The sequence below is a fragment of the Pseudomonas sp. M1 genome (genome assembly GCF_022760135.1).
Classification (GTDB): Bacteria; Pseudomonadota; Gammaproteobacteria; order Pseudomonadales; family Pseudomonadaceae; genus Pseudomonas; species Pseudomonas citronellolis.
In genome coordinates, this window is the sequence record NZ_CP094343.1 from 2,311,929 (window position 1) to 2,368,232 (window position 56,304).

The 56,304-nt window shown below is 67.6% G+C and carries 51 protein-coding genes (2 of these 51 running past the window's edge); 27 read left to right on the forward strand and 24 right to left on the reverse strand.

The features are described 5' to 3' along the window. Positions 1-730 carry the 3' portion of an IS4 family transposase gene (locus tag PM1_RS10475; RefSeq protein ID WP_024128628.1) on the forward strand. Its footprint begins 443 nt before the window's first position, so the window shows 730 of its 1,173 coding nt (coding positions 444-1,173); its start codon lies off the left edge, out of view; the stop codon is at positions 728-730. A gap of 703 nt (positions 731-1,433) precedes the next feature. Here the strand turns inward: PM1_RS10475 and folE are convergent. The 4 genes from folE to PM1_RS10495 all read right to left on the reverse strand — a co-directional run bounded on the left by folE (position 1,434) and on the right by PM1_RS10495 (position 3,781). Further along, the gene (folE, locus tag PM1_RS10480; protein ID WP_009618627.1) at positions 1,434-1,979 is read right to left on the reverse strand and encodes a GTP cyclohydrolase I FolE; all 546 of its coding nucleotides are present in this window, start codon (positions 1,977-1,979) and stop codon (positions 1,434-1,436) included. 99 nt (positions 1,980-2,078) lie between these two features. Further along, positions 2,079-2,636 (reverse strand): Smr/MutS family protein, encoded by a 558-nt coding sequence (locus PM1_RS10485; protein ID WP_009618628.1) that lies wholly within the window; start codon positions 2,634-2,636, stop codon positions 2,079-2,081. A 58-nt stretch (positions 2,637-2,694) separates the two neighbouring features. Beyond that, complete coding sequence (locus PM1_RS10490) at positions 2,695-3,015, reverse strand: hypothetical protein (RefSeq protein WP_009618630.1); 321 nt, start codon at positions 3,013-3,015, stop codon at positions 2,695-2,697. 169 nt (positions 3,016-3,184) lie between these two features. After that, positions 3,185-3,781 carry a cysteine hydrolase family protein gene (locus PM1_RS10495; RefSeq protein ID WP_009618632.1) on the reverse strand — a complete coding sequence of 199 codons (597 nt, stop codon included), beginning with the start codon at positions 3,779-3,781 and terminating at the stop codon, positions 3,185-3,187. 172 nt (positions 3,782-3,953) lie between these two features. On the opposite strand from PM1_RS10495, the gene prmB reads away from it, so the two are divergent. After that, the gene (prmB, locus tag PM1_RS10500; RefSeq protein WP_009618634.1) at positions 3,954-4,865 is read left to right on the forward strand and encodes a 50S ribosomal protein L3 N(5)-glutamine methyltransferase; all 912 of its coding nucleotides are present in this window, start codon (positions 3,954-3,956) and stop codon (positions 4,863-4,865) included. Positions 4,866-5,065: 200 nt separating this feature from the next. Here the strand turns inward: prmB and PM1_RS10505 are convergent, their stop codons facing one another. The 3 genes from PM1_RS10505 to PM1_RS10515 form a co-directional block, all read right to left on the reverse strand. After that, positions 5,066-6,238 (reverse strand): IS4 family transposase, encoded by a 1,173-nt coding sequence (locus tag PM1_RS10505; RefSeq protein WP_009618636.1) that lies wholly within the window; start codon positions 6,236-6,238, stop codon positions 5,066-5,068. A 347-nt stretch (positions 6,239-6,585) separates the two neighbouring features. Then, entirely contained in the window at positions 6,586-7,371 is a 786-nt protein-coding gene (locus tag PM1_RS10510) for a hypothetical protein (protein ID WP_009618638.1), read from the reverse strand. Positions 7,372-7,498: 127 nt separating this feature from the next. Continuing rightward, positions 7,499-8,497, reverse strand: coding sequence for an alpha/beta hydrolase (locus tag PM1_RS10515; RefSeq protein WP_084229695.1), 999 nt, complete (start codon positions 8,495-8,497; stop codon positions 7,499-7,501). Between the two features lie 112 nt (positions 8,498-8,609). Here PM1_RS10515 and aroC point away from each other — a divergent pair, with 112 nt between their 5' ends. From aroC to PM1_RS10545, 6 genes are all read left to right on the forward strand, one after another. Then, positions 8,610-9,701 (forward strand): chorismate synthase, encoded by a 1,092-nt coding sequence (gene aroC / locus PM1_RS10520; RefSeq protein WP_009618642.1) that lies wholly within the window; start codon positions 8,610-8,612, stop codon positions 9,699-9,701. A gap of 59 nt (positions 9,702-9,760) precedes the next feature. Beyond that, a complete protein-coding gene (locus PM1_RS10525; protein ID WP_009618644.1) occupies positions 9,761-10,912 on the forward strand; it encodes an MFS transporter in 1,152 nt (383 codons plus the stop codon). Next, positions 10,909-11,535 carry a methylthioribulose 1-phosphate dehydratase gene (locus tag PM1_RS10530; RefSeq protein ID WP_009618646.1) on the forward strand — a complete coding sequence of 209 codons (627 nt, stop codon included), beginning with the start codon at positions 10,909-10,911 and terminating at the stop codon, positions 11,533-11,535. The genes PM1_RS10525 and PM1_RS10530 overlap by 4 nt, the downstream gene beginning before the upstream one ends. Positions 11,536-11,565: 30 nt before the next feature. After that, on the forward strand, positions 11,566-12,111 hold the full coding sequence (locus PM1_RS10535) for a 1,2-dihydroxy-3-keto-5-methylthiopentene dioxygenase (protein WP_009618648.1): 546 nt from the start codon (positions 11,566-11,568) through the stop codon (positions 12,109-12,111). A gap of 113 nt (positions 12,112-12,224) precedes the next feature. Then, a complete protein-coding gene (gene mtnC / locus PM1_RS10540; protein ID WP_009618650.1) occupies positions 12,225-12,908 on the forward strand; it encodes an acireductone synthase in 684 nt (227 codons plus the stop codon). A gap of 52 nt (positions 12,909-12,960) precedes the next feature. Next, a complete protein-coding gene (locus PM1_RS10545; protein ID WP_009618652.1) occupies positions 12,961-13,152 on the forward strand; it encodes a PLDc N-terminal domain-containing protein in 192 nt (63 codons plus the stop codon). 300 nt (positions 13,153-13,452) lie between these two features. On the opposite strand, the gene PM1_RS10550 is transcribed toward PM1_RS10545, so the two are convergent. After that, positions 13,453-13,950 (reverse strand): methylated-DNA--[protein]-cysteine S-methyltransferase, encoded by a 498-nt coding sequence (locus tag PM1_RS10550; protein WP_009618654.1) that lies wholly within the window; start codon positions 13,948-13,950, stop codon positions 13,453-13,455. Between the two features lie 4 nt (positions 13,951-13,954). Further along, complete coding sequence (locus PM1_RS10555; RefSeq protein ID WP_024128630.1) at positions 13,955-14,863, reverse strand: DNA-3-methyladenine glycosylase family protein; 909 nt, start codon at positions 14,861-14,863, stop codon at positions 13,955-13,957. Positions 14,864-15,096: 233 nt separating this feature from the next. Between PM1_RS10555 and speE the strand changes: the two genes are divergently transcribed. From speE to PM1_RS10570, 3 genes are all read left to right on the forward strand, one after another. Next, positions 15,097-15,957, forward strand: coding sequence for a polyamine aminopropyltransferase (speE, locus tag PM1_RS10560; protein WP_009618658.1), 861 nt, complete (start codon positions 15,097-15,099; stop codon positions 15,955-15,957). Between the two features lie 222 nt (positions 15,958-16,179). Next, on the forward strand, positions 16,180-18,258 hold the full coding sequence (locus PM1_RS10565; RefSeq protein WP_009618660.1) for an LTA synthase family protein: 2,079 nt from the start codon (positions 16,180-16,182) through the stop codon (positions 18,256-18,258). 161 nt (positions 18,259-18,419) lie between these two features. Continuing rightward, positions 18,420-19,205, forward strand: a complete 786-nt coding sequence (locus PM1_RS10570; RefSeq protein ID WP_009618662.1) for a sulfite exporter TauE/SafE family protein — start codon at positions 18,420-18,422, stop codon at positions 19,203-19,205. Positions 19,206-19,406: 201 nt separating this feature from the next. Here PM1_RS10570 and PM1_RS10575 read toward each other — a convergent pair whose 3' ends face one another. The 6 genes from PM1_RS10575 to puuE form a co-directional block, all read right to left on the reverse strand. After that, positions 19,407-20,753, reverse strand: coding sequence for a nucleobase:cation symporter-2 family protein (locus PM1_RS10575; RefSeq protein ID WP_009618664.1), 1,347 nt, complete (start codon positions 20,751-20,753; stop codon positions 19,407-19,409). 503 nt (positions 20,754-21,256) lie between these two features. Further along, positions 21,257-22,567 (reverse strand): urate hydroxylase PuuD, encoded by a 1,311-nt coding sequence (locus tag PM1_RS10580; RefSeq protein WP_024128631.1) that lies wholly within the window; start codon positions 22,565-22,567, stop codon positions 21,257-21,259. A 52-nt stretch (positions 22,568-22,619) separates the two neighbouring features. Further along, the gene (locus PM1_RS10585) at positions 22,620-23,126 is read right to left on the reverse strand and encodes an ureidoglycolate lyase (protein ID WP_009618668.1); all 507 of its coding nucleotides are present in this window, start codon (positions 23,124-23,126) and stop codon (positions 22,620-22,622) included. Between the two features lie 102 nt (positions 23,127-23,228). Next, complete coding sequence (gene alc, locus PM1_RS10590) at positions 23,229-24,224, reverse strand: allantoicase (RefSeq protein ID WP_009618671.1); 996 nt, start codon at positions 24,222-24,224, stop codon at positions 23,229-23,231. Between the two features lie 40 nt (positions 24,225-24,264). Continuing rightward, on the reverse strand, positions 24,265-24,780 hold the full coding sequence (gene uraD / locus PM1_RS10595; protein WP_009618673.1) for a 2-oxo-4-hydroxy-4-carboxy-5-ureidoimidazoline decarboxylase: 516 nt from the start codon (positions 24,778-24,780) through the stop codon (positions 24,265-24,267). Next, entirely contained in the window at positions 24,777-25,706 is a 930-nt protein-coding gene (puuE, locus tag PM1_RS10600) for an allantoinase PuuE (protein WP_009618675.1), read from the reverse strand. Before puuE ends, uraD begins: the two co-directional genes overlap by 4 nt. 409 nt (positions 25,707-26,115) lie before the next feature. Here puuE and uraH point away from each other — a divergent pair, with 409 nt between their 5' ends. Then, entirely contained in the window at positions 26,116-26,469 is a 354-nt protein-coding gene (gene uraH, locus PM1_RS10605) for a hydroxyisourate hydrolase (protein WP_009618677.1), read from the forward strand. 367 nt (positions 26,470-26,836) lie between these two features. On the opposite strand, the gene PM1_RS10610 is transcribed toward uraH, so the two are convergent. Together PM1_RS10610 and PM1_RS10615 are read right to left on the reverse strand one after the other, a co-directional pair. After that, complete coding sequence (locus tag PM1_RS10610) at positions 26,837-27,463, reverse strand: LysE family translocator (protein WP_009618679.1); 627 nt, start codon at positions 27,461-27,463, stop codon at positions 26,837-26,839. 67 nt (positions 27,464-27,530) lie between these two features. Next, positions 27,531-28,880, reverse strand: a complete 1,350-nt coding sequence (locus PM1_RS10615; RefSeq protein ID WP_009618680.1) for an NCS2 family permease — start codon at positions 28,878-28,880, stop codon at positions 27,531-27,533. A 385-nt stretch (positions 28,881-29,265) separates the two neighbouring features. Between PM1_RS10615 and PM1_RS10620 the strand changes: the two genes are divergently transcribed. Continuing rightward, positions 29,266-30,027, forward strand: a complete 762-nt coding sequence (locus PM1_RS10620; protein WP_009618682.1) for a GntR family transcriptional regulator — start codon at positions 29,266-29,268, stop codon at positions 30,025-30,027. Between the two features lie 859 nt (positions 30,028-30,886). On the opposite strand, the gene queD is transcribed toward PM1_RS10620, so the two are convergent. The 3 genes from queD to norR all read right to left on the reverse strand — a co-directional run bounded on the left by queD (position 30,887) and on the right by norR (position 33,420). Beyond that, on the reverse strand, positions 30,887-31,243 hold the full coding sequence (gene queD / locus PM1_RS10625) for a 6-carboxytetrahydropterin synthase QueD (RefSeq protein WP_009618684.1): 357 nt from the start codon (positions 31,241-31,243) through the stop codon (positions 30,887-30,889). An 86-nt stretch (positions 31,244-31,329) separates the two neighbouring features. Continuing rightward, positions 31,330-31,818: a carboxypeptidase-like regulatory domain-containing protein gene (locus tag PM1_RS10630; protein ID WP_009618686.1), complete on the reverse strand. Its 489-nt coding sequence runs from the start codon at positions 31,816-31,818 to the stop codon at positions 31,330-31,332. Between the two features lie 54 nt (positions 31,819-31,872). Next, positions 31,873-33,420, reverse strand: a complete 1,548-nt coding sequence (gene norR / locus PM1_RS10635) for a nitric oxide reductase transcriptional regulator NorR (protein WP_009618688.1) — start codon at positions 33,418-33,420, stop codon at positions 31,873-31,875. 156 nt (positions 33,421-33,576) lie between these two features. Here norR and hmpA point away from each other — a divergent pair, with 156 nt between their 5' ends. The 3 genes from hmpA to PM1_RS10650 are packed head-to-tail and all read left to right on the forward strand — an operon-like array spanning position 33,577 to position 36,248. Beyond that, positions 33,577-34,758 carry an NO-inducible flavohemoprotein gene (gene hmpA / locus PM1_RS10640; protein ID WP_009618690.1) on the forward strand — a complete coding sequence of 394 codons (1,182 nt, stop codon included), beginning with the start codon at positions 33,577-33,579 and terminating at the stop codon, positions 34,756-34,758. Positions 34,759-34,813: 55 nt separating this feature from the next. Beyond that, entirely contained in the window at positions 34,814-35,071 is a 258-nt protein-coding gene (locus PM1_RS10645; protein WP_009618692.1) for a hypothetical protein, read from the forward strand. Next, positions 35,058-36,248 (forward strand): NnrS family protein, encoded by a 1,191-nt coding sequence (locus tag PM1_RS10650; protein WP_009618694.1) that lies wholly within the window; start codon positions 35,058-35,060, stop codon positions 36,246-36,248. Before PM1_RS10645 ends, PM1_RS10650 begins: the two co-directional genes overlap by 14 nt. 539 nt (positions 36,249-36,787) lie before the next feature. On the opposite strand, the gene PM1_RS10655 is transcribed toward PM1_RS10650, so the two are convergent. Then, positions 36,788-37,867 (reverse strand): patatin-like phospholipase family protein, encoded by a 1,080-nt coding sequence (locus PM1_RS10655; RefSeq protein ID WP_009618696.1) that lies wholly within the window; start codon positions 37,865-37,867, stop codon positions 36,788-36,790. Between the two features lie 152 nt (positions 37,868-38,019). On the opposite strand from PM1_RS10655, the gene PM1_RS10660 reads away from it, so the two are divergent. From PM1_RS10660 to PM1_RS10675, 4 genes are read left to right on the forward strand one after another with little or no spacing between them, the layout of a single operon-like run. Continuing rightward, positions 38,020-38,328, forward strand: a complete 309-nt coding sequence (locus tag PM1_RS10660; RefSeq protein ID WP_009618698.1) for a PepSY domain-containing protein — start codon at positions 38,020-38,022, stop codon at positions 38,326-38,328. Next, positions 38,328-38,633, forward strand: coding sequence for a PepSY domain-containing protein (locus PM1_RS10665; RefSeq protein WP_009618699.1), 306 nt, complete (start codon positions 38,328-38,330; stop codon positions 38,631-38,633). The genes PM1_RS10660 and PM1_RS10665 overlap by 1 nt, the downstream gene beginning before the upstream one ends. Next, positions 38,633-39,310 (forward strand): response regulator transcription factor, encoded by a 678-nt coding sequence (locus PM1_RS10670; RefSeq protein WP_009618700.1) that lies wholly within the window; start codon positions 38,633-38,635, stop codon positions 39,308-39,310. Before PM1_RS10665 ends, PM1_RS10670 begins: the two co-directional genes overlap by 1 nt. Further along, a complete protein-coding gene (locus tag PM1_RS10675) occupies positions 39,307-40,629 on the forward strand; it encodes a sensor histidine kinase (protein WP_009618701.1) in 1,323 nt (440 codons plus the stop codon). The genes PM1_RS10670 and PM1_RS10675 overlap by 4 nt, the downstream gene beginning before the upstream one ends. A gap of 15 nt (positions 40,630-40,644) precedes the next feature. Here PM1_RS10675 and pabB read toward each other — a convergent pair whose 3' ends face one another. Further along, a complete protein-coding gene (pabB, locus tag PM1_RS10680) occupies positions 40,645-41,994 on the reverse strand; it encodes an aminodeoxychorismate synthase component I (RefSeq protein WP_009618702.1) in 1,350 nt (449 codons plus the stop codon). A gap of 354 nt (positions 41,995-42,348) precedes the next feature. Between pabB and PM1_RS10685 the strand changes: the two genes are divergently transcribed. The 7 genes from PM1_RS10685 (at position 42,349) to PM1_RS10715 (ending at position 52,975) form a co-directional block, all read left to right on the forward strand. Beyond that, a complete protein-coding gene (locus PM1_RS10685) occupies positions 42,349-44,880 on the forward strand; it encodes a LuxR C-terminal-related transcriptional regulator (RefSeq protein WP_238603248.1) in 2,532 nt (843 codons plus the stop codon). Position 44,881: 1 nt separating this feature from the next. Further along, positions 44,882-47,602, forward strand: a complete 2,721-nt coding sequence (locus PM1_RS10690) for a helix-turn-helix transcriptional regulator (protein ID WP_009618704.1) — start codon at positions 44,882-44,884, stop codon at positions 47,600-47,602. A gap of 230 nt (positions 47,603-47,832) precedes the next feature. Next, entirely contained in the window at positions 47,833-48,297 is a 465-nt protein-coding gene (locus PM1_RS10695; protein WP_009618705.1) for a DUF6160 family protein, read from the forward strand. Positions 48,298-48,371: 74 nt separating this feature from the next. Beyond that, a complete protein-coding gene (locus PM1_RS10700; RefSeq protein WP_009618706.1) occupies positions 48,372-49,133 on the forward strand; it encodes a C39 family peptidase in 762 nt (253 codons plus the stop codon). A gap of 45 nt (positions 49,134-49,178) precedes the next feature. Then, positions 49,179-50,183: a transporter gene (locus PM1_RS10705; protein ID WP_009618707.1), complete on the forward strand. Its 1,005-nt coding sequence runs from the start codon at positions 49,179-49,181 to the stop codon at positions 50,181-50,183. A gap of 18 nt (positions 50,184-50,201) precedes the next feature. Then, a complete protein-coding gene (locus PM1_RS10710) occupies positions 50,202-51,800 on the forward strand; it encodes an outer membrane protein transport protein (protein ID WP_009618708.1) in 1,599 nt (532 codons plus the stop codon). Positions 51,801-51,811: 11 nt separating this feature from the next. Next, on the forward strand, positions 51,812-52,975 hold the full coding sequence (locus PM1_RS10715) for a MalM family protein (protein ID WP_009618709.1): 1,164 nt from the start codon (positions 51,812-51,814) through the stop codon (positions 52,973-52,975). A 1,025-nt stretch (positions 52,976-54,000) separates the two neighbouring features. Here PM1_RS10715 and PM1_RS10720 read toward each other — a convergent pair. Together PM1_RS10720 and rloB are read right to left on the reverse strand one after the other, a co-directional pair. Further along, complete coding sequence (locus PM1_RS10720) at positions 54,001-54,987, reverse strand: alpha-L-glutamate ligase-like protein (protein WP_009618710.1); 987 nt, start codon at positions 54,985-54,987, stop codon at positions 54,001-54,003. Positions 54,988-54,990: 3 nt separating this feature from the next. After that, on the reverse strand, positions 54,991-56,304 hold the 3' portion of the coding sequence (gene rloB / locus PM1_RS10725) for an osmotic stress tolerance membrane protein RloB (RefSeq protein WP_009618711.1). Its footprint extends 213 nt past the window's final position; only the last 1,314 of its 1,527 coding nucleotides appear in the window; its start codon lies off the right edge, out of view — the gene reads right to left on this strand; it ends in the stop codon at positions 54,991-54,993.

A 56,304-nucleotide genomic window follows, 5' to 3' on the forward strand; every position in this document is an offset into this window, starting at 1 on the left:
CCATGTGCTGTATGCCGAGCAGGCGGCAGCACCGGTGCATTGCAGCTTCAGCGCAGCCAACGTCAACGACATCGACGAAGGCCGGACGCTGGGTATCGAGCCACAGGCCACCTACGTATTCGACAAGGGCTATTACGACTTCAACTGGTGGGCGAGCCTGGATGCCCAGAAGGCCCGCTTCGTCACACGATTCAAGTCCAATGTGCGGCTCAAGGTCCTGGCCCAGCGCGAGGTTCCCCAGCAAGACCGGGAAACGATCCTGCGAGACGAAGAGGTGAACTTCTCCAACCGCAACCCAGGTGGCCGACGGCGTAATCACTACACCCAGCCCCTGCGGCGGATCCTGGTGAACCGCCCAGGCGATGAGCCGCCTCTAAGCCTGGCGACCAACGACCTGAGCAGCCCGGCGGCAGAAATCGCCGAGCGCTATCGGGATCGCTGGCGGATCGAGCTGTTTTTCAAATGGATCAAGCAACACCTGAAGGTCAGGCGTTTCCTGGGCCGTAGCGAGAATGCCGTGCGCATCCAGATTCTCTGTGCGCTGATCAGCTACTTGCTGCTGAACCTTTACCAACGCAGGACGGGAACGCGGCAGAGCCTGTGGATGCTGATGGTGGAGGTACAGGCGACGCTGTTTCAGCGTCCTGGCCTGGAGGCCGAACGTTACCGACGACGGCAGGAGCGAATACGCGAGATCAACCTGCGTCAGGGGCAGCTGTTAATAGCATGAGGCGTGCCGGACAGCAGTGCGCGAACGCGGGAATCCAGTGACGAGCGGTTCGCGAGCAAGCTCGCTCCTACGAAAAGCCAAAGCGCATTCGCTCTGGCTTTTGCTCTTGAGACTTCCAGAGAAACATCCGCGCACTCCGGAATGCCCCTTCAGAAGGCCGAACGAAACCGGCGCTCAGGAGGTCATGCGACATGGATGTCGCGAGAGCCCCGATGGGCTACAGAGACGTACCCTCGGGGCGGGCCTCCGTGGCGGGGGAATTCGCGAGGGTAGCCCGGCTCCATCGGGCCCGTATGTCGGGGCAAGCCTTTTTGGTTCCTTTTTGCGGGGGTGGCCTTCCACCGATTGACAAAAGGGACTCGCCCGAGGGGGCGAAACCAGAAACCTCCGAACACTCGGTGCGGCGCGTCACACCCAAGCAGGAAGTCTCTGGGTGCCCGCGTTCGCGGGAATGACGGGGGGTAGGAGGATGGCGCCTGACTGACAAGCAGCTCAGGACAGCCCCCTCTCCCTTCAGGGAGAGGGTTGGGGAGAGGGCGCTCTTACACCCAACACCTACGTCACCGGTAACCACCGTTCGCGAGCAAGCTCGCTCCTACAATCCACATGAGGCACGGTGGTATTCCCCCGTAGGAGCGGACTCCGTCTTACAGGCAAGAAAAAACCGGCCCCACAGGCCGGTTTTTCATCCCCGCAAGCGACCTCAGCGAATCAGGCTGAGAAACTCGCTGCGGGTAGCGGCGTTCTCGCGGAACTCGCCGAGCATCACCGAGGTGACCATGGAGGAGTTCTGCTTCTCCACGCCGCGCATCATCATGCACATGTGCTTGGCCTCGATGACCACCGCCACGCCCAGGGCGCCGGTGACCTGCTGCACGGCCTCGGCGATCTGCCGCGACATGTTCTCCTGGATCTGCAGGCGGCGGGCGTACATGTCGACGATGCGCGCCACCTTGGACAGGCCGAGCACCTTGCCGTTGGGGATGTAGGCCACGTGGGCCTTGCCGATGAAGGGCAGCAGGTGGTGCTCGCACAGCGAGTACAGCTCGATGTCCTTGACCAGCACCATTTCGCTGTTGTCGGAGCTGAACAGCGCGCCGTTGACGATCTCGTCCAGCGTCTGCTGGTAGCCGCGGCAGAGGTACTGCATGGCCTTGGCGGCGCGCTTGGGCGTGTCGAGCAGGCCTTCGCGGGTGACGTCCTCGCCGAGCTGGCTGAGGATCTGCGAGTAGTTTTGTTCCAGGGACATGTTCTACCTGTAGGGCTTGGCAATGTGGAGCGCAGAGGCGCAGGGTAGGGCGCGCGTGGCGTGCTGGCAAGGGCGCGGTGCGCCAGCGGGAGCGACGGATTATTCGTCGCGCCCCTCCAGCATGGTGCGGCGCAGCATCACGTAGAGCGAGCCGGTGCCGCCGTGGCGCGGCAGGGCCGAGGTGAAGCCCAGGACCTGCGGGTGCTGGCGCAGCCAGGTGTTGACGTGGCTCTTGAGCAGCGGCCGGCGACCGTCGGTGCGCGCCGCCTTGCCGTGGGTGACGCGCACGCAGCGCACTTCCAGGCGGCTGGCCTCGGCGAGGAAGTCCCAGAGCAGCTCGCGGGCCTTCTCGATGTTCATGCCGTGCAGGTCGAGGCTGCCCTCGAAGCCGATCTGGCCGGCCTTGAGCTTGCGCATCTGGCCTTCCTGCACGCCGTCGCGGGCCCAGTACAGCTCGTCCTCGGCGCCGACGTCGATGACGAACAGGTCGGACAGCCCGTCGACGCGCTGGTTTTCCACCTTCGTCGTGGCGTTCTGCTGGCGCAGCTTGACCTGCTGGCGGTCGGCCTTGGGCTTGCCGGTGTCGGCCTGGTCCACCTGGATGCGCTTGACGCCGCGCATCTCGTTGGCGAACAGGGAAAAATCGTCGTCTTGCATGGAGCCTCCGCGAAGAGGCGGCATTCTAGCGGATCGCGGGCGCTTTGCGGCAAGCCGCTCAGCCGCGCTTCTTCATCAGCCGCGGCGACAGGCTGAGGCCGTCGCCACGCCGCGCGCGGCGCCGCGCCAGGCGCCAGAACAGCACGCCCAGCCACAGGGCGAGCAGGCCGATCACCAGCAATACCGCGCCGGCCGCCGGTTCGATGTGCATGACCCCCGCCGCCGGTTGCCGGCGCAGCAAGGCCGCGCCGCCGGCCAGGGCGCCGAGCACGCCGAACGCGGCGATCAGCGCGGCCACGGCGGCCACGAAGCGCCAGCGCCAGCGGCCCGGTCGCTTCGGGCGTAGCGTGCGTGGATCGAAACTGTCGGACATCTTCATCCCGGCTTCCTCATCTGCTGAACGAGGCTATGACCGGTGTCGGCGGGAGGGGGTTCCGCCCCCGCAGGGAATGCCTGGCCCGCCCGTCCGGCGCGTGCCCGCTGGATGTGTCGCCTTACAGCCTAATAGCTGCGGCGGCAGCTTGCCGCCGCAGCGGGACGGACGGCGCTCAGATCAGCGCCTGGGCCTCGCCGACCACGGCGGCGAAGTTGTCGCCCAGGGCGGCCATTTCCGCGTGGTGCAGGTCGCGCGCCGAGAGCACGCCGCCATCCGGGGTGGGGATGTCGCGGGTGGCGCAGGCGGCGGTGACCAGGGTGCAGCGGTAGCCGTAGTCCTTGGCCGCGCGCACGGTGGTGCTGATGCTCGAATGGGTCATGAAGCCGCAGACGATGATGTCCAGCCGGCCGTTGTGCTGCAGGCGGTCGTGCAGTTCGGTGCCGGAGAAGGCGTTGGGCAGGCGCTTCTCCACCACCACCTCGCCGGGCAGCGGCGCCAGTTCGGGCAGGAACTGCCCGCGCGGACCCTGCGGGTCGAGCAGGCCGCCGTGGATGCCCAGGTGGCGCACGTGGACGATCGGGGTGCCCTGGCTGCGCGCGGCATCCAGCAGTTGGCGGATCTGCGCGACCGCCGGTTCCAGGCCGGGCAGGGCGAGGACGCCGCTGCGGTACTCTTCCTGGGCGTCGATGATCAGCAGCGTGCTCTGGCGGAGGGTGGCGGGCGGATAGCCGCGTCCGCTGATCTTCAGCATGCTGAGCGGTTGAGACATGACGAACTCCTATGATGCGTATGCCACCATTGTGGTCTGTTCCGCGGGCGCTGTGAATCTATGCGAAACCCGCGCAAAGTGGTATTGACCCCCTCGACGCCGGTGTGCGCCCGCGGCAGGCCGCCTTGGGCTAGAATGCCGGCCTTTTTGCCCGCCGCGAGGACCCTGCGCCGTGACCGAATCCCGTTTGCTGACCCTTCGAGACCATATCCGCTGGGCGGTCAGCCGCTTCCATGCCGAGGGGCTGTACTTCGGACATGGCACCGACAACGCCTGGGACGACGCCCGCCTGCTGGTGCTCGGCGCGCTGCACCTGCCGTGGGAAATGGCCGATGCGTACCTGGATTGCCGCCTCGAGGACGACGAGCGCGAACACCTGCGCGAACTCCTGCGCCGGCGCATCGAGGAGCGCGTGCCCACCGCCTACCTGCTGGGCGAGGCCTGGTTCTGCGGCCTGCCGTTCGTGGTCGACGAGCGCGTGCTGGTGCCGCGTTCGCCCATCGCCGAGCTGATCCAGCAGCGCTTCGAGCCCTGGCTGGCGGCGGAACCGGCGCGCATCCTCGACCTGTGCACCGGCTCGGGCTGCATCGGCATCGCCTGTGCCTACGAATTCCTCCAGGCGGAAGTGGTGCTGGCCGACCTGTCCTTCGAGGCCCTGGAAGTGGCCAACGTCAACATCGAGCGCCACGAGCTGGGCGAGCGCGTCTACACCGTGCAGGGCGACGGCTTCGCCGGCCTGCCGGGGCAGCGCTTCGACCTGATCGTCTCCAACCCGCCCTACGTCGACGCCGAGGACTTCGCCGACATGCCGGCCGAGTACCAGCACGAGCCGGAACTGGGCCTGGCTTGCGGCCACGATGGCCTGGACCTGGTGCGGCGCATGCTCGCCGAGGCCGCCGACCACCTGACCGAACAGGGCACCCTGATCGTCGAAGTGGGCAACAGCCAGGTGCACGTCGAGGCGCTGTACCCGGAGGTGGACTTCACCTGGCTGGAATTCCGCCACGGCGGGCACGGCGTGTTCCTGCTGTCGGCGGCGCAGTGCCGCGAACACCAGGCGCTGTTCCGTTCGCGGGTGAACTGAGGCGCGGGCCCTGCCCGCGATTTCGCGCGCAGGGCGCGCTCCTACAGGGGGCGATACCGGGGGCTCCTGCGAAACCCATGCGGTCGTGGCGATGGGTATCGCTTCGCTCAACGCCATCCTACGGGTCTTGTGTTTGCCGGAGGGCGTAGGAGCGGATTCATCCGCGATTCCGCCAGCAGGGCACTACTGTCCGGCACGCCTCATGCTATTAACAGCTGCCCCTGACGCAGGTTGATCTCGCGTATTCGCTCCTGCCGTCGTCGGTAACGTTCGGCCTCCAGGCCAGGACGCTGAAATAGCGTCGCCTGTACCTCCACCATCAGCATCCACAGGCTTTGCCGCGTTCCCGTCCTGCGTTGGTAAAGGTTCAGCAGCAAGTAGCTGATCAGCGCACAGAGAATCTGGAGGCGCACGGCATTCTCGCTACGGCCCAGGAAACGCCTGACCTTCAGGTGTTGCTTGATCCATTTGAAAAACAGCTCGATCCGCCAGCGATCCCGATAGCGCTCGGCGATTTCTGCCGCCGGGCTGCTCAGGTCGTTGGTCGCCAGGCTCAGAGGCGGCTCATCGCCTGGGCGGTTCACCAGGATCCGCCGCAGGGGCTGGGTGTAGTGATTACGCCGTCGGCCACCTGGGTTGCGGTTGGAGAAGCTCACCTCTTCGTCTCGCAGGATCGTTTCCCGGTCTTGCTGGGGGACTTCGCGCAAGGCCAGGACCTTGAGCCGCACATTGGACTTGAATCGTGTGACGAAGCGGGCCTTCTGGGCATCCAGGCTCGCCCACCAGTTGAAGTCGTAATAGCCCTTGTCGAATACGTAGGTGGCCTGTGGCTCGATACCCAGCGTCCGGCCTTCGTCGATGTCGTTGACGTTGGCTGCGCTGAAGCTGCAATGCACCGGCGCCGCCGCCTGCTCGGCATACAGCACATGGACTTTCAGCCCCTGGGAGCGGGTTCGATTGGACAGCGTCCATTCGTCGAAGCCAGGGCCCTTGAGGGTGATCGTGGTGGAGTCCAGCAGGTACAGCAGTTCCTTCCCGTCACGGCGTAACTGCCGGCAGACGCCCGCCATCAGGTAGTGCGCAACCTGGGCGAAGACCTCGGTATTACGGCGTTCGTTGGCGTCGGCCAGGGTGGAACGCCGGATCGGGCCCGTACCCAGGTGATAGTGCTGATGGGGATGGCTGTTGAAGCTGGTTTCAAGCGCCCGCAGGCTGCTCACGCCGGCCAGTTGGGCATACACCATGGCGACCAGGTGATCCCAGCTGCCAAAGCGCTTGCTGTGCTTGTCGGCGCCGTGTTCGGCGACCAGTCGATCGAAGACGCCGCGAGGCAGCGCTTTTAGTACATCGTGAAAACGGCTTATCCTGAACATCTTGCGGGGGCTGTGAGGTTGAGTTGGCGCTCAACGGTTTAACCCGTGCCTTCAGCCCCCGCAAGCCCTCCAGACTTTCCCCGATAAATATTCCGGACAGTAGTGGCCAGCAGGGCGGATAACGCGGAGCGTTATTCGCCCTACGTACGCCGTGGGGCACGGCATTTTCTTGTTGGAGCAACTGTCTTGCCGACTGCGCCGAGGTGCTTTTCGTAGGATGGGTTGAGCTTGCGAAACCCATGCGGCCGTGGTGATGGGTATCGCTTCGCTCAACCCATCCTACAAAAGTCTCCCGCGGCCGTGCTCTTCGTAGGAGCGAGCCGTGCCCGTCCGTCCGCGCTGGGCCCTCAGTGCGTCGCCATCCAGATCAGCAGCCCGGCCTGGAACACCGCGAATACCGTCAGGCAGGCGATGATGAAGCGCAGGCTGGTGTCGTCGCGGCGGAAGGTCTCGATGCGCTGCTGCAGCTTGCGGATCTCGTTGTCCTGGCTGGCCAGGTTCTGGTCGGCCTGTTCCAGCATGGCCGCGGCGTCCAGCAGCGGCACCAGTTGCACCTTGTCCTTGTTCCAGTCGTCGTACAGCTCGCTCACCCGCCCGGCGCCGTAGCGGGCCTTGAGCAGGCGCGAGTCCTCGTACTCCACGTCGAAGCCCTGGGCGCGCAGGAAGTGGTCGCGGCGCAGGCGGATGTCCTCGTTGGGCGCGTCCTTCACCCCCAGCACGCCGCCCTCGACCTTGTAGTGCGCCCACTTCTGCCGCGCCCAGGCGATGCCCTGGGCCAGCAGGAAGCGGCCCAGGCCGCGGTTGATCGGCTCCAGGGCGAAGCCGCTGTCGGCGCCGAAACGCACTTCCTTGTTGCGGTGGTCGGCCCAGACCTCGAACAGGTTCTGCTCCTTGCGCAGGGCCTGGCCGGGCAACTGGATGCTCAGGCGCAACAGGCTCTGCTCCGGGGCGTGGCGCTCCACCCGGCCGAGCTGGACGAAGCGTAGGGCGCGGGCGCCGGTGCTGCGGTCGGTGGGCAGGGGCGCCAGGCGCAGCAGGCGGAAATGCTCCGGCGCCAGCTCCGCCCAGGGATGGGGCGGGGCCGGTGCTTCGGCGGGGGCGGCGGCGTCGCTGCGCGGGTCGGCGTCGGTCATCGGATTCCTCGGGCCTGGCCGACGGCCAGGGATCAACTCAACTTCTGTAGGAAGCGTGTAAGTAACGACTTTCATACAGGGGCTAAGCGATTATCGACGCCGACAGTGATTTCTTGAGACGCCCGTTTCAGCTCATGCCTTCGGCCGATGGAGTCTGCGGGCGGGTTCGCAGGATGAAGCCGACCAGCCGCTGGACCAGGTCGCGAGCCAGCGGCAGCCCGGGGTCGTTGTAGGACGCCAGCTGCTTCTTCACGTCGGCCGGGACGATGCGCAGGATGTGGTTCATGCCGGAGATCAGCTGCAATTCGGCGTCCGGCCTTGCGCGCTGCAGCGCCTGGGCGTCGGCCACGTCGACCTGGATGTCGCTGGTGCCCTGCAGGATCAGCGTCGGCTGGCGCACCCGGGCCAGCGCCTGCGCCGGGTCGTGGCGGAACAGCGAGATCAGGTAGGGCTGCACGCTGGGGCGGAACAGCGCGTTCAGCTGCGCCGGCACCTCGGGCACCTGGTGGCCGCCGCGCAACTGGTCGAGGATGGCGTCGGCCTTCGCCAGCAGGGGCGGCGGCAGGCGCACCGAAAGCTGCTCGCGCAGCACCTTGTCGATCGACCGGCCGCTGCCGGCGATCAGCACCAGGGCCACGGCCTTGCTGCGCGGCGCGGCCAGGCTGGCGATCAGCGCGCCCTCGCTGTGGCCCACCAGCACCTGCGGGCCGAAGCGCGGGTCCGCGGCCAGCCGGTCGCTCCAGGCCACCAGGTCGTCGACGTAGCCGTCGACGCTCAGCTGCCGTTCGTCCGGCGCGGCGTCGCGGCTGCGGGCGATGCCGCGCTTGTCGTAGCGCAGGCTGGCGATGCCGTTGCTGGCCAGGGCCTCGGCCAGGCGCCGCAGGTAGGCGTTGTTGCCGCCCTCGGGGTTGTTGCCGTCGCGGTCGGTGGGGCCGGAGCCGGCCACCAGCAGTGCCAGCGGCGGCGGGCTGGCGGTCTGCGGCAGCAGCAGGGTGCCGCGCAGCACGCCGTGGCCGGTGTCCAGGTCGTAGGGGCGTTGCAGGATGGTGGGGGAGGCGGCGTAGGTCATTGCGGCGAACAGCCAGCAGGAAAGAAGGGCGATAAGGCGCGGCATGGAAGGCTTCATGGACTGCATGATAGCGGTTTGACGGCGCGCGCCGCGGAAGGTTCGCAGGGCGGTATGTCGCAGGTATACTGCTGGGCCTTTTCGTTCACCCAAGTCTTCCGCGGAGCCTCGCATGTCCGGCAACACCTACGGCAAGCTGTTCACCGTCACCACCGCTGGCGAAAGCCACGGCCCGGCGCTGGTCGCCATCGTCGACGGCTGCCCGCCGGGGCTGGAGCTTTCCCTGGAAGACCTGCAGCGCGACCTCGACCGGCGCAAGCCCGGCACCAGCCGGCACACCACCCAGCGCCAGGAAGCCGACGAGGTGGAAATCCTCTCCGGCGTGTTCGAGGGCAAGACCACCGGCACCCCGATCGGCCTCTTGATCCGCAACACCGACCAGAAGTCCAAGGACTACTCGGCGATCAAGGACCTGTTCCGCCCGGCCCACGCCGACTACAGCTACCACCACAAGTACGGCGTGCGCGACTACCGCGGCGGCGGCCGTTCCTCGGCCCGCGAGACCGCCATGCGCGTGGCCGCCGGGGCCATCGCCAAGAAGTACCTGGCGAGCCTGGGCATCCAGGTGCGCGGCTACATGAGCCAACTGGGCCCGATCGAAATCCCCTTCAAGACCTGGGACAGCGTCGAGCAGAACGCCTTCTTCAGCCCCGACCCGGACAAGGTGGCGGAGCTGGAGGCCTACATGGACCAGCTGCGCCGCGACCAGGATTCGGTGGGCGCGAAGATCACCGTGGTCGCCGAAGGCGTGCCGCCGGGCCTGGGCGAGCCGATCTTCGACCGCCTGGACGCGGAACTGGCCCACGCGCTGATGAGCATCAACGCGGTCAAGGGCGTGGAGATCGGCGCCGGCTTCGCCAGCGTCGCCCAGCGCGGCACCGAGCACCGCGACGAGCTGACCCCCGAGGGCTTCCTGTCGAACAACGCCGGCGGCATCCTCGGCGGCATCTCCAGCGGCCAGCCGATAGTCGCGCACCTGGCGCTCAAGCCCACCTCCAGCATCACCACCCCCGGCCGCTCCATCGACGTGAACGGCAACCCGGTGGACGTGGTCACCAAGGGCCGCCATGACCCCTGCGTGGGCATCCGCGCCACCCCCATCGCCGAGGCGATGATGGCCATCGTGCTGATGGACCACCTGCTGCGCCACCGCGCGCAGAATGCCGACGTGCGCGTCAATACGCCGGTGCTGGGGCAGCTCTGAGCCAGAAGCTGGAAGCCTGAAGCCCAGAGCCGCCACTTCCAGCTTCGAGCTTCCAGCCCATGGCTGCTTCTTTCCCCTACTGGCGCCTGTCCAGCTTCTACTTCTTCTATTTCTGCCTGCTGGGCGGGACCGCGCCTTTCCTCGCCCTGTACTTCCACCACCTGGGCTTTTCCGCCGCGCGCATCGGCGAGCTGGTGGCCATTCCCATGCTGATGCGCTGCGTGGCGCCGAACCTGTGGGGCTGGCTGGGCGACCGTTCCGGCCAACGCCTGCGCATCGTGCGCTTCGGCGCGCTGTGCACGGCGGCGTGCTTCGCGCTGATCTTCCTCGACCACAGCTACGCCTGGCTGGCGCTGGTGATGGCCGGGCATGCGTTCTTCTGGCACGCGGTGCTGCCGCAGTTCGAGGTGATCACCCTGGCCCACCTGGGCGAGCGCACCGCCAGCTACAGCCGCATCCGCCTGTGGGGCTCGATCGGCTTCATCTGCACCGTGGTCGGCCTGGGCCGGCTGTTCGAGGCCACCAGCCTGGACTACTACCCCTGGGCGCTGCTGGCGATCATGCTGGGCATCGTCGCCGCCAGCTGGTGGGTGCCCAACGCCCAGCCGGCCTGGCGCCACGGCGACGCGCCGGCCAGCGGCTTCCTGGCCCAGCTGCGCCAGCCGGGGGTGATCGCCTTCTACCTGTGCGTGTGCCTGATGCAGCTGTCCCACGGGCCGTACTACACCTTCCTCACCCTGCACCTGGAGGCCCTCGGCTACAGCCGCGGGCTGATCGGCTGGCTGTGGGCCCTGGGCGTGGTGGCCGAGGTGCTGCTGTTCCTGGTGATGCCGCGCCTGCTCGGGCGTTTCAGCCTGCGCCAGGTGCTGGCGGCGAGCGTCCTGCTGGCGGCGCTGCGCTGGCTGCTGCTGGGCAGCCTGGCCGACCACCTGGGCCTGCTATTGTTCGCCCAGTTGCTGCACGCGGCCACCTTCGGCGCCTTCCACGCCGCCGCCATCCATTTCGTCCAGCGTAGCTTCCAGGCGCGCCAGCAGGGGCAAGGGCAGGCGCTCTATGCCGCGCTGGCCGGCACCGGCGGCGCCCTGGGCGCGCTTTACTCCGGCTACAGCTGGGCCAGCCTGGGCCCGGCCTGGACTTTCGCCATCGCCAGCCTGGCGGCGCTGGCCGCAGCCGTTATCATCCGTACCCGTCTGAAAGAGGAGCGGCCATGAGCAACAACCGTGAACACCTGACCCGCCAGATCATCGAGGCCGGGCGCTTCCTGTATGGCCGCGGCTGGTCGCCGGCCACCAGCAGCAACTATTCCGCGCGCCTGGCCGCCGACCGCGCGTTGCTCACCGTCTCGGGCAAGCACAAGGGCCAGCTGGGCGTCGACGACGTGCTGGAGACCGATCTTGCCGGCAACAGCCTCGAACCGGGGAAGAAGCCCTCGGCCGAGACGCTGCTGCACACCCAGCTGTACGCCTGGCGCGCCGAGATAGGCGCGGTGCTGCACACCCACTCGGTGAACGCCACCGTGCTCTCGCGCCTGACCCCCGCCGACCGCCTGGAGCTGGAAGACTACGAGCTGCAGAAGGCCTTCGCCGGCGTCACCACCCACGAGGGCCGGGTGACGGTGCCGATCTTCGACAACGACCAGGACATCGCCCGCCTGGCGGCCAAGGTCCAGCCCTGGCTGGACGCCCACCCGGACTGCCCCGGCTACCTGATCCGCGGCCACGGCCTGTACACTTGGGGGCCGCGCATGGAAGATGCCCTGCGCCAGGTGGAAGCCTTCGAATTCCTCTTCGAATGCGAACTTAAAGTGATCAGCCTTCGCGGCGGCACGCGCTGAGCGAATCCGGCAGTACCCGAGGACCCGAGCATGAGCAGCCTGACCGTCTACCACGAATCCGCCCCCGAGCAGCCGCTGAAGCTGCTGACCCACGCCGAGGACATCGCCGCCACCCTGGCCGAGCTCGGCGTGCGTTTCGAGCGCTGGCAGGCCAGCGCGCCCATCGCCCCCGGCGCCAGCCCCGACGAGGTGCTCGCCGCCTACGCCCCGGAGATCCAGCGCCTGAAGGACGAGCAGGGCTACGTCACCGTCGACGTGGTCAGCCTCAGCGCCGACCACCCGCAGAAGGACGAGCTGCGCGCCAAGTTCCTCGACGAACACCGCCACGGCGAGGACGAAGTGCGCTTCTTCGTCGCCGGCCGCGGCCTGTTCACCCTGCACGTCGAGGACCACGTCTACGCCGTGCTCTGCGAGAAGAACGACCTGATCTCGGTGCCGGCCGGCACCCGCCACTGGTTCGACATGGGCGAGCGCCCGCACTTCGTGGCCATCCGCCTGTTCAACAACCCCGAGGGCTGGGTGGCGAAGTTCACCGGCGACGAGATCGCCAGGCGCTTCCCGCTGCTGGAAGACTGACACCCCCGTTCTATTTCTTTCGTAGGAGCGGATCTCATCCGCGAATCGCGCCGGAACCTCCGGCCATCGCGGACAAGGTCCGCTCCTACGGATAGCGTTACACCGGAGTTACCATGCCGATCAAAGCCATCCTCACCGACATCGAAGGCACCACCAGCGCCGTCAGCTTCGTCTTCGACGTGCTCTTCCCCTACGCCGCCGCGCACCTGCCGGATTTCGTCCGCGAGCACGCCGGCGAGGCGGAAGTGGCCGCGCAGCTGGACGCGGTGCGCGCCGAGAGCGGCGAAGCCGGCGCCGACGTGGAGCGCTGCATCGCCATCCTCCTGCAGTGGATCGCCGAGGACCGCAAGGCCACGCCGCTCAAGGCGCTGCAAGGGCAGGTCTGGGAGCAGGGCTACCGCGCCGGCCAGCTCAAGGGCCACGTCTACCCGGACGCGGTGGAGGCGCTGCGCCGCTGGAAGGCCGAGGGCTATGACCTGTACGTCTACTCCTCCGGCTCGATCCAGGCGCAGAAGCTGATCTTCGGCTGCTCCGAGGCCGGCGACCTGGCGCCGCTGTTCTCCGGCTACTTCGACACCACCAGCGGGCCCAAGCGCGAGGCCGCCTCCTATGCGCGCATCGTCCAGGCCATCGGCCTGCCGGCGGAGCAGGTGCTGTTCCTCTCCGACGTGGTGCAGGAGCTGGACGCCGCCCGCGAAGCCGGCCTGGCAACCATCGGCCTGGCCCGCGAAGGCGGCGCCCTGGAAGGCCACGAGACGCAGGCCAGCTTCGCCCTGATCGACCCGGCCCGCTGCTGAGGCCACTGCCGTCTATGCTGGAGGGCACACCTCCAGCAGCGGGAGCGGCGCCATGGGTTCGACCTTCAACGGCCTGATCGGCCTGATCATCTTCGCCCTCGACGTCTGGGCGATCATCAGCGTGCTCAAGAGCAGCGCGGACGTGCCCATCAAGATCATCTGGGTGTTGGTGATCGTCATCCTGCCGCTGCTCGGGCTGGTGATCTGGGCGATTGCCGGGCCGAAGGGCAACGTGCGGGTGTAGCGGGGGCGGGGGGGGTCGTAGGAGCGAGCTTGCTCGCGAATGGAGTTTGCCGGTTGGCATTGGTGTTTCGGATCGATTCCGCTCCCTCTCCCCAACCCTCTCCCTGAAGGGAGAGGGGGCTGTCCGCCGCATGCTGTGGGTTCGGAGTGATCCTGTGATTGCGGTGGGTTGAAGCAATTCGAGACATCAGGAGTGGGCTGGGCTTCCAGCTCGCTCCGAACGGCCCCCTCTCCCTTCAGGGAGAGGGCTGGGGAGAGGGGCGGAATATCCCCGAAACACGGAAACCACCTGGAAACCCCATCAAACCAACTCCAACTCCCGCGATTCCCCCACCATCACCCCCTCCAGCCGCAGCAGCGCCTCCTTGCGCGGCAGGCCGCCGCCGTAGCCGGTGAGGCTGCCGTCGCGGCCGATCACCCGGTGGCAGGGGATGATGATGCTGATCGGATTGGCGCCGTTGGCCGCGCCCACCGCGCGCACCGCCTTCGGCCGGCCGATGCGTTCGGCCAGGTCGGCGTACCAGGTGGTGTGGCCGTAGGGAATCTGCGTCAGCGCGTGCCAGACCTGGCGCTGGAACTCGGTGCCCTGGGGCGCCAGGCGCACGTCGAAGACCTTGCGCTTGCCGGCGAAGTATTCGTCCAGCTGCTTCATCACGGAATCCAGCTGGCTGCTGGCCTCGCGCCAGTCCGGGCCCGGCTCGTGGCCTTCGAAGGGGGTCATGTAGAGCATGCGCAGGCCCTGTTCGTCGCCGGCCAGCAGCAGGCGGCAGAGGGGGCTGTCGTAGTAGCGGTAATGCATGGCTTCATCCTCCGATGCGGCTGCCTTGCGAATAGGCTTGCCAGAGATAGACGGCGGCGTAGGCGCGCCAGGGGCGCCAGGCCTCGGCGCGGCGTTGCAGGTCGCGGGCGGTGGTGCCGGCCTCGCCCCAGACCGGCGACTTGAGCAGGCCCAGGTCGGCGGTGGGGAAGGCGTCGGCCTCGCCGAAGGCGCGCAGGGCCACGTATTCGGCGGTCCAGGGGCCGATGCCGGGCAGCTCGCAGAGGCGCTTCACCAGCGCTTGCGCGCCATCCTCCACGTGCAGTTCCAGGGCGCCTTCGGCCACCGCGGCGGCGAAGCGCTGCAGGCTGGCCACACGCTTGCCGGGCATGCCGATGCCGTCCAGGTCCGCCTCGGCCAGGGCCCGCGGGGTAGGGAAGAGGTACTGCGGGCCGTCGGCCACGGCGTTGCCCAGGGGCTGGCCGAGGCGCTGCACCAGGCGGCCGGTGATGGTCACCGCGGCCTTCACCGTGACCTGCTGGCCGACGATGGCGCGCACCGCCTGCTCGAACGGATCGAAGGCGCAGGGCAGGCGCAGCCCTGGCCAGGCCTCGACGAGCGGGCGCAGCAGCGGGTCGGCGCCCAGGTGCGCGGCCACCGCCCGCGGGTCGCTGTCCAGATCGAACATCTTGCGCACCCGCGCGGCCAGCGGGGCGCTGTCGGCGCCGGCGCCGTCCAGGTGCAGCTCCAGGCGCAGCGCCGGCTCGTCGGCCAGCGGGCGGATGTCCATCCAGCCGGGCACGCCATCCAGGTGCAGGCTGCGTCGGTAATGCGCCTCGCCCAGGGTTTCCACCCCGGCCAGGCGGCGCAGGGCGAAATGGGCGTGGAACTGCGCCCAGTCCCAGGGTGGCTGGTAGGGCAGGTGCAGGACGAGGGGCGTGATGGGTGCGTTCATGGCGCTGACCATAACCCGCCGCCGCCGCGCTGTCGTCCCGCAGCTGGCTTTCAAACTGAGCGGGCAAAGTGAGCGGGCAAACTGAGTGGGCAAGGTGAATGGGCAAGGTGAATGGGCAAGGTGAATGGGCGAAGTGCGCGGGTTCGACCTGTCATGCCTCGCACAGTAGAATGCGCGCCTTTCACGGCCGGCCCTCGGCCCGCTTCATTCACCGTCGAACCGGGAGACCGCCCATGCGCGATTACCAGGAAACCCTCTACGAAGGCTACGGCCAGCGTTTCAGCGTCGACCAGCTGCTCCACGAGGTGCGCACCGAGCACCAGCACCTGGTGATCTTCGAGAATGCCCGCATGGGCCGGGTGATGGCCCTGGACGGGGTGATCCAGACCACCGAGGCCGACGAGTTCATCTACCACGAGATGCTCACCCACGTGCCCATCCTCGCCCATGGCGCGGCCAGGCGCGTGCTGATCATCGGCGGCGGCGACGGCGGCATGCTGCGCGAGGTGTGCAAGCACGCCAGCGTCGAGCACATCACCATGGTCGAGATCGACGGCACCGTGGTCGACATGTGCAGGCAGTTCCTGCCGCGCCACTCCAACGGCGCCTTCGACGATGCGCGCCTGGACCTGGTGATCGACGACGGCATGCGCTTCGTCGCCACCACCGAGCGCAGGTTCGACGTGATCATCTCCGACTCCACCGACCCCATCGGCCCGGGCGAGGTGCTGTTCTCCGAGAACTTCTACCAGGCCTGCCACCGCTGCCTGAACCCGGGCGGCGTGCTGGTCACCCAGAACGGCACCCCGTTCATGCAGCTGGACACCGTGCGCAACACCGCCGGTCGGATGAACGGCCTGTTCGCCGACTGGCACTTCTACCAGGCAGCAGTGCCCACCTACATCGGCGGCGCCATGACCTTCGCCTGGGGTGCTCTTGAGCCCGCCCTGCGCCGCGTGCCGCTGGAAACCCTGCGCCAGCGCTTCGCCGCCAGCGGCATCGCCACCCGCTACTACAACCCGGAAATCCACCAGGGCGCCTTCGCCCTGCCGCAGTACGTGCTGCAGGCCATCGGCAAGCCGCACAACGACTGATCCGCAAGCGCCGTTGTCGGAACCATCCGGCGGCGGCGACTCTTTTTTCACCTGCGTTGGGCATAATCCGACACCTTGACGGCACTTTCTTAAGGTCCGGCTAATTTTCACCGACTAGAATGCGCCGCCCGCTCCACGTCCCGCTCCCGGACGTGGAGCCTCCGCGCCTCCCCGCAGGGGAGGGCGCCCGAACCGAACGTTGCACAGAACGGAACCTGAAACATGGGCCAATCGGAAGTCCTGAATACCCGCCAGCGCGCCGCCAACCTGGCGCGCGCCACGGTGTCCAGCCACCTGGGGTTCATCCTGCTCGGCAGCCTGGCGCTGATGCTGATGTTCTCCCTGTTGCGCCTGGCGCTGCTGATCTACAACCGCGAGCTGATCGGCGACACCCCGGCCAGCGCCTTCGTCGAGGCCTTCGTCACCGGGCTGCGCTTCGACATCCGCGCGGTGATCTTGATAGTCGCGCCGATGATCTTCGCCCTGGCCAGCGTCACCGCCATGCGCTGGCGCATGTTCTGGCGCCTGTGGCTGACCGCCCTGGCCAGCCTGACGCTGTTCCTCGGCGTGCTGGAGCTGGACTTCTACCGCGAGTTCCACCAGCGCCTGAACAGCCTGGTGTTCCAGTACATGTCCGAAGACCCGAAGACGGTCATGAGCATGATCTGGTACGGCTACCCGGTGGTCCGCTACCTGCTGGCCTGGGCCGTGGCCACCTGGCTGCTGTTCATGCTGTTCCGCGGCGTCGACCGCGCCACCCGGCCCAGCGCCGTGGGCGCCTCGGCCGCCGCCTGGTACCTGCGCGTCGCCGCCCTGCTGGTGGTGGTGCTGGTGGCCGGCGTCGCCTACCGCGGCACCCTGCGCCAAGGCCCGCCGCTGCGCTGGGGCGATGCCTTCACCACCGACTCGATGTTCGCCAACCACCTGGGCCTGAACGGCTCCATGACCCTGCTCAAGGCCGCCGAGGACCGCTTCGGCGAGGACCGCGCGAACATCTGGAAGGCCACGCTGCCCGACGACCAGGCCCGCGACACCGTGCGGCAGATGCTGCTGACGCCCAACGACAAGCTGGTGGACGCCGACGACGCGGCCATCCGCCGCGACTTCACCCCGCCGGCCGAAGGCACGCTGCCGGGCTTGAAGAACGTGGTGGTGATCCTCATGGAAAGTTTCGCCGGCCACTTCGTCGGCGCCCTGGGCGCGCCGGGGAACATCACCCCGTACTTCGACAAGCTGTCGAAGGAAGGCCTGCTGTTCACCCAGTTCTTCTCCAACGGCACCCACACCCACCAGGGCATGTTCGCCACCATGGCCTGCTTCCCCAACCTGCCGGGCTTCGAGTACCTGATGCAGACGCCCGAGGGCGGCCACAAGTTCTCCGGCCTGCCGCAGCTGCTCAGCGCGCGCCAGTTCGACGACGTCTACGTCTACAACGGCGATTTCGCCTGGGACAACCAGTCCGGCTTCTTCGCCAACCAGGGCATGACCACCTTCGTCGGCCGCAACGACTTCGTGAACCCGGTGTTCTCCGACCCGACCTGGGGCGTGTCCGACCAGGACATGTTCTCCCGCGGCAACGAGGAACTGGACCGCCTGGCCGCCAGCGGCAAGCCGTTCTACGCCCTGCTGCAGACGCTCTCCAACCACGTGCCCTACGCCCTGCCCAAGGACCTGCCGGTGGAGCGCGTGACCGGCAACGGCAGCCTCGACGAGCACCTGACCGCCATGCGCTACTCCGACTGGGCGCTGGGCCAGTTCTTCGAGAAGGCCAAGAAGTCGCCGTACTACAAGGACACCCTGTTCGTGGTGGTGGGCGACCACGGCTTCGGCGCGCCGGAACAGCTGACCGAGATGGACCTGTTCCGCTTCAACGTGCCGCTGCTGATCATCGCCCCGGGCATTCAGGAGAAGTACGGCGCCAGCCGCGACACCGTCGGCACCCAGATCGACATCGTGCCGACCATCATGGGCCGCCTGGGCGGCGAGGTGCGCCACCAGTGCTGGGGCCGCGACCTGCTGAACCTGCCGGCCGGCGACAAGGGCTTCGGCGTGATCAAGCCCTCGGGCAGCGAACAGGTGGTGGCCATCCTTTCCGGCAACCGCATCCTGATCAAGCCCAAGGAAGGCGACATCCGCGTGTACGACTACCAGGTCGGCGCCCATCCCAAGGCCGAGCGCGTGCAGGGTGTGCCGGACGAGGCCGAGCTGAAGAAGCGCCTGGAGTCCTTCATCCAGACCGCGACCAAGAGCCTGCTGAACAACACCACTGGCGTGGTGGACAGCAAGCCGGACAGCGACTGACCGGCGCGTGACGGAGAAGGGGCCTGCGGGCCCCTTTTTCGTGGGCGGCGCTTTAAGATTTGGTTATAAATTAAGTCGATATTGATATAAGCGCTTATAAGGAAAGCCGCTATCCTGCCCGCCGGTTTTCGCAAGCCGTTCACGGCTTTCAGGAAGGGTTGATGGAATTCGGCGTCCTTGGTTTCGTTGTCGCAGGCTTGCTGGTCGGGTTCATCGTGGGCATGACCGGCGTCGGCGGCGGTTCGCTGATGACGCCCATCCTGCTCTGGTTCGGCATCAACCCGGCCGCCGCCGTGGGCACCGACCTGCTGTACGCGGCCATCACCAAGTCCGGCGGCGTGCTGGTGCACACCCGGCACAAGAACGTCGACTGGCGCATCACCGGCTGGCTGACCCTCGGCAGCGTGCCGGCGGCGGGCCTGACCCTGCTGTTCCTGCACAGCCTGGGCGCCGACACCCAGGCGCTGAACACGGTGATCAAGCACGCCCTGGGCGTGGTCCTGCTGCTCACCGCCCTGGCCATCCTGTTCAAGCAGAAGCTGCTGGCCTTCGCCCACAAGCATGCCGGCGATCATTACCACCTGGGCGGCGCCAGCCTCAACGGCCTCACGATTCTCACCGGCGTGGTGCTCGGCGCCATGGTCGCGCTGACCTCCATCGGCGCCGGCGCGCTGGGCACGGTGGCGTTGTTCGTGCTCTATCCCTTCCTCGCCACCCGGCGCCTGGTGGGCACCGAGATCGCCCACGCGGTGCCTCTGACGCTGGTGGCCGGCCTGGGCCACGCCAGCATGGGCAACATGGACTGGCAACTGCTGGGGTACCTGCTGTGCGGTTCGCTGCCGGGGATCTACCTGGGCAGCCATCTGTCCGGGCGCATCTCGGACAACGTCCTGCGGCCGTGCCTGGCGGTGATGCTGTTCAGCATTGGCTACAAGCTGGTGTTCTGATTCGGTTCGGCGGTTCTCTGGGGTCGTGGGAGCGAGCTTGCTCGCGAATGGAGCTTCCCGGCGGTGTAGGCGCTCTTAACCCCTACGGCACTGCGCCGGCAGTTGCTCCAGTCACTACCGCGCGAATGAAAAAAGCCGCGCAGGAGTGAGGCGCGGCTGGAAGCGGCGGGCGTCGGGAGGGGCCCGCCGAAAGCGTCGGCTTCAGTGGTGCCCGCAGAGGGCGTCGCGGCCACGTTCGCCGAGGATGTTGAACAGCAGGTTGAGCAGCACGGCCCAGATCGCGGTCATGGCGATGCCGCTGTGGGTGATCGGTTCCATCCAGGCGGGCAGGGCGGCGAAGAAGTCCGGGCGCACCACCGGGACCATGCCCATGCCGATGCTCACCGCCACCAGCAGCTGGTTGCGGCGGTCGACGATGTCCACCTCGTGGAGGATGCGGATGCCGCTGGCGGCGACCATGCCGAACATGGCGATGCCGGCGCCGCCGAGCACCGCCGGCGGGATCGAGGCGACCACGTAGGCGGCCTTGGGCATCAGGCTCAGGAGGATCAGGAAGCCGCCGGCGGCCACGGTGACGAAGCGGCTGCGCACCCCGGTCATCTGCACCAGGCCGATGTTCTGGGCGAACGACGAATGGGTGAAGGTGTTCATGAAGCCGGCGAAGAACGACGCCGTGGCATCGCACAGCAGGCCGCGGCGCAGGCGCTTGGGGCAGATCTCATCGCCGGTGATCTTGCCCAGGGCGAGGAACATGCCGGTGGACTCGACGAAGATGATCAGCACCACCAGGCACATCGACAGCACCGGCGCCAGGTGGAAGCTGGGCGCGCCGAAGTGCAGCGGGGTGACCACCTCGAAGGCCGGGCGGGTATCGATGCCGGACAGGTCGACCATGCCCATGGCGCTGGCGACGATGTAGCCCAGCAGCATGCCGATGAGCACCGAGACGTTGGTCCAGAAGCCCTTGAGGAAGCGGTTGACCAGCAGGATGGCGGCCAGCACCAGGCTGGACAGGAACAGGTATTCCAGGGCGCCGAAGTTGGCCGCGCCCTTGCCGCCGCCGGCCCAGTTGATGGCCACCGGGAACAGGCACATGCCGATGGAGGTGATCACGGTGCCGGTCACCAGCGGCGGGAAGAAGCGCACGATGCGGCTCATGAAGGGCGCTACCAGCATGCCGAACAGGCCGGCGGCGATGGTCGCGCCGAAGATGCCGTTGATGCCCACGCCGGGCATCCCGGCCATGGCCACCATGCTGCCGACGGCGGCGAAGCTGGCGCCCATCATCACCGGCATGCGGATGCCGATCGGGCCGATGCCCAGCGACTGCACCACGGTGGCGATGCCGGCGACCAGCAGGTCGGCGTTGATCAGGAAGGCGATTTCCTCGCGGGACAGGCCGGCGGCCTGGCCGACGATCAGCGGGACGGCCACGGCGCCGCCGTACATCAGGAGCACGTGCTGGAATCCCACCAGCAGCAGTTGCAGCAACGGCAGACGCTGGTCGGCGGACGAGCCGGCCGCGTGGCGCTCAGTTACCTCGGACATGCAACACCTCGATTTTTATTGTTGTGTCACTGGTGGACGCCGATCAGGCTCGGCGGCCGGGTAGTACTGGCTCGCCACACCCCCGGGGCCGTGCGGGTGAAGCGGTGCGGGACTTTATAGCGTCGATGTGTATTCGCTTCAATATGTTTTTGTATACAACTCTCCGGTCGGCTTGTGAATGATGGGTTTCGGGTCGCTCTAGGCCGCGTGTTCCGTGGCTTCGGCGGGATGTAGCCGTAGGTCGGGTGGGACTACATTTTTATTTCATGGGTTCGATGTTCCTGCAGGTGGGTTCAAAGCCTCGTAGGATGGGTTGAGCGAAGCGATACCCATCGCCACGGCAACATGGGTTTCGCAAGCTCAACCCATCCTACGAAGAGCGCCCCTGACGCAGTCGGTAAGATAGTTGCTCCTACAACTCGCCAGCTCGCCGTGAGCCCCGCGGGCATAAAAAAACCGCACCCGAAGGTGCGGTCTTTCTGGTTCCGGCGAACCGCGGTGGCTCAGTTGGTCTGGGCGCCCTTGGCGATCCAGTTGCCGAGCAGGTTGCGCTCGTCCTGGGTCATCTGGGTGATGTTGCCCAGCGGCATCACCTGGGAGGCCACGGCCAGGGCCTGGATCTTCGCGGCCTGGGCCTGGATCTGCTGCGGGGTGTCGAACATCACGCCGGCCGGGGCCGCGCTGAACAGCGGGCTGGTCGGCTTGGCCGAGTGGCAGGCTACGCAGCGCTCCTGGATCACGTGATGAACCTTGTCGAAATCCACGCCAGCGGGCGCCGAGGCTTGCGCCTGGGCCTGCGCGGCGGCGGGCTTGTCGGCCTCTCCCTTGGCGCGTTCGGCGGCGGTCTTGCCGCCGATGGCGGTTTCCGGCAGCGGCTGGTACTGCACCTGCGCGGCGTTGCCGGCGGGGGCGGCGGTCTGCAGCGTCGGGCCGGTGACGAAGGCCAGAGCGATCATGCCCACGGCGCCGGCGGGCAGGGCCCAGGCCATGCCGTTGCCGTTGTGGCGGGTGTTGAAGTAGTGCCGCACTATCACCGCCAGCGCCGCGATGCACGCCAGGATCAGCCAGTTGTAGTGGCTGCCGTAGGTGCTCGGGAAGTGGTTGCTGATCATGATGAACAGCACCGGCAGGGTGAAGTAGTTGTTGTGGCGCGAACGCAGCAGGCCCTTGGCCGGCAGCACCGGGTCGGGCTCGCGGCCTTCCTCGATGGCCTTAACCAGCGCGCGCTGGGCCGGCATGATCACCCGGAACACGTTGCCGACCATGATGGTGCCGATGATCGCGCCGACGTGCAGGTAGGCGCCGCGGCCGCTGAACACCTGGCTGAGGAGGTAGGCGGCGAGCACCAGCAGGGCGAACAGGATGGCGCCGAGCAGGGCGGGGGTCTTGCCCAGCGGCGAGTCGCACAGGCCGGAGTAGATGAACCAGCCGGCGATCAGCGAGCCGATGCCGATGGCGATGGCCGCGGCGGGCGCCAGGTCGCTGCCCGGGGCCACCAGGTACAGGCTGGGGTTCAGGTAGAAGACGATGGTCAGCAGGCACACGCCCGAGAGCCAGGTGGAGTAGGCCTCCCATTTGAACCAGTGGAGGTTGTCCGGCATCTTCGGCGGCGCCAGCTTGTATTTCTCCAGGTGGTAGATGCCGCCACCGTGGATTGCCCAGAGGTCGCCCGAGAGCCCCTCGCGCGGGTTGACGCGGTTGAGGTTGTTTTCCAGCCAGACGAAGTAGAACGAGGCACCGATCCAGGCGATGCCGACGATCATGTGAATCCAGCGAACCAGCAGGTTCGCCCATTCGATGAGATGTGCTTCCACAGTCATTACCTCTTGCCCGGGCACCGGCGTCGCGGCGGACGGGCCTCTCTTATTAGTTTAGTTGGGGGTCGAGGAGCAGTTGCTCGTCCTCGGTGAAGAAATGCTCGTCGCAGTTGTTGCCGGAACCGCTGCGATCGACCACCAGGAAGTCATCCCGCTTTTCGATCGTCAGCACCGGGTGGTGCCAGACGCCGCGGTGGTAATTGATGCCCTGCCTTCCGTTGGTCAGGAAGGCGCGGACAAGGCCCGGTACAGGTACGTCGCCAAGTGGCGCGACCACGACCAGAAAGGGGTTGCCGAGCAGCGGGACGAAGGCCTGGCTGCCCAGCGGATGACGCTCCAGCATGCGGATGCGCAAGGGCATCTCCAGTGCTTCGGCGCTGAAGATGCTGATGATCGCCTTATCCTCGGGCTGCGCGGTCTCGACCGTGGCGAGCTTGTGATAGCGGCGGGTGGAACCGTTGTTGATCATGAAGTGGGCGCTGCCCTCGGTCTCGATGACATCACCGAACGGGGCGAAGGCTTCCTTGGTCAACGGTTCGATCTTCAGGGTACGCATGGCTGGTCACTTGTATTTGTTGTACTGAGCCCGGGCGGGGCCCGGGAACCGCTTTTTCTTTCCGTCATCCCCGCGCCTGCGGGGACGACGGCGGTGTTTCGCTTACCTGGCCACCTTGCCGAACAGGCGCAGACGGCTGACGCCACCGTCGGGGAAGATGTTCAGGCGCACGTGGGTGATCGGGCCCAGTTCCTTGATCTGCTCGATGAAGGTGTGCTCGTTGTGCATCTGCAGCTTCTGGCTGGGCAGCAGTTCGCGCCAGTACAGGCTCTGGGTGGCGATCTGGCTGTCGGTGCCGCCCTTCACGAAGGCCGCCTGGATGTTGCAGCTCTCCGGGTAGTTGCCCTTGAAGTGCAGGGTGTCGACGACGATCTTCTCGACGATGCCGGCGTGGCCCAGCGCGACAATCACCCAGTCGTTGCCCGGGGTGCGGCGGCGGCCGGTTTCCCAGCCGTCGCCCATGTTCACGCCGCGGCCGGGGTTGAGGATGTTGCTCATGCGGCCGAAGTGTTCGTCGGAGCAGGCGAGGGCGCGGCCGCCGTTCAGTGCCGCGGCCAGGTCGACCTGCTCGTCGGGGTTCTGCTTGGCCCAGTCGCGGAACGGGATGCCGTACACGCGCAGGCGCGCCACGCCGCCGTCCGGGTAGATGTTCAGGCGCAGGTGGGTGTAGGGGCGCTCGTCGCTGATCTCGTGGTAGTGGTGGCTGTTGCCTTGCAGTTCGACGGAGGACAGCACTTCGGTCCACTGGGTGTCGTCGCTCGGGTCGCCTTCGGCGACGAAGCAGCCGTCGAGGGAGGCCGACGGCGGGAAGTTGCCGGTGAAGAAGCTGGTGTCGATGTCCACGCCCTTGATCGAGCCCGGCACGCCCAGGCGGATCACCGCGTGGTCATAGCCTTCGAAGCGCTTGCGGCGGGATTCCCAGCCGTCCATCCACTTGCCGTTGTCGTCGAATACGCCTTCCTTCCACACCGCGGGGGTGGGCTGCAGCATGCGGCTGGCAGCGGCGAACCATTCGTCGGTGACGCTGATCACCTTGCTCCCCAGGCGCTCGTCGGCCAGGTTGACGAATTTCTCGAAGGGAGCGTTGTAGGTTCTCATCTTGTTCTCCTTGGTGACGTGTTAGTCCGGTCCTGCGCGCTCACAGCTGCTGCAGACGGAACATCGCGATCTTGTTGATCTCGGCCAGGGCGGTCTGGAATTCCTGCTCCGGCGTGTTGTGGATGCGCTCCTCGAAGGCCGCGAGGATCTGGTGGCGGTTGCTGCCCTTCACCGCCTTGATGAAGGGGAAGCCGAATTTCGCCTTGTACGCATCGTTGAGTTCGTTGAAGCGGGCGAATTCCTCGGCGGTGCACTCGTGGATGCCGGCGCCGGCCTGCTCGGAGGTGCTGGAGGCGGTCAGCTCGCCGCGCACCGCGGCCTTGCCGGCGAGGTCCGGGTGAGCATTGATCAGTGCCAGCTGGGCTTCATGGCTGGCCGACAGGAGGATGTCGGCCATGCGCTGCTGCAGGCTCTCGATGTCGTTGAGGCTTTCGTCCACGCCCAGGTCGTAGGCCTTCTCGGCCACCCAGGGGGAGTGCTCGTAGATGTCGGCGAAGGCGGCGACGAAGGCTGCGCGGTCGAGGCTGGCCGGGGTGAGGGTCTGGAAGCGGCTCATGCCTGGCTCTCCTTGAACGGGTGCTTTTCGTGCCAGTGGCGGGCGATGTCGACGCGGCGGGCGATCCAGACCTTCTCGTGGCCCTTCACGTACTGGATGAAGCGCTCCAGCGCGGCCAGGCGCGCCGGGCGGCCGAGCAGGCGGCAGTGCATGCCGATGGAGAGCATCTTCGGCGCGCCCTCGGCGCCTTCGGCGTAGAGCACGTCGAAGGCGTCCTTGAGGTATTCGAAGAAGTCGTCGCCCTTGTTGAAGCCCTGCACCTGGGTGAAGCGCATGTCGTTGGTGTCCAGGGTGTAGGGGATCACCAGGTGCGGCTTCTCGGCGGTGCTCTGCGGGTCCCAGTAGGGCAGGTCGTCGTCGTAGGTGTCGGAGTCGTAGAGGAAGCCGCCTTCCTCGCGCACCAGGCGCCGGGTGTTCGGGCCGGTGCGGCCGGTGTACCAGCCCAGCGGGCGCTCGCCGGTCAGCTCGGTGAGGATGCGGATGGCCTCCAGCAGGTGCTCGCGCTCCTGAGCCTCGTCCATGTACTGGTAGTCGATCCAGCGGTAGCCGTGGCTGCAGATCTCGTGGCCGGCGGCGACCATCGCCTTGATCACGTCCGGGTGGCGCTGGGCGGCCATGGCCACGGCGAAGATGGTCAGCGGCAGGTCGTATTTCCTGAACAGCTTGAGCAGGCGCCAGACGCCGGCGCGGCTGCCGTATTCGTAGAGGGATTCCATGCTCATGTTGCGCGCGCCCTGCAGCGGCTGGGCGGCGACCATCTCGGAGAGGAAGGCCTCGGATTCCTTGTCGCCATGGAGGATGCAGCGCTCGCCGCCTTCCTCGTAGTTGAGCACGAAGGACAGCGCGATGCGGGCGTCGCCCGGCCAGTGCGGGTGGGGAGGGTTGTCGGCGTAACCGATCAGGTCGCGTGGGTAGTCAGCGCTCACTGCAGTGTTCCTTCTTGTTGGGGGCGGCGCGGGCGGTAGGGCGTGCGTCACCGTGTTGCGAGACATTGTATACAAGTTGTGTGGCCGTATGTAAATACAATCCCGCGTGCCGATTTCGCCATCCGTCGTCATCCGCATCCGTCGGTAAAGCAAGCAAACTACCTGCCCGAACGGTCAGCCCGGCGGGCTGTGGCCTTCCTGGCTCCGGCTGCGGATCGAAATGCCGCGTGCTGGTGCGTGGGTGCCGTTTCGGGGCGCTGGAGCAAATTTTTTGTATACAATGTTTTGGTGATGGCGTATTTTCGTCCCATCCAACCCACCCGGCCGGCCGCCGCCTGCGGGGTGCAACCCACACCACACCGAGAAGGAGGACGGCGTCCGCCGGCCGCGCCGGGGATGCCCAGAGCCCATGGGACGTTTGACGACGCACGTACTGGATTCCGCCCACGGCTGCCCCGGCCATGGCATCAAGGTCGAGCTCTACCGCGTGGAAGGCCAGCAGCTGGAACTGGTCGCCACCCGCGTGACCAACGACGACGGCCGCTGCGACGAGCCGCTGCTGCAGGGCGAGGACTTCCGCGCCGGGGTCTACCAGCTGCAGTTCAACGCCGGCGACTACTACCGCGCCCGTGGCGTGCAACTGCCGCAACCGGCCTTCCTCGACCAGGTGGTGCTGCGCTTCGGCATCGCCTCGGAAAGCGACCACTACCACGTGCCGCTGCTGATCTCGCCGTACAGCTACTCGACCTACCGCGGCAGCTAGGCCGCCACCGACTTCCCACCCGACTCTTCGTGGAGTCCCATCGGCCCGCCTCTGGCGGGTCTTTTTTTGACTGTGTGCTTTTGCGCCGAGGTGCTTTCGTAGGATGGGTTGAGCGAAGCGATACCCATCGGGCCATGGCGATGGGTATCGCTCCACTCCACCCCCACCGCGTTCCCATGTAGGAGCGCGCCCTGCGCGCGAAATCGCGGGCAGGGCCCGCTCCTACAGGTTGATGCCGAACCTCTCGTTCGCGCTGGACAGCTCCCTCTCCCTGCTGCCGGTAAACACCGTTCGCGAGCAAGCTCGCTCCTACGAAAAGCGTTGGCGCCTGTAGGAGCGAGCTTGCTCGCGAACGGTTCTATGGACCTCAGCGGCTCAGCAACGAAGCCCCGCCAGCGGTGGCGAAGAGGGCGGCGCTGCCGCGGTTGAACCAGGCCTGGCCCTTGCCCGAGCGCAGGAAGCGCGCGGCGCCGCGGGCGCTGAGGCCGTAGAACAGCTTGCAGGCGAAGTCGAGCAGCGCCCAGGTGAGGATCATCACCAGCAGCTGCTGCCACAGCGGATGGTCGGCCTTGAGGAACTGCGGCAGGAAGGCGGCGAAGAACAGGATGTCCTTCGGGTTGCTGGCGCCCAGGCCGAAAGCCTTCCAGTACAGGCTGCGGAAGCCCGGGTTGACCGGCATCTCCTCGGCGGCGCGCGGCTGGCCGGCGATACGCGATTCCTGCCAGCTCTGCCAGGCCAGGTAGAACAGGTAGAGCGCGCCCAGCACCTTGAGCACGCTGAACAGCTTCTCCGAGGCCAGCAGCAGCGCGCCCAGGCCCAGGGCCGAGGCGCTGAGCAGGCAGATGGAGGCGCTGACCCCGCCGAGGAAGGCCGGCAGCGAACGGCGCAGGCCATAGTTGAGGCTGTTGCTGACCATCAGCAGCGACAGCGGGCCGGGAATCAGGATCACGATCAGGGCGGCGCTGCTGTAGAGCAGCCAGGTTTCCAGGTTCATCGCGGGCTCTCGAATGCAAAGGCCCCGACGCAGGCATGCGTCGGGGCCGTGGCGGGGCCGCTCCAGATTACAGGAAGATGAATTTGGCTACAAATATTGCACAGAGTGCATACAGACTGACGGTCACGTCCTTGTGGCGGCCGGTGAAGACCTTCATCGCCACGTAGGTCACGAAGCCCATGGCGATGCCATCCGCCACCGAGAAGGTCAGCGGCATCATGATCACGGTGACGATGGCCGGGATGGTCTCGGTGTGTTCCTGCCAGTCGATGTGCGCCAGACCGCCCATCATCAGCATGGCCACGTAGATCAGCGCGCCGGCGGTGGCGTAGGCGGGGATCATGCCGGCCAGCGGGGCGAAGAACATGGCGGCGACGAACAGCACGCCGACAGTCACCGCGGTCAGCCCGGTGCGGCCGCCGGCGGCCACGCCCGCGGCGCTTTCCACGTAGCTGGTCACCGGCGGCACGCCGAGCACGGCGCCGACCACGCTGGAGGTGCTGTCGGCCTTCATCGCCTTGGACAGGTTTTCGATGCGGCCGTCCTCGCGCACCAGGTGGGCGCGCTGGGCCACGCCCATCAGGGTGCCGGCGGTGTCGAACATGTGCACGAAGAGGAAGGCCAGGATCACGCTGATCATGGTCACGTTGAAGGCGCCGGCGATGTCCATGGCCAGGAAGGTCGGCGCCAGGCTCGGCGGCATCGAGAACACCCCGCCGAACTGCACCAGGCCCAGGGCGATGCCGGCCACGGTGACGGTGAGGATGCTGATGAGAATACCGCCGAACACCCGGCGGTATTCCAGCACGGCGATCATCAGGAAGCAGATCGCCGCCAGCAGCGGGCCGGGCTTGGTCAGGTCGCCCAGGTGCACCAGAGTGGCGGGGCTGGCGACCACGATGCCGGCGGTCTTCAGACCGATCAGCCCGAGGAACAGCCCGACCCCCGCGCCCATGGCGAAGCGCAGGCTCGGCGGGATGCTGTTGAGCAGCCATTCGCGGATGCGCGAGAAGGTCAGCACCATGAACAGCACGCCGGAGATGAACACCGCGCCCAGGGCGATCTCCCAGCTGTAGTTCATGGTCTTGACCACGGTGTAGGTGAAGAAGGCGTTGAGGCCCATGCCCGGCGCCAGGCCCACTGGCCAGTTGGCGTACAGGCCCATCAGGAAGCAACCCAGGGCGGCGGCCAGGCAGGTGGCGACGAAGGCCGCCCCGTGGTTGACCCCGGCGTCGGCCATGATGTTGGGGTTGACGAAGATGATGTAGGCCATGGTGATGAAGGTGGTCAGGCCGGCGGCCAGTTCCGTCTTCACCGTGGTGCCGTGCTGGCTGAGCTTGAACAGGCGTTCGAGCAGGCCGGTGGCGGGTGGGCTGGAGGCGACAGCGGTTTGTTGTTCTTGTTTGGTGCTTTCCACAGCGGGTACTCCTCAACGCTCTTGTTGTTGGTCCTTGCCGTCGGCTGGTTCACCTGCGTCCCTGGCTCGGCGGAAGGCTTGAGGGTGTGTTCTTGACTTGCGAGTCAGGAAGTCACGCCGGCGATTATGAGGTTGTATACAAAAAAATCAAATAATGTTTCGTACCTACCTCCCGCCTTCTTCCAAACAATTCATCGGAAGATTCGTTCAGGCATTGCGCGGAATTTGTACAGAGGGAACGGCTGAATGCCGCATGGCAGGGGGGATGCGCCGGGTGCGCGGTGCTGGGCATTTTGTGTACACTGGTGGCCATCATTTCGTCGCGCCCGCGTACCTGGTAGCGGATTGCCCAGGCCGCCGGTCCGCCCAACAAGGTTGAGGATCCATGACCGACCCGCTGCAACAGATCAAGAAGCCGGCGCGCAACGGCAAGAGCCGTACCGGTACGCAGGACGAGATCGTCTACGCGCACATCTTCGACGCCATCCTCGAACAGCGCCTGGCGCCGGGCACTAAGCTGAGCGAGGAGGCCCTGGGCGAAATCTTCGGCGTCAGCCGCACCATCATCCGCCGCGCCCTGTCGCGCCTGGCCCACGAGCAGGTGGTGCTGCTGCGCCCCAACCGCGGTGCGGTGGTGGCCAGCCCGAGCATCGACGAGGCCCGGCAGATCCTCTTTGCTCGGCGCACCGTCGAGCGCGCCATTACCGAGCTGGCGGTGGACAACGCCAGCGCCGAGGCCCTGGCCGCGCTGCGCGAGATGGTGGTGCAGGAACAGGCCAGCTTCGCCCGCGGCGACCGCGGCGCGGGCATCCGCCTGTCAGGCGAGTTCCACCTCAAGCTGGCGGAAATGGCCAGGAACGCCCCGCTGGTCAGCTTCCAGCGCAGCCTGGTGTCGCAGACCTCGCTGATCATCGCTCAGTACGAGGCGGGCGGCCGCTCGCACTGCTCGTTCGACGAGCACAACGAAATCCTCGACGCCATCGAGAAGGGCGAGAAGGAAAAGGCCGTGACCCTGATGATGCACCACATGGCGCACATCGACGACAAGCTGAACCTGGAAGGCGACAGCGCCTCGGGCGACCTGCATGCGGTGTTCTCGCATCTGCTTGGTGGCAAGAAGAAGGGCGGGCGGACTGCGGCGCGTTGAGGTTTAGGCTAATGAAAAGCCCCGCCTGAGTGCCGTAATGCTGTTCACTTAAGCGATAGGTGGTGGTTCAGCGAAGGTGCGCCAGCCTGGCTTCGCTCCCTCACCCCAGCCCTCTCCCAAAGGGAGAGGGGGCTGTTCGGAGCGTGCGGGGAGTTCGGTGTCATCCCGGAACGCCTATGTGGTGGTTCAATTTCCTCGGACACCTACCTCTTCTCGTCATTCCCGAGAACGCGAACCCTGGGTTCGCGAGCAAGCTCGCTCCTACGAAAAGCCAAAGCGCATTCGCTCTGGCTTTTGCTCTTGAGACTTCCAGAGAAACCTCCGCGCACTCCGAAACGCCCCTTCAGAAGGCCGAGCGAAACCGGCGCTCAGGAGGTCATGCGACATGGATGTCGCGAGAGCCCCGATGGGCTACAGGGACGTACCCTCGGGGCGGGCCTCCGTGGCGGGGGAATTCGTGAGGGTAGCCCGACTGTGTCGGGCCCGTATGGCGGGGCAAGCCTTTTTGGTTCCTTTTGTGGCGACTGACAAAAGGGACTCGCCCGAGGGGGCGAAACAAGACGGTCGGGCAGACTCGGTGCGGCGCAGAAACACCCAAGCCGAGGCAACTGGGTTATTCCCCTTCGGGCCAGCGCAAGCGCTGTTCGCGATGGAGCCGCGTCCCGCGTTCGCGGGAATGACGAAGGTAGGAGGATGGCGCCTGACCGACACGTCGCTCAGAACAGCCCCCTCTCCCTTCAGGGCGGGGCGCGCAGCCGAGGGCTGGGGAGAGGGCGCTCTTACCCCCAACATCTGCGTCACCGGGAAACACTCTTCGCGAGCAAGCTCGCTCCTACGAGGAGCTGCGCGCTACGCAGCATCAATCCCCGCGATATTCACAGCCACTGGTGCAAGTCTCATGCACCCGAACCCGCGACAATTCCGGCAGCAGCGGCTTGACCTGCTGCCAGATCCAGCGCGAGAGGTTCTCGCTGGTGGGGTTTTCCAGGCCGGGGATGTCGTTCAGGTAGTTGTGGTCGAGCTGTTCGTAGATCGGCTTGAAGATCTGCTTGATCTCGGAGAAGTCGCGGATCCAGCCGGTATGCGGGTCGACCTCGCCCTCGATGTACAGCGCCACGCGGAAGGAGTGGCCGTGCAAGCGGCCGCACTTGTGGCCCTCCGGGACGTGGGGCAGGCGGTGGGCGGACTCGAAAGTGAATTCCTTGAACAGTTCCAAGAGGTAGCCTTCAGATCATCAGTGGGCAATTGCAACCGCCCATTGTACCCACTTTGCCCGCCGCCCGGGCACACCCCGTCGGCGGCTCAGCGCGTCAGCTCGACCTGGACTTCCTCGCCCTCGCGCAGCGTCAGCGGCGCCATGACGGTGGCGCCCACCGTGGTCGGTCCATTGGCGCCGGTGGTTTCCCAGGTCACTTCGCAGCTCAGGTAATAGCGCCCCGCCGGCACCTGGGCGAAGCTGAAACGGCCCTCGGCGTCGGCGCGCACCGTGCGGGTGTAGATCTTCGCCCGGGCGTCGGGCTCGCCTAGCGGCCGCCGTTCCTGGTAGGCCTTGTACAGCGGCGCCATGTAGCGCGTCGCCGGGATCAGCGCCACGTCCTTGCCGGCCGCCGGCTTCAGGGTGCCGGCGCGGGTCTTGAGGAAGGCGCGGCCGTCGATCCTGCCGTTGCCGTGGACCGCCAGCGCCTGGTACTCGGCGCTGGGGAACTCGCCGAAGTTCAGTGGCCGGCCCTGGTTGGGCGAGATGCAGCCGGCCAGGGCGAGGCCGAGCAGGGCGACGAACAGGTGGCGCATGAAGGCTTCTCCGGGGCATGGGCTATGCGTCTGCAAAGATAGCCCAGGCCCGGCTCACTTGAGGTCCAGGCGCCTGGCCAGGCGGTTCAGGTTGGCTCGGTCCACTCCCAGTTCGCGGGCCACGGCCGCCCAGTTGCCGGCGTGGCGCTGCAGGCTGGCGGCGATCAGCTGGCGCTGGAAGTCGTCCAGCGCGGTGCGCAGTTCGATGCCGGGTTTGGGCAGTTCGCGGGTGGGTGCTGTCTTGCCGGCTTCCGGCAGGTGCAGGCCCTGTTCGAGGCCGAGGTCGTCGAGCTCCAGGGTGAGGATGCGCGGGCGTTCGGGGCTTGAGGCCAGGGCCTTGAGCGAGGCGCGGCCGATCAGGTGTTCCAGTTCGCGCACGTTGCCCGGCCAGGGGTAGCCGAGCAGGGCGGCCTGGGCCTCGGCGCTCAGGCGCAGGCTGCGCAGGCCCAGGCGCGGGCGGTTCTGTTCGAGGAAGTAGCCGGCCAGCAGCAGGATGTCGTTGCCGCGCTCGCGCAGCGGCGGCACGCGCAGCGGGTAGACGCTCAGGCGGTGGTAGAGGTCGGCGCGGAAGCGCCCGGCGCGCACTTCCGCGGCCAGGTCGCGGTTGGTGGCGGCGATCAGGCGCACATCCACGCGGTGCTCGCGGTCCGAGCCCAGGCGCTGCAGTTGGCCGCTCTGCAGCACGCGCAGCAGCTTGGCCTGGATCGCCAGGGGCAGCTCGCCCACTTCGTCGAGGAACAGGGTGCCGCCGTCGGCCAGTTCGAACTTGCCGCGGCGCTCGCCCACGGCGCCGGAGAAGGCGCCGCGCACGTGGCCGAAGAGTTCGCTCTCCACCAGGGTTTCCGGCAGCGCCGCGCAGTTCAGGCTGATCATCGGCTGGGCGTGGCGCAGCGAGCGCTGGTGGATGGCCTGGGCCACCAGCTCCTTGCCCACGCCGGTCTCGCCGGTGACCAGCACGCTGAGGTCGCTGCCGGCCACCAGCTTGATCTCGTCCACCAGTTGGCGGTGCGCCGGGCTCTGCCCGACCAGTTCGCGCGGGGCCTCGCCGGCGGCGCGCTGGTAGGCGTCGGCGCGCTGCTGCTCGTGCTCGGCGCGCAGGGTGAGGTCGAGCATGCGCTGGCTGGCCTTCACCGTGGCCGCCGCCAGGCTGGCGAAGGCCTGCAGGTTGTCCAGGTCGCCGCTGGAGAAGCGCCCGGGCTCGAGGGCGTCGAGGGTCAGCAGGCCCCAGGGCTGCTCGTCGAGGTACAGCGGGCAGCCCATGCAGTCGTGCACTTCCAGGTGCACGCCTTCCACCAGGCCGTCGTAGGGGTCGGGCAGGCCGCAGTTGGCGTCGAACAGGGTAGGGCCGGGGCGTTCCAGCAGGGCCTGCAGGCGCGGGTGTTCGGCGATCTTGAAACGGCGGCCGAGGGTGTCCGGGCTCAGCCCGTCCACTGCCAGGGGCACCAGTTGCTCGCCTTCCAGGCGCAGCAGGGCGCTGGCGTCGCAGGGCAGCAGTTCGCGCAGGGCTTCCAGCAGGCGCCGGTAGCGTTCTTCGTCGGGCAGTTCGCGGGACAGGTCGTCGACCAGGGGGAGCAGGGTGGCAAGCAAGGGGTTGCTGGTCATTCTGACCTCTATGTAGTCCGTATGACTCGAATGATTGCTGGTCATTATGACTTCTGACGCCGCGGAAGTCCCGCGAATACTGGCCGCCGGCCTTGGCACGTTTTCTGAAGGATTACAGGCAGTTCCCACCCTGTCTTGCGTTCCAAGGAGATCCGCATGCTGTCCAACGAACAACGCACCCTGATCAAGGCGACCGTCCCGCTGCTGGAAACCGGTGGCGAAGCCCTGACCCGGCACTTCTACCAGCTGATGCTGACCGAGTACCCGCAGGTGCGTCCGCTCTTCAACCAGGCCCACCAGGCCTCCGGCGACCAGCAACGGGCCCTGGCCAACGGCGTGCTGATGTATGCCCGCCACATCGACGAGCTGGAGCGCCTCGGCCCGCTGGTGGGGCAGATCGTCAACAAGCACGTGTCGCTGCAGATTCTGCCGGAACATTATCCCATCGTCGGCGCCTGCCTGCTGCGCGCCATCCGCGAAGTGCTGGGCGAGGAGATCGCCACCGACGAGGTGATCGCCGCCTGGGCCGCCGCCTACCAGCAACTGGCCGACATCCTGATCGGCGCCGAGGAGTCGGTATACGCCCGCAATGCCGCCGAAGAGGGTGGCTGGCGCGGCGCGCGGCGCTTCCGCGTGGCGCGCAAGGTGGCCGAGAGCGAGGAAATCACCTCCTTCTACCTGCAACCGGTGGACGGCGGCGCGCTGCTGGACTTCGAGCCGGGCCAGTACATCGGTCTGCGCCTGGATCTGGGTGGCGAGGAAGTGCGCCGCAACTATTCGCTGTCGGCCCCGGCCAACGGCCGCGAGTACCGCATCAGCGTCAAGCGCGAGCCCGAGGGCAGGGTTTCCAACTATCTGCACGACCAGCTCCACGAAGGCGACGAGATCGACCTGTTCCCGCCGGCCGGGGACTTCGTCCTGGGCGACAGCGACAAGCCGCTGGCGCTGATCACCGCGGGCGTCGGCATCACCCCGTCGCTGGCCATGCTGCAGCAGGCGCTGGACGCCGGCCGCGTGGTGCACTTCATCCACTGCGCGCGCCACGGCGGCGTGCACGCCTTCCGCGAGTTCATCGAGAACCAGGCGCGCAAGCACCCGACGCTGCTGCACTTCTTCTGCTACAGCGAGCCGCGCGAGCAGGACCAGGCCGATGCCGAGGGCTTCATCAGCCAGCAGCTACTGAGCAACTGGCTGCCGGAGCAGCGCGACCTGGACGCCTACTTCCTCGGGCCCAAGCCGTTCATGGCCCAGGTGAAGCGCCTCCTGCGCGAGCTGGGCGTGCCGGAAAAGCAGTGCCACTACGAGTTCTTCGGCCCCGCCAGCGCGCTGGAGGCCTGAGGCTAGACCGGCCGGCCCATGCGGGCCGGCCACCCCGAACTACCGGAGGTGTGTGATGAAAGGCTTCTTCGCCTGTCCGCAACGCAATCTCAGCCATTCCAACGCCCTGCTCAGCGCGGGGGCCGCTATGCTGCTGGGAGGCATCTTCGGCGCCTATTTCATCGACGCCTTTCTCAACCTGCCGCAACTGGTGGCCGCCCACGCCCTGACCGTCCTCGGGCCGACCGCCATCAAGCTGGGCTACGTGCTGCGCCTGATCGCCCAGCGGCAGATGCGCCAACCAGGCTGGGAGGTCTGTTGTGCTGTTGGTTGATCGCAAGGTTCTATTGGCGATTCCGCCGCTGTGGCGGTTGGGTTTCCGTCCTTTCTTCCTCGGCGGGGCGCTGTTCGCGGCGCTCGCCATATTCCTCTGGCTCGCCGCACTGGCCGGCTGGCTGCCCGCGTGGCAGCCGCTGGGCGGCTGGCTGGGCTGGCACCGCCACGAGATGGTGTTCGGCTTCGCCCTGGCGATCATCGCCGGCTTCCTGCTCACCGCGGTGCAGACCTGGACCGGCCGCCCGGGCCTTAGTGGCGCTCCGTTGCGCAACCTGGCCCTGCTCTGGCTGGCGGCACGGCTGGCCTGGCTGCTGGGCGCGCCCTGGTGGCTGGCCACGGTGCTGGAGCTGGCCTTCCCGCCGGCCCTGGCCTGGTTCGTCGGCCGCAGCCTCTACCAGGTGCGGCAGACGCGCAATTACCCGGTGCTGATGGTGCTGGTCCTGCTGACCCTGGCCGACGCCCTGGTCATGGCCGGACAGGCGCTGGGCAACGAGGCCTGGCAGCGTGGCGGCGTTCTGGCTGCGCTGTGGCTGGTGGTGGCGCTGATGAGCCTGATCGGCGGGCGGGTGATTCCCTTCTTCACCCAGCGCGGCCTGGGACGTACCGCCCAGGTGCCAGCCTGGCCGTGGCTGGACTGGGCGCTGCTGCTGGGTGGCGCGCTGCTCGCGGTGCTCAGCGCCACCGGCCCGGCGTTGCAACCGGGGCCTGTGCTGGCGCTGCTCTTCGGCCTGCTCGGCCTGGGCCACCTGGTGCGCCTGGTGCGCTGGTACGACCGCGACCTGTGGAGCGTGCCGCTGCTGTGGTCGCTGCACCTGGCCTATGCCTGGATGACCCTGGCGCTGTTCGGCCTGGCGGCTTCCGCGGCCGGCGTGGCGCTGCCCTCCAGCCTGCCGCTGCACGCGCTGACCGTGGGCGGCGTCGGCGGGCTGATCCTGGCGATGATCGCCCGCGTCAGCCTCGGCCACACCGGCCGCGCGCTGCAGCCGCCGAAGGCGATGGCCTGGGGCTTCGGCCTGCTCAACCTGGGCGTGCTGGCGCGGGTGCTGGTGGTGTGGTGGCTGCCGCTGGGGGGCTTGCTGCTGGCGGCGCTGTGCTGGTCGCTGGCGTTCCTGATCTTCGCCGGGTACTACGGGCCGATGTTGTGGAAGGCCCGGATCGACGGGCAGCCGGGGTAGGGGATTCATCTGTGGGGCGTGGTGTGCGGGCTCGGCCCATCGCGGACGGAGTCCGCTCCTACGTACGTGCTTCCCTGTTGAGCCTGGCGCGGCTTTGATGGCGGCTCCGTGCTCGGTAGCGAGCGGGATTATGGCCAAGGCCAAACGGCGGATAACGCCGTAGGCGTTATGCGCCCTACGCCAAGCCCGCCATGGACGTAGGGCGAATAACCGTTCGCGGTTATCCGCCGCTACACCTTCCTCGCCAACCCCTGCATGGCTGAGCCTGGCGTGGCTTTGACGGCGGCTCCGTGCTCGGCAACGAGCGGGATTATGGCCAAGGTCAAACGGCGGATAACGCCGTAGGCGTTATGCGCCCTACGCCAAGCCCAGCATGGACGTAGGGCGAATAACCGTTCGCGGTTATCCGCCGCTTCACCTTTCTTGCCGGCAACTCCGTGGTTGAACCTGGCGCGGCTTCGACGGCGGCTCCGTGCCCGGCAGCGAGCGGGATTATGGCCAAGGTCAAACGGCGGATAACGCCGTAGGCGTTATGCGCCCTACAACGGCATCAACCTTTCCCCCAGGCGCCCGCCGTCGACCAGTTCGAGGAATTCGTCGCCCATCCGCCGGCTTTCGTCCATCGCCTTGTTCCAGTAGCGCTCGCGGCCGGCGTCGTCGTCCAGGTAGCGCTTGAAGTCCTTGCGGTCCGGCAGCTTGTTGTGCGGCAGGCGTGCCAGGTACTCGGGGGAGGGCGCGAGCAGCAGCACGTCCTGCAGGCGGGTGGCGTCGCCGCGGCGCCAGGGCAGGCCCTTGTCGAACCAGCCGGGGATGACCTTGTCGGTGAAGTGCGGGTAGAGCACCACGCCGTCGGTTTCGTAGGGCAGGTCCAGGTGGTAGTCGAGCAGCCCGCCGTCGCGGTAGGTGCCCGGGCCGGCGCCGGGGATGTCGCGCACGCCCTGCATGACCATGGGGATGGAGCCGGAAGCGAGCAGCGCGTGGCGCAGGTTGCCGACGTCCAGCGGCAGGCAGCGCGAGGGGAAGTCCCGCAGCGGCGCCAGCGGCGGGGCCAGGCGCGCGTCGTGGAGGATCACCCGTTCGAAGTGGCGGTGCAGGTGGCGGCGGCCGAGCAGGTTGTCGCGGATCACCGCGCCCAGGCCAAGGCCGAGCGTGCGCTTGCCGTCGTCGGCCAGGCGCCCGTGGCTCTTCACCACCACCACGTTGAGGCGGTAGTGCGGGTTGGCCAGCACGCTGGCGTCCTGCCCGGCGAGCAGGTCGTCGAGCATCCGTGTGCAACTGGCGGAGACCTCGGCTATGTCCGCATTGCGCGAGAAGCGCTGCTGCGTGTACAGCTCGCCCAGGCGGCGGATGCCGGCGGCGGCGTCCGCCAGGCAGGCGCTGGCGAAGCGCCAGGAGCCGATCGAGGCGCCGATCAGCGAGCGCTCGCGCGGCGCGCGCGGCAGCCATTCGCCGAACAGCGCCAGGTCCAGCCCCTGGATGCCCAGCGCCTTCGGCCCGCCGGCGGCGCCGGGCAGGATGCCGACGTCGGCGGGGCTCAGGCCGCGCTCGCGGATGCGCCGCAGGGCGCGGGCGCCGGCCTTGAGGGTGAGGGCGGGGGACTTGATGTGGATGGCGGTCATGGGAGCACTCTCTGGCGAGCCGCCGATTATAAGCGCTGTATTTTCCTAGGCAGCATCCTTCATCCGGTGAATGATCCGTCCTGCATCCATTCAGCTTGAGTTAATGGCCTTTCGATAGCCTGCGAGCATTGGCAATTCGCAGGAGCCTTCCCATGCAAACCCTCACCCGTCTGATCGCCGCCACCGCTCTTTTCGGCGCCTCCAGCCTGGCGCTGGCCCACGACATCGGCCCCGACGAGGCCCTGCGCCTGCGCGACGCCGGCACCATCCAGGACTTCCAGCGCCTGAACCAGGCCGCGCTGGCCAAGCACGCCGGCGGAACCGTGTACGATAGCGAGCTCGAACTGGAACACGGCCGCTACCTGTACAAGGTCGACATCAAGGACGCCCAGGGGGTGAAGTGGGATGTCGAGCTGGACGCGGTGAGCGGTGAAGTGCTCAAGGACCGCCAGGACCACTGATGACCTATCCTCTGCGTTACGCGCTGCTCGTCGCGGTCTGCCTGGCCGGGGCGGCGTCGGCCCACGACATCAGCCAGGACGAGGCCCTGCGCCTCACCCGCGAAGGGGTGATCCGCCCCTTCGAGTCGATACTGCCGGCCGCGCTGCAGCGCTACCCCGGCTCGCGCCTGCTCGAGGCGGAGCTGGAGAAGGAGCACGACGCCTACATCTACGAGATAGAGCTGCTCACCGCCGGCGGCGTGGTCCGCGAACTGGAACTGGATGCCCGTGACGGGCGCATCCTCAAGGATAAGGAAGACGACTGATGCGTCTGCTGCTGGTGGAGGACCACGTCCCCCTCGCCGACGAACTGCTGGCCGGGCTGAGCCGCCAGGGCTACGCCGTGGACTGGCTGGCCGACGGCCGCGACGCCGCGGTGCAGGGGGCCAGCGAGCCCTACGACCTGATCATCCTCGACCTCGGCCTGCCGGGCCGCCCCGGCCTGGACGTGCTGCGCGAATGGCGTGGCCTGGGCCTGGCCACCCCGGTGCTGATCCTCACCGCGCGCGGCTCCTGGGCCGAGCGCATCGACGGGCTGAAGGCCGGCGCCGACGACTACCTGACCAAGCCCTTCCACCCCGAAGAACTCTTCCTGCGCATCCAGGCCCTGCTGCGCCGCGCCCACGGCGTGGCCAACCAGGCCCAGCTGGAGGCCGGCGGCCTGCGCCTGGACGAGGCGCGCCAGTGCGTGCAGCAGGATGGCCGCGAGGTCGACCTGACCTCCGCCGAGTTCCGCCTGCTGCGCTACTTCATGCTCCACCCTGGCCAGCTGCTGTCCAAGTCGCACCTGGCCGAGCACCTCTACGACGGCGAGACCGAGCGCGACTCCAACGTCATCGAGGTGCACATCAACCACCTGCGCCGCAAGCTCGGCCGCGAGATCATCGAGACCCGCCGCGGCCAGGGCTACCGCTTCGCCGGCAGCAGCGGGGGCGCGGCTTGATCTCGATCCAGCGGCGCCTGGGCTTCGGCCTCGCCGCGGTGCTGCTGGTGATCGGCCTGGCGCTGGCCCAGGCCGGGCTCTGGCTGTTCGACCAGGGCCTGCGCCGCTACCTGGCCAGCGGCCTGCAGGACGAGGCGGAAAGCCTGCTGGTGGCGATCATTCGCGGCCCGGCCGGCCTGCAGCTGGACCCGCAGCGCGTCGACGGCGCCTACGAGCGGCTGTTCTCCGGGCGCTACTTCCAGATCCACTTCGAACAGACCGACTGGCGCTCGCGCTCGCTGTGGGACCACGAGCTGAAGGTGCCGGAGCGCACGGGCCTGCGCGAAGGCCTGGCCAAGGGCCCGGAAGGCCAGCGCCTGCTGGTCTTCCGCGGCGACTACAAGCGTTACGGGCGCAGCCTGCGGATCAGCGTGGCGCAGGACTACACGCCGATCCTCAAGAGCTTCAACCGCCTGCGCAACATTGGCCTGGGCGCCGGGGCGCTGGCGCTGCTGCTGATCCTGTTCTTCCAGCGCCTGACGGTGCGCCGCGCGCTGCGCCCGCTGGAACAGGTGCGCCAGCAGATCGCCCAATTGCAGGACGGCCAGCGCAGCCAACTGGACACCCGGGTGCCGCAAGAGCTGGAGCCGCTGGTGGAACAGGTCAACCACCTGCTGCAGCACACCGAGGAAACCCTGCGCCGCTCGCGCAACGCCCTGGGCAACCTCGGCCATGCGCTGAAGACGCCGCTGGCGGTGCTGATCAGCCTGGCCGAGCGCGAGGAACTGCGGCAGCACCCCGAGCTGAAGCGGGTGCTGCAGGAGCAGCTGGAACAGATCGACCAGCGCCTGGCCCGCGAACTGGGCCGCGCGCGCCTGGTGGGCGAGGCGCTGCCCGGCGCGCATTTCGACTGCGACGCCGAGCTGCCCAGCCTGCGCGAGATGCTCCAGCTGATCCACGGCGAACACCTGCGCATCACCTGCGAGGCGGCGCCTGGCCTGCGCCTGCCGTTCGACCGCGAGGACCTGCTGGAACTGCTCGGCAACCTGCTGGACAACGCCTGCAAGTGGGCGGCCGGCGAGGTGCGCCTGCAAGTGGAGAAGCTCGAGGACGGCTACCGCCTGCTGGTGGACGACGACGGCCCGGGCATCGCCGAGGAGCTGCGCGACAGCGTGCTCGAGCGCGGCACCCGCCTGGACGAGCAGGTGGCCGGCCACGGCCTGGGCCTGGGCATCGCCCGCGACATCGCCGCGGCCTGCGGCGGCAGCCTGGCGCTGGAAGGCAGCGAGCTGGGCGGCCTGCGGGTACGGGTGGCCCTGCCGAGGCGGGCTGCGGCGTAGCGCTCTGCGCGGCGCTCAGTCGCCGAGGCGTTCCAGGGTGCGCAGCAGCACGTCCACCTTGGTCAGCGACTCCGCGTATTCCGCCTCCCAGTCCGAATCGGCGACTATCCCGCCGCCGCCCCAGCAACTGGCCTGGCCGTCCTTCACCAGCAGGGTGCGGATGGTGATGGAGCTGTCCAGCTCGCCGCGCACGTCCAGGTAGAACAGGCTGCCGCAATAGATGCCGCGGCGGCTCGGCTCCAGTTCGTCGATGATCTGCATGGCGCGGACCTTGGGCGCGCCGGTGATGGAGCCGCCGGGGAAGCTGCCCAGCAGCAGGTCGAGGGCGTCCTTGTCGGCGGCCAGCTCGCCGGTCACGCTGCTGACCAGATGGTGCACGTTGGGGTAGCTCTCCAGTGCGAACAGTTCCGGCACCCGCACCGTGCCGGGCGTGCAGCTGCGCCCCAGGTCGTTGCGCAGCAGGTCGACGATCATCAGGTTCTCGGCGCGGTCCTTGGGGCTGGCCAGCAGTTCCTCGGCATTGGCCGCGTCCTCCGCGGGCGTGCGGCCGCGCGGGCGGGTGCCCTTGATCGGGCGCGTCTCCACCTGGCGCCGGTGCATGCGGATGAAGCGCTCGGGCGACAGGCTGAGGATGGCGCCGTCGCCCAGGCCCAGGTAGCCGGCGAAGGGCGTCGGGCAGGCCTCGCGCAGGGCCAGGTAGGCCAGCCAGGGCGAGCCGCTGCAGGGCGCGCGGAAGCGCTGGGTGTAGTTCACCTGGTAGCAGTCGCCGGCGAGGATGTAGCCTTGCACCCGCTCCAGGGCCTGGCGGTACTGCTCGCGGCTCAGGTCCGGCCGGAAGCCGGCATGCAGGCGGAAGGGCGGCAGCGCCGGCGCCGCCGCGTCGGCCTCGAATAGCGCCAGCAGGCGCTGGCGCTCGGCGGCTTCCAGGCGCGGGTGGAACACCAGCTGGCTGGTGCCGCGCTGGTGGTCGGTGACCAGCGCCCAGGCGTACAGGCCGACCCGCGCATCGGGCAGGCCGAGGTCGTCGCGGCTGTGTTGCGGCAGGCGTTCGATGCGCCGTCCCAGGTCGTAGCTCAGATAGCCGATCATTCCGCCGACGAATGGCAGGTCCGGAATTTCCCCCGCGTCGGCCTGTCCGAGGCTCTGCAGCGCCGTGCGCAGGCGGGCGAAGAACGCCTTGGCCGATTCGTCGGCACTTGGCGCCAGTTCTGCCAATGGCCAGGCGCTCATAAGGTCATAGCGTCCACGGTCGGCGCCAGGCCTGCCGGCGTCCAGCAGCACGGCGCCGGGCGCCTGGGCGATGCGGGCGAAGCGCGCCGTCGGATCCTCCCGGTAGGGGAGCGGGTGTACACAATAGCGGGACATAGGTAGGAACAGGAACCCTGGGCTAGGCTGAGAGCCATTCCTGCGCACGCCCGAAGAGTCGATGCTAGAGCCCTTCTCTTCGGTTTACGCAAGGTAAGCATTCTGATAAGAATTGGATTATCCCGCGGAAGCCATGCTCCGTACCACAACGATAATGAAACAGGGATAGAGGCCGTGGACGTAGTGCTAAAAACCGCAGCCGGCAGCCTTCTGCGTACCAGATCGACACCTCCCGGGGTGCCTGCCGAATACCAGTACCGCCCCCAGCTCCAGGCTGCCCTGGAGCGTTCGGCCCATCATCGCGTCCTGCTCTTCAGCGCCCCCGCCGGCTTCGGCAAGAGCGCCGCGCTGGCCATGCTCGCCGAGCGCCGCGAAGCGCAGGGGCAGAAGGTGGTGTGGCTTTCCCTGGAAGGCTCCGACGACGACCCGGGGCGCTTCTGCGGCAAGCTCACCGAGGCCCTGGCCGCCAGCCTGCCGGACGTCGGCCGGGACGCCGCGGCCTACCTGCACAACACCCTGCGGGTGCCGGCCGTGGCGGTCATGGAGAGCCTGCTTTCCGACCTGTTGCGCGTCGACGTGCCGCTGCTGCTGGTGCTCGACGACCTGGACCGGATCACCCACCTGGACATCTTCGCCGGCCTCAACCGCCTGGTGCAGTACGCCCCGCCGGGCCTGACCCTGGCCATCGGCAGCCGCTCGCAGCCGCCGCTGAGCCTGGCCACCTGGCGGGCCAAGGGCCTGCTGCTGGAAGTCGGGGTGGAGGAGCTGCGCCTGTCCCAGGAGCAGACCCGCGAATACCTCAGCGGCGAGGGCGTGGTGCTCGACGAGGCCTGCCTGAAGGCCGTGTACGCCCGCACCGAGGGCTGGGTGATGGGTGTGCAGCTGTTCGGCCTGTGGCTGCGCCAGCCGCCCGCCGGCGCCCAGCGCGACCTGGCCGAGCTGGGCGGCGGCCCCGCCGAGGTCGGCGACTACCTGCTGCGCAGCGTCTTCGAGCGCCTGCCCCGGGACATCCGCGACAGCCTGCTGACGCTCAGCGTGGCGAGCCGCTTCAACGGCGAGCTGGCCAACGCCCTGACCGGCCGCCAGGACGGCCAGGCCCTGCTGGAGCGCCTGGACAGCCTGCAACTGTTCCTCATGCCGCTGGACCGCGAGCGCCACTGGTACCGCTTCCACCAGCTGTTCGCCGACTTCCTCCGCGCGCACCTGCGCGAACGCGAGCCGGAACGCTTCAAGCAACTGCACTTCAACGCCAGCCTGTGGTTCACCAACCACCACATGCCGACCCTGGCCATCGAGCACGCCTGCCTGGCCGAGGACCCGGAGATGCTCGCCGCCCTGGTCGACGGCTACGGCCTGGAGCTGATCAACCGCGGCCAGCTGTACCTGATCTCGCGCTGGCGCCGGCAGGTGCCCGACGACATCGCCGCGCGCTACCCGATCCTGGTGCTCAGCGACGTCTGGACCCGCGCCAGCGAACTGAGCCTGCCCGAGGCCAACCGCATGCTCGACGAGCTGCTGGCGCGCTGGAGCGACGGCAAGCCGCAGACGCCGATGGGCGACCAGTACCTCTCGGCGCTGGCGGTCAAGGCCGTGCTGGCGCTGCAGAAGGACGACCTGGAGCAGTGCATCGCCCTGGCCCGCCGGGTGGAGAGCCAACTGGGGCAGAACTCGGCCTTCCTCGAATGCGCCATCCTGCTGGTCGCCGCCTTCGCCCAGGTGATGCACGGCCAGCCCGAGCAGGCGCGCCGCCTGATGGGCCTGGCGCAGCAGCGCAACCATTTCCTCGATGGCCGCTACCTGCACATGCAGCTGTCCACCATCGAGGTGATGCTGGCCCTGGAGCAGGGCCAGGTGAAGCAGGCGCAACTGCTGGTGGAGCGCGTCAAGCAGCAGGCCGTGCCGCTGTTCGACCGGCGTTCCCAGGCGCTGGCCCTGCCGGCCATCACCGAGGGCCTGACCGCCTACTACCGCATGGACGTCGACGGCCTGGAAGAGCGCCTGCGCTGGGCGCTGGGGCGCGTCGACGTGATCAACCCCATCGACCTCTACGCCCAGGGCATGCAGTGCCTGGCGCGGGTGCAGCGCCTGCAGGGGCGCGGCAAGGAAGCCCTGGCGACTCTCGGGCTGATGCAGAGCCTGGCCTCGCGCAACCATTCCTGGCGCATCTTCGCCATGGCCGTGGGCGAGGAGATCAACCTGATCCTCCAGGAGCCGGCGGCCGACCGCTGCAAGCGCGCCGAGCAGCGCCTCAACGGCATCGACTGGCAGAAGCTCGCCGCCTCCTACCGCCAGGGCCCGTTCAACCCGGTGCTCTGGGTGCGCGGCCTGAGCCGCGTGCGCCTGCTGCAGGCGCGCGGCCATTTCAGCGAGGCATTGCACGAGATCACCCAGCTGCGCGGCCTGCTGCAAGCCAACTGGCATGGCCTGCAGCGCCTGCGCCTGGACCTGCTGGCGGCGCTCAGCTACCAGCGCCTGGGCTACCAGGAGCGCGCCAACAGCCTGCTCGGGCAATGCCTGGTGGGCGCCGAGCGCGAAGGCGTGCGCAGCCTGTTCATTGAGGAAGGCGAGGGCATCCGCCAGATGCTCCAGCAACTGGAGGCCACCGAGCGCCAGCCGGCGCTGCAGGTGTTCATCCGCAGCCTGCTGGGACTGTGGCCCGGCCAGGAAACGCGCAAGGCACAGGACGTGCTCGAGGAAGGGCTGACCGACCGCGAGCGGGAAGTGGTGTGCCTGGCGGCCCAGGGGCTCTCCAACGAGGAGATCGGCCAGCAGCTGTCGCTGGCCCTGGGCACCGTCAAATGGCACCTGCACAACATCTACGAGAAGCTCAAGGTGCGCAATCGGACCCAAGCGATTCGCCGCGCCCGCGAGCTGAGCCTGCTCTGACATGACCACACTCAACTCCCAGCAGCCGCCCCTGCCGCTGCTGCGCACCAAGCTGTTCCCGCCGCGCACCGACGGCGCCCTGCTGTTGCCGCGGCGGGCGCTCATCGACCGCCTGTTCGCGGCGCGCCAGCAGCGCGCGCTGATCCTCAGCGCGCCGGCCGGCTTCGGCAAGAGCACCGTGCTCAGCCTGTTCCGCGAGCGCCTGCTGGCCAGCGGCGCGCTGGTGGCCTGGCTGTCCTGCGACGAGGGCGACAGCGAGCCGCAGCGCCTGCTGCAGTACCTGGTGGAGAGCATCCGCAGCGTCGTCCCCGGCTTCGGCGCCAACACCTCGAACCTGCTGCAGTCGGACATGACCCTGCCGCTGGAGGGCCTGCTCGACGCCTTCCTCGCCGACCTCAAGCGCATCGACGGGGCGCTCTACCTGTTTCTCGACGACTTCCACCAGATCCGCCACCCGGCCCTGCAGCCGGGGGCGCGCTACCTGATCGAGCACCTGCCGGACAACGTGCGCCTGGTCACCAGCACCCGCTACCGCCCGCGCTTCCTGGTGGACGAGCCGGCGCTGGCGCCCTGGGCCTTCTGCCTCAACGGCGCCGACCTGCGCCTGACCCGCGAAGAAGCCGACACCTACCTGCTGGAGCTCAAGGGCCTGCAACTGGACGACGCCGAGCTGGGCCTGTTGTACAAGCGCACCGAGGGCTGGATCACCGCGCTGCACCTGGCCGCCCTGGCGCTGGCCCGGCACAGCGACCGCGAGGGCTTCCTGCGCGGGCTGTCGGGCACCGAGCGGGACATCGCCGACTACCTCGCCGAGGACGTGCTGGCCAGCCTGCCGCCGGCGCTGCAGCAGTTCCTCGACCAGACCTCGGTGCTCGACGAGTTCTGCGCCGAGCTGTGCAACGCCCTGACCGGGCGCCGCGACGGCCTGGACATGCTCATGCGCCTGCAGAACGAGCAGCTGTTCATCATCCCCCTGGACGATACGCGCGAGTGGTTCCGCTACCATCACCTGTTCGCCGACTTCCTCCAGGGGCGCCTGGCCCGCAGCGCCGACCCCACGCCGCTGCTCAACGCCGCCGCGCGCTGGTGCGAAAGCCGCGACATGGCCGACCGCGCCGTGCGCTACGCCCTGCGCGCCCGCGACTACGCCTTCGCCGCCGACCTGCTGGAGCGCCAGGGCGCGCGGCTGATCGCCGGCAACCGGGTGTACAGCATCCTCGGCATGCTCGGCGGCATTCCCGCCGAGGTGATCCGCGAGCATCCGGTGTTCCAGATTTTCTACGCCTGGCAGCTGGCCTTCGAACAGAAGTTCGCCGAGGCCGAGGCGCTCATCGAGGAACTCAGCGCCCGCCTGCTGATGGGCCAGGGCAAGGCGCGCAACTTCGGCCTGGCCGAGCTGCTGGCCGTGGCCCAGGTGCTCAAGGCCCTGGTGCTGCTGTATCAGGACAAGCTGGAGGCCAGCCTTAAGGTGTCGCGCCAGTGGCTGGCCCTGGTGCCGGCCAACCAGCCGGTGTTCCGCGCCAGCCTGGCCTGCATCCTGGCCGCCGCCCACGCGCTGCTGGGCGACTACGCCGAGGCTGCCGGCGCCATCGGCGTGGCCCGCGAGTGCCTGCGCATGGCCGACAGCGAGTACCTGCAGGTGGTGGCGAGCATGATCGAGGCGCTGATCTGCAAGGAGAGCGGCGAGCTGGAGCGCGGCCGGACTATCGCCGAGGGCGCGCGCAGCCGCGTCGAGCGCGTGTTCGGCCGGCGCAGCCGGGTGGGCGGGCCGCTGGCCCTGGCCTACGCCGACATCCTCTACGAGCAGGACCGCCATGCGGCCATCCTCGCCGAACTGCCGCTGGCCACCACCTGGCGCGACGTGGCCACGCCCATGGAGCTGATCAGCCGCGGCCAGTTGGTGATGGCCAAGGCGCGCTTCTTCGCCGGCGAGGCCGAACAGGGCCTGGCCCAGCTCGACGAATGGCTGGCCGGCCTGCAGTCGCCGGGCTACGAGCGCGTCTACGCGCTGGCCATGGGCTGCAAGGTGCAACTGCTGCTGTGGCTGCGCCGGCCGAACGAGGCCGAGCGCGTGTGCCTGCAACTGGCGCGGCACCTGTCGGGGCTCTCCGCCGAGCGCTATGCCGATGCCCAGGCCGCGCTGGCCCTGGCCGAGGCGCGGGTGGCGCTGTCCGAGCGGCGCGCCGAGCGCGCCCAGCAGCGTCTGGAATCGGCGCTGGCGGCGAACGCCTCGCCCTATCAGCGCGACCGGCGGTTGCGTCTGGCCTTGTTACTTTCTGTGGCGTATTGGCAGAAAGGTAACAGCGAAAAGGCCTTCGCCCTGTTCGCGCCCACCCTCGAGGAAGCCTGGAGCCAGGGCTACCGCCGGCTGTTCCAGGACGACGCCATCTGGCTGCTGCCGTTCTGGGACGCCTGGCGCGAGGCCGAGCCCAAGCGCGCCGCGGCCTGGCAGGGGGTGGCGGAACTGCTCCGCGAACAGTGCCGCAGGCTGTCCGTCGACCCAGCAGGTTTCGAGGAAAATCAAGACGTTAGCCACCGCGAGCGGGAAATCCTGCGGCTGGTGGCGGCCGGGCTTTCGAACCGCGACATCGCCCAGGCGGTGCATCTGTCGGAGGCCACCATCAAGTGGCACCTGCACAACCTGTTCGCCAAGCTGGGGGTGCGCAGCCGTACCCAGGCGGTACTCAAGGGCAAGAGCCTGGGGTTGCTCAGCGAAGCCTGAGGCGAACGGCGTTTCCGGCTCCATCCCTTGGATGGGCTGGCAGGTGGGGGGTTGCCCAGTAGCTTGGGAAACAGGACGCGAAGCCTGGAGCTTCACGAATCCATGCCCGCGGCACCTAGGGAAGACGGCGCGGGTCTGGAGGGTCGGCTTGGCCGGCCAACCTGCAGCGGGGCAGGACGCCCCCTGCAGTGCCCTGGGGCAACCCACCTGAACACTGGAGAGAAACAAGAATGAAAAAAATCAAACAACTGGTTCTTGCAAGTGCTGTTCTGGCCGCTCCCTTCCTGGCCCATGCCGATCTGAAATCCATGGACGACAGCGCGCTCGCCGGCGTGACCGGCCAGGACGGCATCAGCATCGCCGGTGACTTCAAGGCGAGCATCGGGGCGGTGGTCTACACCGACAAGATCGACGACACCAAGTCCGGTTCCCTGCGCCTGGAGAACATCACCCTGACCGGCCCGGGCGGCACCGCCCTGAAGATCGACGATGCCAACCCGCTGACCGTCGACGTGGTCACCACCAAGATCGGCACCGCCGACACCCAGCAACTGGCCCTGGGCCTGCCGGGCATGACCGGCGACGTCTCGGTGGGCGCCATCAAGGTGGGCGACACCAGCGCCGCCAGCATCGGTTCGCTGACCGTGTCCAACCTGAACATGGCCGGTTCCCAGGTTCGCATCTGGGGCCACTGATCCATCGGTCGTGTGACGCGTATCCCCTTGCCGGCCCGTGCCGGCAAGGGTTCTTCCAGGAGAGAGGAGAGGGGATGTTCGAGATACTGCTGGGAAGCCTGCTCGGCCTGTTCGGTTTCACCCAGACGGTGGATACCCAACCGCAACCCCGGGGCACGGTGAACATCACCCAGCAGCTCACGCCCAACGGCCCCTTCCGCGAGGCCGTGCAACTCGAACCCATGAGCCAGGTGCAGTTCCGCAACGTCATCCGCCAGGCCTACGACTACAGCTGCGGCTCGGCGGCGCTGACCACCCTGCTGGACTACTACCTGGGCCGCGACCTGCAGGAGCGCCAGGTGATGGAAGGCCTGCTGAAGTACGGCGAGGCCGACAAGATCGTCCAGCGCCGCGGCTTCTCGCTGCTGGACATGAAGCGCTACGCGGCCGCGCTGGGCTACAGGAGCGGCGGCTTCCGCGCCGAATTCTCCGACCTGGATTCGCTGGAACACCCGGCGCTGGTGCCCATCCACTACGGTGGCTTCAAGCATTTCGTGGTGGTGCGCGACGTCTACAACGACCACGTCTTCGTTGCCGATCCTGCCCTGGGCAACATCAGTTTCACCCGCAGCCGCTTCGAGGCGATCTGGGACCAGAACGTGCTCTTCGTCATCTACCCGAGCGGCCAGGAGCCGAAGAACGCCCTGGCCCTGAAGGAGCAGGACCTGCGCCTGGTGGACGACCGCACCGTGAGCCTGCTGGCCTTCCGCGAGTTCCCGGAGATGAGCAAGTTCACCAGCAACCGGATGATCGAGGCCGCATCCAAAGGCGACGTGCAGTTCATACGCAGCAAGTGATCGACGTTTCATCCTTCCATAAGAACAAGACCAGGGGATTGCATCATGAGATTCAGGGGGTATGCGTGCGCCGCCATACTGGCCTTGCTGGCATCGGGCCCGGCGCCGGCCGAGGAAGGCTCGGTCGACCAGGCGCGTGACGCGCTGGCCAAGAAGGCCGACGACGCCGACAGCGCCAAGGCTCTGGAAGAGGTGTTCCAGGCGGCGGAGAAGAGTTACACCCTGCTGAAGAAGGGCGAGCGGACCCTCACCTACGGCCTGGACTACTCGATGATGCGCGACACCCGCATCCAGCAGGTGCGCACCGGCGACAGCGTCTACAGCGTGCTGGCGACCAGCGAGGCGCAGCACACCTTCACCAACTCCTTCACCTTCGACTACGGCATCTGGGACAACCTGACCTTCAGCCTGCGCCTGCCCTTCGTGGCCAAGTACGACACCGAGAGCGACGTCCACGCCTACAGCCTCGGCGACATTTCCGCGACCCTGCGCTGGCAGCCCTGGGCGGCGATGCGCGGTCGGCCGGTCACCACCTTCTACGCCACCCTCGGGCTGCCCACCGGCGACAGCCCGTTCGACATGAACCCGGACAAGGACGTGTCCACCGGCAACGGCTACTACAGCCTCGGCGTGGGCGCGAACATGTCCTACGTGATCGATCCGGTCGTGCTCTACGGCTCGCTCGGCTACACCTACAACCTCAAGGTCGACAACATCCACCAGAACCAGTACGGCGAGGAGCTGAACAAGGTCACCCCGGGCGACACCCTGAACTTCGCCATGGGCATGGCCTACGCGCTGTCCTACGACGTGTCCCTGGCCACCTCCTACCAGATGGCCTACCAGATGAAGAGCCGCTACCACTTCGACACCCGCACGGTGGAGGCTCCCGAGCAGACCAGCGCGGTCATGAACTTCTCGCTCGGCCTGCGCACCTCGCCTGACTACATCGTCAACGTGAACGCCGGCTTCGGCCTGACCGAAGACTCACCGGATATCTTGCTGGGGGTTTCCCTGCCCCTGGATATCAAGGGCCTTAAGCCCGACTAAACGGCGAGCGGAGTTCCCATGACGAAGCGCATTTCGCCACTTCTGCTGGCGATGGCAGGGGCGGGGCTTGGCTGGATTCTGCCGGCCCAGGCCCAACTGGCCAACGACATCACCATCGGCAACCCCAAGGCGATGGCCCTGGGCAACGCGGTCACCGCCGATTCCACCGGCATCGACGCCGTGCACTACAACCCCGCGGCGCTGACCAAGCTCAAGGGCCGGCAGACCACGGTGAAGCTGGTCAGCGGGGTGATGGACATCCGCGCCGGCTTCCACGCGCCGCCGAACTACGGCGAGAGCACCTTCGGCGTGTCCGACGACCCGGTGGCCAACTCCCACAGCCGCACCATGACGCCGACCATGTACCTGCCGGGCCTGGGCGGCATGACCGACGTGCCCATGCTGGTGGCGCCCCTGGCGGGCCTGTCGATCAACCCGCCGGGCTCCAAGTTCACCTTCGCCACCAACGTCTACACGCCCCAGGCGCTGGGCTACTCGCGCGACTCGGACGGCGACCCGGGGCGCTACGACGGGCGCCGCGTGTCGCTGCAGCGGCTGACCTACTTCTCGCCCTCGGTGGGCTACCAGATGAACGACACGCTGTCCTTCGGCCTGTCCATCGGCTTCTCCCACCAGGCCATGGCCCTGGACACCGACTTCCGCAACCCCGGCCTGCTCACCGGCCTGCTGCAGACCCTCCACGACACCACCTGCGTGCCCGGCGCGCAGGAGATCGTCGAGCTGGTGTTCAACGTCTGCGGCGGGCGCATCGGCCCCTACGACACCCTGGCCAACCTCAAGCTGGACATGCAGCAGACCCTCTCGCCCAGCTACAACCTGGGCGTGCTCTGGGAGCCCACCGACTGGTTCGCCTGGGGCGCGGTGTACCAGAGCGAGTCGCGCATGAAGCTCAAGGGCAAGTACCGGGTGGACTACACCAAGGACTGGCAGGGCTTCTGGTCCGGCCTGCAGAACTCGGTGTTCGGCGCCTTCCTCAGCCCGCTGTTCCCCTACGGCAACGCCGAGGAGGAGCACGGCGTGGCGACGCTGAAGATGACCAACCCGGACAACTTCTCCACCGGCATCAAGCTGCGCCCGTTCGACGACTGGCAGTTCAACTTCGACCTCAAGTGGAGCGGCTACAGCGACTGGAACAACCTGGAGATCGAGTTCGACAGGGAACTGGACCTGCTGCGCATCGCCAAGAACTTCGCCCCCAACGGCGCCACCGACCACAGCATCATCCTAGACCGTGGCTACCGCGACACCTGGAGCTACGCCATGGGCGTGCAGTACGACGTCAACGACCGCCTGCAGCTGCGCGCCGGCTACGAGTACCGGCCCTCGGCGATCCCCAAGAGCAAGGCCGACGCCCTGGTGCCCATCGGCGACGCCGACCTCTACGGCCTGGGCCTGGGCTACCGCTGGGACAAGGACACCAACATCGACCTGGGCTTCAACTACTTCGTCTCCAAGCAGAGCATCAAGGCCGGGCAGAGCTGCAACCTGACCTGCACCGGCATCGACAACCTGGTCTACAACCCCTATGCCGGCATGGATGTACATACCACGGTGAAGGCCTATATCTTCGCCCTGACCTACAACACCACCTTCTGAGGAGCGGCCCGATGCAGCGTTCCCGCCACCTGTTCCTCTGCCTGCTGGCGGCCGCGCCGCTGCCGGCGCTGGCCGACGCCGGGCGCTACCTGTCGTGGATCGACGACAACGGCCAGGTGCACAACACCTTCGTCGACGCCGGCTACGGCCAGCAGCAGCGCCAGGCGGCCAGGCGCATCGACCAGAGCGACCGCGCCCGCCTGCGCGACGACGGCGGCACCCTCTGGCCCGGCAGCGCGCCGGCGGGGGAGAGCAAGCGCCGCTACTTCACCTGGGTGGACGGCCAGGGCAACCTGCAGAACAGTTTCTACGCCGGCAACCAGGTGCCGGCTGGGCGCGGCGACTACGTGCTGCCCAACGGCGACCATTCCTCCGAGTACATCGACGCCGAGGCCTACGAGGACAAGGGCTTCGTCCGCAGCGAGAACGGCAACCCGTACTACACCTGGGTCGACGAGCAGGGCCGCATGCACAACTCGCCGATCACCGCCCAGGACCGCGCCGACGGCATCCGCCGCAACCAGATCGCCTTCACCGAGGGCCGCGAGGTGCAATTCAAGCAGCGCCCGCAGGCCCTGCCGGGGCTGGACGGCAGCGGCGAGCAGAGCGACGCCATGAAGGCCCTGCTCAAGGGCAGCGGCAAGACCCTCGATGACCTCTACCAGGACCTGCAGCGACGCTGCTGCGAGCAGATCGCCGAGGGCGAGTTCACCGAGCTGAACGCCGATGAGCCGCGCTATGAGGAGCTCAACAAGTTCTCGCCGAGCTTCGACTTCCCCATGGGCAAGAGCTACTACGTAGCCATGAAGCTGCCGGCCTCGCAGCAGGTCTACGGCCTGCGCGTGCGCAGCTTCTCCAACCACCAGGTGGTCTACCCCTCGCTGCTGTTCCTCGACGAACGCAAGCGCCCGACGCGCCTGGTCAGCGACGCGGTCTACAAGCTCAACCCGGAAACCTGGTACCGCTACGCCTTCATCGAAGGCACGGTGCCGGTGCGCGCCAACCAGGGCGAGCGCTACGTGCTGCTGCTGACCACCGACGAGGACCGCGCCCTGCAGACGCTGGACAACAAACCCTACAAGCGCCCGCTGGAAAACCTGGCGGTGAACGAGGAGGGCATGAAGGTGCGCCAGCATGCCGACCAGGGCGGGTTCGAGCTGGCGGTGGTGCGCTGAGCGTCACCGGATAGCCCGCTGCGGGCGGTTGGTCGATCGCGGACGGAGTCCGCTCCTACGCCCGTGCTTCCCTGAACCGTAGGATGGGTTGAGCTTGCGATACCCATGCTGCCGTGGTGATGGGTATCGCTTCGCTCAACACCATCCTACGAAAAGCCGTGCTTCCTGGAACCGTAGCGGATCTCATCCGCGAATCGCGCCGGAGGTTCCGGCCATCGCGGACAAGGTCCGCTCCTACGGGGAAACACCATGCCTCCCGGCGGATTGTAGGAGCGGGCCCTGCCCGCGAAATCGCGCGCAGGGCGCGCTCCTACAGGGAATGGCGCGGGTGGGGTGGTGTAGGAGCGGATCTCATCCGCGAATCGCGCCGGAGGTTCCGGCTATCGCGGACAAGGTCCGCTCCTACGGGGAAACACCATGCTTCCCGGCGGATTGTAGGAGCGGGCCCTGCCCGCGAAATCGCGCGCAGGGCGCGCTCCTACAGGGAATGGTGTGGGTGGGGTGGTGTAGCGGACCTTGTCCGCGATTCGGACTTCCAGAGAAATAGCCGAGCGCACCGAAACGCCCCTTCAGAAGGCCGAGCGAAACCGGCGCTCAGGAGGTCATGCGACATGGATGTCGCGAGAGCCCCGATGGGCTACAGGGACGTACCCTCGGGGCGGGCCTCCGTGGCGGGGGAATTCGCGAGGGTAGCCCGGCTCCATCGGGCCCGTATGTCGGGGCAAGCCTTTTTGGTTCCTTTTGTGGCGTTTGACAAAAGGGACTCGCCCGAGGGGGCGAAACAAAAAATCTCCGCAGACTCGGAGCGGCGCGCTACACCGAGCCCAACCCCAAAAGTCTCTGGGTTCCCGCGTTGGAATGACGGGGTTGAAGGATGGCGCCTGACCGACGCGTCGCTCAGGACAGCCCCCTCTCCCTTCAGGGAGAGGGTTGGGGAGAGGGCGCTCTCGAACCCAGCACCGAAAGCCCCCGGGAAACACCGTTCGCGAGCAAGCTCGCTCCCACGAAAAGCCCCCGACTCCGCCTCAGATCTCCCGCGTCGGCACATGCCCGAACAGCTTCTGCGAGAAACGCACCCGCTCCTCCGGAGTCTCCTGCACGCCCTTGGCCTGCAGCTCCACCAGGTGGGCCTCCACTGCCTGGGCGCGGCCGGTCAGGCCGCAGTCGTTGGCGATCTGGATGTTCAGCCCGGGGCGGGCGTTGAGTTCGAGGATCAGCGGGCCCTTGTCCTGGTCCAGCACCATGTCCACGCCGATGTAGCCCAGGCCGCACAACTCGTAGCAGCCGGCGGCCAGCTTCATGAAGCCGTCCCAGTGCGGCAGCTGCACGCCGTCCACCGCGTTGGTGGTGTCCGGGTGCTTGGCGATCTTGCGGTTCAGCCAGGTGCCCTGCAGGGTGATGCCGGTGGCCAGGTCCACGCCCACGCCGATGGCGCCCTGGTGTAGGTTGGCCTTGCCGTTGGACTGGCGCGTCGGCAGGCGCAGCATGGCCATCACCGGGTAGCCCATGAGGACGATGATGCGGATGTCCGGCACGCCCTCGTAGCTGATGCTGCGGAAGATCTGGTCGGGGGTGACGCGGTACTCGATCAGCGCGCGGTCGCGGTGCCCGCCCAGGGAGTACAGGCCGGTGAGGATGCTGGAGAGCTGATACTCGATCTCCTCGCGGCTGATGATGCGCCCGGAGACGGTCTTGAAGTTGCCCTCGAAACGGTCGGCGATCACCAGGATGCCGTCGCCGCCGGCGCCCTGCGCCGGCTTGATGACGAAGTCGTTGCGCTCGCCGATGATGGAATCGAGCTTCTCGATCTCCTTCTCGGTGGAGATGATCCCGTACATCTCCGGCACGTGGATGCCGGCGGCGATGGCGCGTTCCTTGGTGATGATCTTGTCGTCGACGATCGGGTACAGGTGACGCTTGTTGTACTTCAGCACGAAGTCCGCGTTGCGCCGGTTGATGCCCATGATGCCCTTGGCTTCCAGGGCTTTCCACCGCTTGATCAGGCCGAACATGGCTCAGTCCTTCAGGAAGGCTTTGAAGCGGAACAGCTCGGTCAGGCGGTAGCCGCGGTAGCGACCCATCGCCAGCATGAAGGCCACCAGGAGCAGCAGCACCGCCGGGAAGGTGAACACGAAGTACACCAGCTCCGGCACGCGCATCAGGATGTGCGCCAGGGCCGCGGCGAACAGGGTGCCCACCGCCGCCTTCATGGCGTGCGCGGCGCCGCGTTCTTCCCAGGTGATCGACAGGCGCTCGATGCTCATGGTCAGGATCACCATGGGGAACAGCGCCACCGACAGGCCGCTCTCGAAGCCCAGGCGGTGGCTGAGCAGGCTGATGGCGGCGATCATCACCACCACGAAGGTCAGCACCACCGACAGCCGCGGCAGCATCTGCAGCTTCAGGTGCTCGAGGTAGGAGCGCAGCGACAGGCCCAGGGCGGTGATCACGGTGAACAGGCCGATGCCCCACTGCAGGCCGGTCTCGCGGAAGGCGAGGGCGATCAGCACCGGGGTGAAGGTGCCGAGGGTCTGGATGCCGATCAGGTTGCGCAGGACCAGGATCACCAGCACGCCGAAGGGGATCATGATCATGATCTGGAAGGTCTGCTGGGTGGACAGCGGCAGGCCGTACAGCGAGTAGTCGAGGAAGGATGCGTCGGTGTTCTCGTTGGTCAGCTTGGCCAGGCGGATGGCGTTCATCTCGCTGTTGTTCAGGCTGAAGCTGATCAGCGCTTTCTTGCCGCCTTCCACCGCCAGCAGCGGCTCGTCGCCCAGCCACCAGATCAGGCGGTCGGCGGGCAGGCCGCGCTCGCCGGTCTCGGGGTTGAAGTACAGCCAGTCCTTGCCGTTGTAGCTGCGCAGCCACAGCTCCGGGCTCTGCGCCTGGTTGGCCAGCAGGCGCAGGGTGTGCACGCGCTCCATGGGCACGTGGGCCTGGGCCAGCAGGGTCTCGACGATGTACGAGCGCTTCTCCAGGCTGGTGTCGCCGGTCAGCAGCAGCTTGACGTTGTCGTCGGCCAGGTTGTTGGCGCGCTTGATGGTTTCGCTGACGAAGGTCTCGATGTCCGCCGAGTGCTGGCGGATGGGCGCGATCAGCGCTTCGGCGGCGATCTTCTCCGGGCCTTCCAGGGGCGGGCTGTCACGGAAGATCGGGCCTTTTTCCTTGGGTTGCTCGCCGCTGAAGCGCTTGGTCAGCACCAGGCGGTAGTAGAGCGTCTGCTTGCCGTTGGCGCGGCGCGAGGACCAGGTCACCTTGCGGTTGCCGTCGGCGCGGTTGATGCTCACCCCGTAGTTGTTCGAGACGAAGCTCTCGTTGAGGCTGACGTA

Bases quoted from the DNA above. Each gene is read 5' to 3' on its own strand.
- PM1_RS10585 (WP_009618668.1), bottom strand. From the start codon at position 23,126: ATGCGTACCCTGAAGATCGAACCGTTGACCAAGGAAGCCTTCGCCCCG.
- PM1_RS10620 (WP_009618682.1), top strand. From the start codon at position 29,266: ATGACCGACCCGCTGCAACAGATCAAGAAGCCGGCGCGCAACGGCAAG.
- PM1_RS10695 (WP_009618705.1), top strand. From the start codon at position 47,833: ATGAAAAAAATCAAACAACTGGTTCTTGCAAGTGCTGTTCTGGCCGCT.
- PM1_RS10670 (WP_009618700.1), top strand. From the start codon at position 38,633: ATGCGTCTGCTGCTGGTGGAGGACCACGTCCCCCTCGCCGACGAACTG.
- mtnC (WP_009618650.1), top strand. From the start codon at position 12,225: ATGCCGATCAAAGCCATCCTCACCGACATCGAAGGCACCACCAGCGCC.
- PM1_RS10610 (WP_009618679.1), bottom strand. From the start codon at position 27,463: ATGAACCTGGAAACCTGGCTGCTCTACAGCAGCGCCGCCCTGATCGTG.
- PM1_RS10690 (WP_009618704.1), top strand. From the start codon at position 44,882: ATGACCACACTCAACTCCCAGCAGCCGCCCCTGCCGCTGCTGCGCACC.
- pabB (WP_009618702.1), bottom strand. From the start codon at position 41,994: ATGTCCCGCTATTGTGTACACCCGCTCCCCTACCGGGAGGATCCGACG.
- PM1_RS10505 (WP_009618636.1), bottom strand. From the start codon at position 6,238: ATGTTCAGGATAAGCCGTTTTCACGATGTACTAAAAGCGCTGCCTCGC.
- speE (WP_009618658.1), top strand. From the start codon at position 15,097: ATGCGCGATTACCAGGAAACCCTCTACGAAGGCTACGGCCAGCGTTTC.
- aroC (WP_009618642.1), top strand. From the start codon at position 8,610: ATGTCCGGCAACACCTACGGCAAGCTGTTCACCGTCACCACCGCTGGC.
- PM1_RS10495 (WP_009618632.1), bottom strand. From the start codon at position 3,781: ATGTCTCAACCGCTCAGCATGCTGAAGATCAGCGGACGCGGCTATCCG.
- hmpA (WP_009618690.1), top strand. From the start codon at position 33,577: ATGCTGTCCAACGAACAACGCACCCTGATCAAGGCGACCGTCCCGCTG.
- PM1_RS10565 (WP_009618660.1), top strand. From the start codon at position 16,180: ATGGGCCAATCGGAAGTCCTGAATACCCGCCAGCGCGCCGCCAACCTG.
- PM1_RS10535 (WP_009618648.1), top strand. From the start codon at position 11,566: ATGAGCAGCCTGACCGTCTACCACGAATCCGCCCCCGAGCAGCCGCTG.
- PM1_RS10485 (WP_009618628.1), bottom strand. From the start codon at position 2,636: ATGCAAGACGACGATTTTTCCCTGTTCGCCAACGAGATGCGCGGCGTC.
- norR (WP_009618688.1), bottom strand. From the start codon at position 33,420: ATGACCAGCAACCCCTTGCTTGCCACCCTGCTCCCCCTGGTCGACGAC.
- PM1_RS10645 (WP_009618692.1), top strand. From the start codon at position 34,814: ATGAAAGGCTTCTTCGCCTGTCCGCAACGCAATCTCAGCCATTCCAAC.
- PM1_RS10550 (WP_009618654.1), bottom strand. From the start codon at position 13,950: ATGCATTACCGCTACTACGACAGCCCCCTCTGCCGCCTGCTGCTGGCC.
- PM1_RS10715 (WP_009618709.1), top strand. From the start codon at position 51,812: ATGCAGCGTTCCCGCCACCTGTTCCTCTGCCTGCTGGCGGCCGCGCCG.
- uraH (WP_009618677.1), top strand. From the start codon at position 26,116: ATGGGACGTTTGACGACGCACGTACTGGATTCCGCCCACGGCTGCCCC.
- uraD (WP_009618673.1), bottom strand. From the start codon at position 24,780: ATGAGCCGCTTCCAGACCCTCACCCCGGCCAGCCTCGACCGCGCAGCC.
- PM1_RS10710 (WP_009618708.1), top strand. From the start codon at position 50,202: ATGACGAAGCGCATTTCGCCACTTCTGCTGGCGATGGCAGGGGCGGGG.
- PM1_RS10490 (WP_009618630.1), bottom strand. From the start codon at position 3,015: ATGAAGATGTCCGACAGTTTCGATCCACGCACGCTACGCCCGAAGCGA.
- alc (WP_009618671.1), bottom strand. From the start codon at position 24,224: ATGAGAACCTACAACGCTCCCTTCGAGAAATTCGTCAACCTGGCCGAC.
- PM1_RS10665 (WP_009618699.1), top strand. From the start codon at position 38,328: ATGACCTATCCTCTGCGTTACGCGCTGCTCGTCGCGGTCTGCCTGGCC.
- PM1_RS10685 (WP_238603248.1), top strand. From the start codon at position 42,349: ATGCTCGCCGAGCGCCGCGAAGCGCAGGGGCAGAAGGTGGTGTGGCTT.
- PM1_RS10720 (WP_009618710.1), bottom strand. From the start codon at position 54,987: ATGTTCGGCCTGATCAAGCGGTGGAAAGCCCTGGAAGCCAAGGGCATC.
- folE (WP_009618627.1), bottom strand. From the start codon at position 1,979: ATGTCCCTGGAACAAAACTACTCGCAGATCCTCAGCCAGCTCGGCGAG.
- PM1_RS10530 (WP_009618646.1), top strand. From the start codon at position 10,909: ATGAGCAACAACCGTGAACACCTGACCCGCCAGATCATCGAGGCCGGG.
- PM1_RS10575 (WP_009618664.1), bottom strand. From the start codon at position 20,753: ATGTCCGAGGTAACTGAGCGCCACGCGGCCGGCTCGTCCGCCGACCAG.
- PM1_RS10655 (WP_009618696.1), bottom strand. From the start codon at position 37,867: ATGACCGCCATCCACATCAAGTCCCCCGCCCTCACCCTCAAGGCCGGC.
- PM1_RS10705 (WP_009618707.1), top strand. From the start codon at position 49,179: ATGAGATTCAGGGGGTATGCGTGCGCCGCCATACTGGCCTTGCTGGCA.
- PM1_RS10510 (WP_009618638.1), bottom strand. From the start codon at position 7,371: ATGACCGACGCCGACCCGCGCAGCGACGCCGCCGCCCCCGCCGAAGCA.
- PM1_RS10700 (WP_009618706.1), top strand. From the start codon at position 48,372: ATGTTCGAGATACTGCTGGGAAGCCTGCTCGGCCTGTTCGGTTTCACC.
- PM1_RS10555 (WP_024128630.1), bottom strand. From the start codon at position 14,863: ATGAACGCACCCATCACGCCCCTCGTCCTGCACCTGCCCTACCAGCCA.
- PM1_RS10545 (WP_009618652.1), top strand. From the start codon at position 12,961: ATGGGTTCGACCTTCAACGGCCTGATCGGCCTGATCATCTTCGCCCTC.
- PM1_RS10630 (WP_009618686.1), bottom strand. From the start codon at position 31,818: ATGCGCCACCTGTTCGTCGCCCTGCTCGGCCTCGCCCTGGCCGGCTGC.
- PM1_RS10570 (WP_009618662.1), top strand. From the start codon at position 18,420: ATGGAATTCGGCGTCCTTGGTTTCGTTGTCGCAGGCTTGCTGGTCGGG.
- PM1_RS10660 (WP_009618698.1), top strand. From the start codon at position 38,020: ATGCAAACCCTCACCCGTCTGATCGCCGCCACCGCTCTTTTCGGCGCC.
- PM1_RS10515 (WP_084229695.1), bottom strand. From the start codon at position 8,497: ATGAAGCCTTCCATGCCGCGCCTTATCGCCCTTCTTTCCTGCTGGCTG.
- PM1_RS10525 (WP_009618644.1), top strand. From the start codon at position 9,761: ATGGCTGCTTCTTTCCCCTACTGGCGCCTGTCCAGCTTCTACTTCTTC.